The 57,671-nt window shown below is 65.2% G+C and carries 48 protein-coding genes (1 of these 48 running past the window's edge); 34 read left to right on the top strand and 14 right to left on the bottom strand.

From position 1 onward, the window contains the following. Nucleotides 1–322: the beginning of a YicC/YloC family endoribonuclease gene (locus HD883_RS06330; RefSeq protein ID WP_179587230.1), read on the bottom strand. 596 nt of this gene lie to the left of the window's left edge; 322 of the gene's 918 nt are visible here — the first part of the coding sequence; its start codon is at nt 320–322; the stop codon falls past the left edge of the window. Between the two features lie 319 nt (nt 323–641). Here HD883_RS06330 and rph point away from each other — a divergent pair, with 319 nt between their 5' ends. The 6 genes from rph (at nt 642) to ntrC (ending at nt 7,802) form a co-directional block, all read left to right on the top strand. Further along, nucleotides 642–1,400, top strand: a complete 759-nt coding sequence (gene rph / locus HD883_RS06325; RefSeq protein WP_179587232.1) for a ribonuclease PH — start codon at nt 642–644, stop codon at nt 1,398–1,400. 5 nt (nt 1,401–1,405) lie between these two features. Continuing rightward, nucleotides 1,406–2,005, top strand: coding sequence for an RdgB/HAM1 family non-canonical purine NTP pyrophosphatase (gene rdgB, locus HD883_RS06320; RefSeq protein ID WP_179587234.1), 600 nt, complete (start codon nt 1,406–1,408; stop codon nt 2,003–2,005). A gap of 2 nt (nt 2,006–2,007) precedes the next feature. Beyond that, the gene (gene hemW, locus HD883_RS06315; RefSeq protein WP_179587236.1) at nt 2,008–3,261 is read left to right on the top strand and encodes a radical SAM family heme chaperone HemW; all 1,254 of its coding nucleotides are present in this window, start codon (nt 2,008–2,010) and stop codon (nt 3,259–3,261) included. A gap of 348 nt (nt 3,262–3,609) precedes the next feature. Next, nucleotides 3,610–5,022 carry a type I glutamate--ammonia ligase gene (glnA, locus tag HD883_RS06310; protein ID WP_179587239.1) on the top strand — a complete coding sequence of 471 codons (1,413 nt, stop codon included), beginning with the start codon at nt 3,610–3,612 and terminating at the stop codon, nt 5,020–5,022. A 57-nt stretch (nt 5,023–5,079) separates the two neighbouring features. After that, nucleotides 5,080–6,171 carry a nitrogen regulation protein NR(II) gene (gene glnL, locus HD883_RS06305; RefSeq protein WP_257022012.1) on the top strand — a complete coding sequence of 364 codons (1,092 nt, stop codon included), beginning with the start codon at nt 5,080–5,082 and terminating at the stop codon, nt 6,169–6,171. A 50-nt stretch (nt 6,172–6,221) separates the two neighbouring features. Continuing rightward, entirely contained in the window at nt 6,222–7,802 is a 1,581-nt protein-coding gene (gene ntrC, locus HD883_RS06300; protein ID WP_179587241.1) for a nitrogen regulation protein NR(I), read from the top strand. Nucleotides 7,803–7,877: 75 nt separating this feature from the next. Here the strand turns inward: ntrC and HD883_RS06295 are convergent, their stop codons facing one another. The 4 genes from HD883_RS06295 to xth form a co-directional block, all read right to left on the bottom strand. Further along, nucleotides 7,878–8,747, bottom strand: a complete 870-nt coding sequence (locus HD883_RS06295) for a ZIP family metal transporter (protein WP_179588706.1) — start codon at nt 8,745–8,747, stop codon at nt 7,878–7,880. Nucleotides 8,748–8,793: 46 nt separating this feature from the next. Continuing rightward, a complete protein-coding gene (locus tag HD883_RS06290) occupies nt 8,794–9,405 on the bottom strand; it encodes a superoxide dismutase (protein ID WP_179587243.1) in 612 nt (203 codons plus the stop codon). A gap of 135 nt (nt 9,406–9,540) precedes the next feature. Beyond that, a complete protein-coding gene (locus HD883_RS06285) occupies nt 9,541–10,032 on the bottom strand; it encodes a hypothetical protein (protein ID WP_179587245.1) in 492 nt (163 codons plus the stop codon). Between the two features lie 124 nt (nt 10,033–10,156). Next, a complete protein-coding gene (gene xth / locus HD883_RS06280) occupies nt 10,157–10,936 on the bottom strand; it encodes an exodeoxyribonuclease III (protein WP_179587247.1) in 780 nt (259 codons plus the stop codon). 247 nt (nt 10,937–11,183) lie between these two features. On the opposite strand from xth, the gene HD883_RS06275 reads away from it, so the two are divergent. Together HD883_RS06275 and HD883_RS06270 are read left to right on the top strand one after the other, a co-directional pair. Beyond that, nucleotides 11,184–13,382, top strand: a complete 2,199-nt coding sequence (locus HD883_RS06275; protein ID WP_257022011.1) for a TonB-dependent receptor — start codon at nt 11,184–11,186, stop codon at nt 13,380–13,382. Nucleotides 13,383–13,591: 209 nt separating this feature from the next. Beyond that, nucleotides 13,592–14,881 carry an MFS transporter gene (locus HD883_RS06270; RefSeq protein ID WP_179587249.1) on the top strand — a complete coding sequence of 430 codons (1,290 nt, stop codon included), beginning with the start codon at nt 13,592–13,594 and terminating at the stop codon, nt 14,879–14,881. 37 nt (nt 14,882–14,918) lie between these two features. Here the strand turns inward: HD883_RS06270 and HD883_RS06265 are convergent, their stop codons facing one another. Both HD883_RS06265 and HD883_RS06260 read right to left on the bottom strand, forming a co-directional pair. Continuing rightward, on the bottom strand, nt 14,919–15,977 hold the full coding sequence (locus HD883_RS06265; protein WP_179587251.1) for a Bug family tripartite tricarboxylate transporter substrate binding protein: 1,059 nt from the start codon (nt 15,975–15,977) through the stop codon (nt 14,919–14,921). Beyond that, on the bottom strand, nt 15,974–17,257 hold the full coding sequence (locus tag HD883_RS06260) for an amidase (protein ID WP_179587253.1): 1,284 nt from the start codon (nt 17,255–17,257) through the stop codon (nt 15,974–15,976). The genes HD883_RS06265 and HD883_RS06260 overlap by 4 nt, the downstream gene beginning before the upstream one ends. Before the next feature lie 221 nt (nt 17,258–17,478). Between HD883_RS06260 and HD883_RS06255 the strand changes: the two genes are divergently transcribed. Further along, nucleotides 17,479–18,384, top strand: coding sequence for a LysR substrate-binding domain-containing protein (locus tag HD883_RS06255; RefSeq protein ID WP_218863216.1), 906 nt, complete (start codon nt 17,479–17,481; stop codon nt 18,382–18,384). A 16-nt stretch (nt 18,385–18,400) separates the two neighbouring features. After that, a complete protein-coding gene (locus HD883_RS06250; protein ID WP_179587255.1) occupies nt 18,401–18,583 on the top strand; it encodes a DUF3606 domain-containing protein in 183 nt (60 codons plus the stop codon). 93 nt (nt 18,584–18,676) lie between these two features. Here HD883_RS06250 and HD883_RS06245 read toward each other — a convergent pair whose 3' ends face one another. Next, nucleotides 18,677–20,527, bottom strand: a complete 1,851-nt coding sequence (locus HD883_RS06245; protein ID WP_179587256.1) for an ABC transporter ATP-binding protein — start codon at nt 20,525–20,527, stop codon at nt 18,677–18,679. A gap of 205 nt (nt 20,528–20,732) precedes the next feature. On the opposite strand from HD883_RS06245, the gene HD883_RS06240 reads away from it, so the two are divergent. The 5 genes from HD883_RS06240 to HD883_RS06220 all read left to right on the top strand — a co-directional run bounded on the left by HD883_RS06240 (nt 20,733) and on the right by HD883_RS06220 (nt 26,272). Then, entirely contained in the window at nt 20,733–21,986 is a 1,254-nt protein-coding gene (locus tag HD883_RS06240) for an EAL domain-containing response regulator (RefSeq protein WP_179587258.1), read from the top strand. Between the two features lie 108 nt (nt 21,987–22,094). Then, nucleotides 22,095–23,255: a winged helix-turn-helix domain-containing protein gene (locus tag HD883_RS06235; RefSeq protein ID WP_179587260.1), complete on the top strand. Its 1,161-nt coding sequence runs from the start codon at nt 22,095–22,097 to the stop codon at nt 23,253–23,255. 184 nt (nt 23,256–23,439) lie between these two features. Further along, a complete protein-coding gene (locus HD883_RS06230; RefSeq protein ID WP_257022429.1) occupies nt 23,440–24,744 on the top strand; it encodes an MFS transporter in 1,305 nt (434 codons plus the stop codon). 136 nt (nt 24,745–24,880) lie between these two features. Next, on the top strand, nt 24,881–25,540 hold the full coding sequence (locus tag HD883_RS06225) for a TetR/AcrR family transcriptional regulator (protein WP_179587263.1): 660 nt from the start codon (nt 24,881–24,883) through the stop codon (nt 25,538–25,540). Between the two features lie 252 nt (nt 25,541–25,792). Continuing rightward, the gene (locus HD883_RS06220) at nt 25,793–26,272 is read left to right on the top strand and encodes a MarR family winged helix-turn-helix transcriptional regulator (RefSeq protein ID WP_179587265.1); all 480 of its coding nucleotides are present in this window, start codon (nt 25,793–25,795) and stop codon (nt 26,270–26,272) included. Nucleotides 26,273–26,294: 22 nt separating this feature from the next. On the opposite strand, the gene HD883_RS27630 is transcribed toward HD883_RS06220, so the two are convergent. The 3 genes from HD883_RS27630 to HD883_RS06205 form a co-directional block, all read right to left on the bottom strand. Further along, nucleotides 26,295–29,816 carry a cytochrome c gene (locus tag HD883_RS27630; RefSeq protein WP_257022009.1) on the bottom strand — a complete coding sequence of 1,174 codons (3,522 nt, stop codon included), beginning with the start codon at nt 29,814–29,816 and terminating at the stop codon, nt 26,295–26,297. 2 nt (nt 29,817–29,818) lie between these two features. Beyond that, nucleotides 29,819–30,292: a (2Fe-2S)-binding protein gene (locus HD883_RS06210; protein ID WP_179587267.1), complete on the bottom strand. Its 474-nt coding sequence runs from the start codon at nt 30,290–30,292 to the stop codon at nt 29,819–29,821. A 79-nt stretch (nt 30,293–30,371) separates the two neighbouring features. Beyond that, nucleotides 30,372–31,508 (bottom strand): FAD-dependent monooxygenase, encoded by a 1,137-nt coding sequence (locus tag HD883_RS06205; protein ID WP_179587269.1) that lies wholly within the window; start codon nt 31,506–31,508, stop codon nt 30,372–30,374. A gap of 305 nt (nt 31,509–31,813) precedes the next feature. On the opposite strand from HD883_RS06205, the gene HD883_RS06200 reads away from it, so the two are divergent. The 9 genes from HD883_RS06200 (at nt 31,814) to HD883_RS06160 (ending at nt 42,813) form a co-directional block, all read left to right on the top strand. After that, nucleotides 31,814–32,869, top strand: a complete 1,056-nt coding sequence (locus HD883_RS06200) for a 2,5-dihydroxypyridine 5,6-dioxygenase (protein ID WP_179587271.1) — start codon at nt 31,814–31,816, stop codon at nt 32,867–32,869. 60 nt (nt 32,870–32,929) lie between these two features. Next, complete coding sequence (locus tag HD883_RS06195) at nt 32,930–35,218, top strand: xanthine dehydrogenase family protein molybdopterin-binding subunit (RefSeq protein WP_373563319.1); 2,289 nt, start codon at nt 32,930–32,932, stop codon at nt 35,216–35,218. A 269-nt stretch (nt 35,219–35,487) separates the two neighbouring features. Then, nucleotides 35,488–36,078, top strand: coding sequence for an amino acid synthesis family protein (locus HD883_RS06190; protein ID WP_179587273.1), 591 nt, complete (start codon nt 35,488–35,490; stop codon nt 36,076–36,078). A 35-nt stretch (nt 36,079–36,113) separates the two neighbouring features. Then, nucleotides 36,114–36,695 carry an amino acid synthesis family protein gene (locus tag HD883_RS06185; protein ID WP_179587275.1) on the top strand — a complete coding sequence of 194 codons (582 nt, stop codon included), beginning with the start codon at nt 36,114–36,116 and terminating at the stop codon, nt 36,693–36,695. Nucleotides 36,696–36,809: 114 nt separating this feature from the next. Further along, nucleotides 36,810–38,015: an ABC transporter substrate-binding protein gene (locus HD883_RS06180; RefSeq protein WP_179587277.1), complete on the top strand. Its 1,206-nt coding sequence runs from the start codon at nt 36,810–36,812 to the stop codon at nt 38,013–38,015. A 90-nt stretch (nt 38,016–38,105) separates the two neighbouring features. Next, a complete protein-coding gene (locus HD883_RS06175; protein ID WP_179587279.1) occupies nt 38,106–40,064 on the top strand; it encodes an ABC transporter permease in 1,959 nt (652 codons plus the stop codon). Then, nucleotides 40,061–40,852 carry an ABC transporter ATP-binding protein gene (locus tag HD883_RS06170; RefSeq protein WP_179587281.1) on the top strand — a complete coding sequence of 264 codons (792 nt, stop codon included), beginning with the start codon at nt 40,061–40,063 and terminating at the stop codon, nt 40,850–40,852. Before HD883_RS06175 ends, HD883_RS06170 begins: the two co-directional genes overlap by 4 nt. After that, a complete protein-coding gene (locus tag HD883_RS06165) occupies nt 40,849–41,562 on the top strand; it encodes an ABC transporter ATP-binding protein (protein ID WP_179587282.1) in 714 nt (237 codons plus the stop codon). The genes HD883_RS06170 and HD883_RS06165 overlap by 4 nt, the downstream gene beginning before the upstream one ends. Nucleotides 41,563–41,604: 42 nt before the next feature. Continuing rightward, nucleotides 41,605–42,813 carry an amidohydrolase family protein gene (locus HD883_RS06160; RefSeq protein ID WP_179587284.1) on the top strand — a complete coding sequence of 403 codons (1,209 nt, stop codon included), beginning with the start codon at nt 41,605–41,607 and terminating at the stop codon, nt 42,811–42,813. Here the strand turns inward: HD883_RS06160 and HD883_RS06155 are convergent. Then, nucleotides 42,807–43,709 carry a LysR substrate-binding domain-containing protein gene (locus HD883_RS06155; RefSeq protein ID WP_179587286.1) on the bottom strand — a complete coding sequence of 301 codons (903 nt, stop codon included), beginning with the start codon at nt 43,707–43,709 and terminating at the stop codon, nt 42,807–42,809. The two genes, HD883_RS06160 and HD883_RS06155, sit on opposite strands and share 7 nt — an antisense overlap. 115 nt (nt 43,710–43,824) lie before the next feature. Between HD883_RS06155 and HD883_RS06150 the strand changes: the two genes are divergently transcribed. From HD883_RS06150 to HD883_RS06115, 8 genes are all read left to right on the top strand, one after another. Continuing rightward, a complete protein-coding gene (locus HD883_RS06150; RefSeq protein ID WP_179587288.1) occupies nt 43,825–44,784 on the top strand; it encodes a tripartite tricarboxylate transporter substrate binding protein BugE in 960 nt (319 codons plus the stop codon). Nucleotides 44,785–44,799: 15 nt separating this feature from the next. Continuing rightward, nucleotides 44,800–45,699, top strand: a complete 900-nt coding sequence (locus tag HD883_RS06145) for an N-formylglutamate amidohydrolase (RefSeq protein WP_179587290.1) — start codon at nt 44,800–44,802, stop codon at nt 45,697–45,699. Between the two features lie 115 nt (nt 45,700–45,814). Beyond that, complete coding sequence (locus HD883_RS06140; RefSeq protein ID WP_179587292.1) at nt 45,815–47,338, top strand: cytochrome c; 1,524 nt, start codon at nt 45,815–45,817, stop codon at nt 47,336–47,338. Further along, nucleotides 47,335–47,829, top strand: a complete 495-nt coding sequence (locus HD883_RS06135; RefSeq protein ID WP_179587294.1) for a (2Fe-2S)-binding protein — start codon at nt 47,335–47,337, stop codon at nt 47,827–47,829. The genes HD883_RS06140 and HD883_RS06135 overlap by 4 nt, the downstream gene beginning before the upstream one ends. Continuing rightward, complete coding sequence (locus tag HD883_RS06130) at nt 47,816–50,128, top strand: xanthine dehydrogenase family protein molybdopterin-binding subunit (RefSeq protein WP_179587296.1); 2,313 nt, start codon at nt 47,816–47,818, stop codon at nt 50,126–50,128. The genes HD883_RS06135 and HD883_RS06130 overlap by 14 nt, the downstream gene beginning before the upstream one ends. A 121-nt stretch (nt 50,129–50,249) precedes the next feature. Continuing rightward, nucleotides 50,250–52,835, top strand: a complete 2,586-nt coding sequence (locus HD883_RS06125; RefSeq protein WP_179587298.1) for a bifunctional aconitate hydratase 2/2-methylisocitrate dehydratase — start codon at nt 50,250–50,252, stop codon at nt 52,833–52,835. A gap of 114 nt (nt 52,836–52,949) precedes the next feature. Continuing rightward, the gene (locus HD883_RS06120) at nt 52,950–53,210 is read left to right on the top strand and encodes a hypothetical protein (protein WP_179587300.1); all 261 of its coding nucleotides are present in this window, start codon (nt 52,950–52,952) and stop codon (nt 53,208–53,210) included. Nucleotides 53,211–53,391: 181 nt separating this feature from the next. After that, complete coding sequence (locus HD883_RS06115; RefSeq protein WP_179588712.1) at nt 53,392–54,306, top strand: EamA family transporter; 915 nt, start codon at nt 53,392–53,394, stop codon at nt 54,304–54,306. A 24-nt stretch (nt 54,307–54,330) separates the two neighbouring features. Here HD883_RS06115 and HD883_RS06110 read toward each other — a convergent pair whose 3' ends face one another. Both HD883_RS06110 and HD883_RS06105 read right to left on the bottom strand, forming a co-directional pair. Then, the gene (locus tag HD883_RS06110) at nt 54,331–55,572 is read right to left on the bottom strand and encodes a GAF domain-containing sensor histidine kinase (protein ID WP_179587302.1); all 1,242 of its coding nucleotides are present in this window, start codon (nt 55,570–55,572) and stop codon (nt 54,331–54,333) included. A 38-nt stretch (nt 55,573–55,610) separates the two neighbouring features. Then, a complete protein-coding gene (locus tag HD883_RS06105; protein WP_179587304.1) occupies nt 55,611–55,814 on the bottom strand; it encodes a hypothetical protein in 204 nt (67 codons plus the stop codon). 209 nt (nt 55,815–56,023) lie between these two features. On the opposite strand from HD883_RS06105, the gene HD883_RS06100 reads away from it, so the two are divergent. Both HD883_RS06100 and HD883_RS06095 read left to right on the top strand, forming a co-directional pair. Beyond that, nucleotides 56,024–56,455, top strand: a complete 432-nt coding sequence (locus HD883_RS06100) for a carboxypeptidase regulatory-like domain-containing protein (protein ID WP_179587306.1) — start codon at nt 56,024–56,026, stop codon at nt 56,453–56,455. Between the two features lie 57 nt (nt 56,456–56,512). Next, nucleotides 56,513–57,616 carry a cobalamin-independent methionine synthase II family protein gene (locus HD883_RS06095; RefSeq protein WP_179587308.1) on the top strand — a complete coding sequence of 368 codons (1,104 nt, stop codon included), beginning with the start codon at nt 56,513–56,515 and terminating at the stop codon, nt 57,614–57,616. The last annotated feature ends 55 nt before the right edge of the window (nt 57,617–57,671 follow it).

The following is a 57,671-nucleotide window of genomic DNA, read 5'->3' as shown; positions in this document are numbered from 1 at the left end:
CCGACAGGCGGGGTGGCGCGGCGTCGGGGACGACGGCCTGGACCTTGCGGAAGAGGGCGGCGGCCTGTTCGAGCGCGGCCATGTTGAGCGCGTCGGGATCGTTGCGGACGCGGCGCTGGATGCCGGCGCGCACTTCGATCTTGCCGCGGGCAATGGACCGCGTCAGCAGGTCGCGCAGCGGCGCTTCGATGTGCCGCAGTTCGTCGGGCATACGGAAATGCAGGTCCAGAAAGCGGCTGTTGACGCCACGAAGTTCCAGCGACAGGGAACCCTGCTCGGTGTCGGCGCGCGCGGCGCCAAATGCGGTCATGCTGCGGATCATCAACGTCTGCCTTGAAAGAGAGTCATGGCCGACTAGCGGTGCCGGCCATGCGGCAGCTGGGTGGTCGGGGCCAGCTGCCATGATACGGCGGACACCGCCAAGCCGGCACACCGAGCCGGCACCCGAAGCCGGCACCCCAGGCCGGCACGCCAGGCCGGCGCTCCAGAGCCGACAGACGGAACCGGCATCCCGACCCGCACCGAGCCGCTTGCACGCCGTCACGCCCGCCCGCCCTGCCACCCGCCTGCCTGCGCCCCGTACAATGGCGGATTGCCGACGCATCGCGTCCGCCGCCTTTGCCTATCTGGAGTTTTCCCCCATGACCGACCTGCCGATCCTGACCTGGAGCCGTCCTTCCGAACGCGCCGCGAACGCCCTGCGCGCCGTGGAAATTCGTCGTGGCTTCACCCGATATGCAGAAGGCTCGGTGCTCGTCACGTTCGGCAATACGCAGGTGATCTGCACGGCCAGCATCGAAGAAAAGGTGCCGCCTTTTTTGAAGGGCAAGGGCGAAGGCTGGGTCACCGCCGAATACGGCATGCTGCCGCGCGCCACGCACACCCGCGGTTCGCGTGAAGCCGCCAAGGGCAAGCAGACGGGCCGCACGCAGGAAATCCAGCGCTTGATCGGCCGCAGCGTGCGCGCCGTCTTCGACATGAAAAAGCTGGGAGAGCGCACCCTGCATCTGGACTGCGACGTGATCCAGGCCGATGGCGGCACGCGTTGCGCGAGCATCACCGGTTCCTTCGTGGCCGCGCAGGACGCCGTCAATGTACTGATCGCGCAGGGCCTGCTGACCGAGTCGCCGATCATCGATCATGTGGCCGCCGTGTCGGTGGGCATGTACAAGGGCGAACCGGTGCTGGACCTGGATTACGACGAAGATTCACAGTGCGAGACGGACATGAATGTCGTCATGACCGGCAGCGGCGATTTCGTGGAAGTGCAGGGCACGGCCGAAGGCGCGCCGTTCACGCGCAGCGACATGAACGCGTTGCTGGACCTGGCGCAGGCCGGCATTGCCGAGATCGTGACCCTGCAGCGCCAGGCCCTGGCCGCAGCCAAGCCGGCGGCGTGACACCCATGACAAAACTGGTTCTCGCCTCCAACAACGCCGGCAAGCTCCGTGAATTTTCCCGGCTGCTGTCGCAGAAGGGCTTTGACGTGGTCAACCAGGGCAGCCTGGGCGTGCCCGAGGCCGAAGAGCCGCACGTGACCTTCATCGAAAACGCGCTGGCCAAGGCGCGGCACGCCAGCCGCATTACCGGCCTGCCGGCGTTGGCCGATGACTCGGGCGTCTGTGTGGTCGCGCTGGGTGGCGCGCCCGGCGTGTATTCGGCGCGCTTCGCCGCCATGGCCAATGGCGGCGAAAAGTCCGACGCTGCCAACAACGCACTGCTCGTCGACCGCCTGAAAGACGCGACCGACCGCCGTGCCTACTACTACGCCGCGCTGGTCCTGGTGCGCAGCGCCGACGATCCGCAACCGCTGATCGGCGAAGGCCTGTGGTGGGGCGAAATCGTGGCTGAACCACGTGGGGAAGGGGGCTTTGGCTACGACGCGCACTTCCTGCTGCCCAAGCTCGGCAAGACCGCCGCCGAACTGACGTCCGAAGAAAAGAACCGCGTCAGCCACCGCGCACAGGCCCTGGCGGTGCTGATGGACAAGCTCGACGCCTTCTGACCATGCCCATCTCGATCCCGATTCGCGTCGCCCACCAGGCCGCGCCCAAGCCGAAGCTGGCCATGCCTTTCGCGGTTCCTGGCCAGACCATCCTGACCAGCCTGCCGCCGCTGGCGCTGTACGTGCACGTGCCGTGGTGCGTACGCAAATGCCCGTATTGCGACTTCAATTCCCACGCCGCGCCTGACACGCTGCCCGAAGCGCGCTATCTGGAAGCGCTGGCCGCCGACCTGGATCAAAGCCTGCCGCTGGTGTGGGGCCGGAAGGTGGTGTCGATCTTCATCGGCGGTGGCACCCCCAGCATGCTGTCGGCCGAAACGGTCGACGCCATGCTCGCCATGATCCGCTCGCGCCTGCCCTTGCTGCCCGATGCCGAGATCACCCTGGAAGCTAACCCGGGCACGGTCGAAGCCGGGCGTTTCCAGGCCTATGCGGCCAGCGGCGTCAACCGCATCTCGCTGGGTATCCAGAGTTTTGACGATGCCAGCCTGAAGGCGCTGGGACGCATCCACGACGGCAACGAAGCCCGCGCGGCCATCGAGATCGCGCAGCGCTTCATTCCCCGCGTCAATCTGGACCTGATGTTTGCGTTGCCCGGCCAGACGGCGGACGCCTGTCGCCAGGATCTGGAGACCGCCTTGTCGTTCGGGACCACGCATCTGTCGGTCTACCACCTGACGATGGAACCGAACACGGTCTTTGCCAAATACCCGCCCATCCTGCCGGATGACGATGTGGCGTTCGAGATGCAGGACGTGATCGAAGAGCGCATGACGGCGGCGGGCTTCGAGCACTACGAGGTGTCGGCCTACGCCAAACCGGGCGCGCGTTGCTTCCACAACCAGAACTACTGGGAATTTGGCGACTACCTGGGCATCGGTCCGGGGGCGCACGGCAAGCTGTCCTTCCACGATCGCATCCTGCGTGAAGCGCGCGTGCGCAGCCCGGACACCTGGATGGCGCAGCTGCTTGCGCCGACAGAGGGCGCGACGCACCTTGCCGAGTCACGCGTGGTGCCGCCGGCCGACCTGCCGTTCGAATTCATGCTGAACGCATTGCGGCTGTCGGACGGCGTGCCGACCGCCAGCTTTACCGAGCGGACCGGGCTCGGCCTGCAGGTGATCAGCCGTCCCCTCGCAGAGGCCGTGCGCAAGGGACTGCTCGATCCCGACCCGACACGTATCAAGGCCACGCCGCTCGGCGCCCGTTTCCTGAATGACTTGCAGGAACTGTTTCTGGGCGATCCGGAAACCTGACAAACCGCTTGCACGAAAACGGGCAGAAGCCTGCGCGCACTGACTCGGTGCATTTTCGAGTTCGTCACAAAAACGCACCGACTGTGTGCCAAGATTTTTGCGGAATGTCCTATATTGGTGCGCTGCGTCGGCATGTCCGCCGCGCCGCAATGTGCGAGAATTCGGCGCGGCCCTGCATCTTGCCGGGGCGCGATTTACCAGCGGTTACTGGCATGTAATGTGCTTATGTACGACCGCAACTGTCCAGTATCGAGTCGCAGGCTCGGTCTGCATGCACGACCAATTTCGCTTGATCGACCGTGGAATGTTTCCCGGGCGGCAAGCCCTACGAGACTATCAGGAGCCCTAATGGCAACGCCCAAAGACGTCCTCAAACTGATCGCGGATAACGAGGTCAAGTTCGTTGATTACCGCTTCACCGACACCCGCGGCAAAGAGCAGCACGTTTCGGTGCCGGCCCACCAGGTGGACGAAGACAAGTTCGAGTCTGGGCACGCCTTTGACGGATCGTCGATCGCTGGTTGGAAGGGCATCGAAGCCTCCGACATGCTGCTGATCCCCGAACCCGGCACCGCCCGCCTGGACCCGTTCCGCGAAGAAACCACCCTGATCCTGACCTGCGACGTGATCGAACCGTCGGACATGAAGGGTTATGACCGCGATCCGCGCTCGATCGCCAAGCGCGCTGAAGCCTATCTGAAGTCCTCCGGTGTGGGCGACACCGCCTTCTTCGGTCCGGAACCTGAATTCTTCGTGTTCGACGGCGTGACCTGGAATGTCGACATGTCCGGTTGCTTCGTCAAGGTCAAGTCGGAAGAGGCCTCGTGGTCCACCGGCATCGACTACGAAGGCGGCAACATGGGCCATCGCCCGGCCGTCAAGGGTGGCTACTTCCCCGTGCCGCCGGTCGACTCGTTCCAGGACCTGCGTTCGGAAATGTGCCTGCTGCTCGAACAGCAAGGCGTGCCAGTCGAAGTGCATCACCACGAAGTGGCCGGCCCAGGCCAGCTGGAAATCGGTACCAAGTTCAGCACGCTGGTTCAGCGCGCCGACTGGAACCAGATCATGAAGTACACGATCTGGAACGTCGCTGCCGCCTACGGCAAGACCGCCACGTTCATGCCTAAGCCTATCGTTGGCGACAACGGTTCGGGCATGCACGTGCACCAGTCGATCTGGAAGGATGGCCAGAACCTGTTCGCAGGCAATGGCTACGCCGGCCTGTCGGAATTCGCCCTGTACTACATCGGCGGCATCATCAAGCACGCTCGCGCGCTGAACGCCATCACGAACCCAGGCACGAACTCGTACAAGCGTCTGGTCCCGCACTACGAAGCACCGGTCAAGCTGGCCTACTCGGCACGCAACCGCTCGGCCTCGATCCGCATTCCTTACGTCGCGAACCCGAAGGGCCGCCGTATCGAAACGCGCTTCCCGGATCCTCTGGCGAACCCGTACCTGGCATTCTCGGCCCTGATGATGGCCGGCCTGGACGGCGTGATGAACAAGATCCACCCTGGCGATCCGGCCGACAAGAACCTGTACGACCTGCCGCCGGAAGAAGACGCGAAGATCCCGACCGTCTGCTCGTCGCTGGAACAAGCACTGGAAGCCCTGGACAACGACAACGAGTTCCTGACTCGTGGCGGCGTGTTCAGCAAGGAAATGATCGACGCGTACATCGCGCTCAAGATGGAAGACGTCACGCGCATGCGCACGACGACGCATCCCATCGAGTTCGACATGTACTACGCCTCGTAAGCAGGCTTTGAGTCACTAGGGAGAAACGGGGCGGGCAATCGCCCCGTTTTCAATTGTATGAACAGCCTCGACCCCACCGCTCCGTCGGGCCATCCCGGTCCCGATTTTTCCGCTTTCGAAATGCTGGGCAGCGCCGTGCTGATCCTCGATGAGGACGGCCTGATACGCCATGCCAACGCGCCCGCCGAAGACCTGTTCGAGGTGTCGGTGCGGCAGCTGTACGCCATGCCGCTGTGCGATTTCTTTCGCGACGGCGACGAGCTCTACAAGTCATTCCAGGAAGCGATCTCGCAGCGATTTGCCGACAAGCGGCAGATGCTGACGATCGATCGTATCGGCCGCGAACCGGTGCAGGTCACCGCCACCGTCGTCGCGCTGCAGGGCCACCCGTGGCCCGTGCTGGTCGAACTGCGCGAGGTCGAACAGCAGCTCAAGGTCGACCGTGAAGAGCGCCTGCTTGAACAGGCGCAGGCCAATCGCGAACTGCTGCGCAACCTTGCGCATGAAATCAAGAACCCGCTAGGCGGGCTGCGCGGCGCCGCGCAGTTGCTCGAAGCCGAGCTGGCCGACGCGTCCCTAACCGAATACACGCAGGTCATCATCCAGGAAGCCGACCGGCTGCAGACCCTGGTGGATCGCCTGCTGGTGCCGCATCGCGCGCCGCGCATCGTCAGCGACGTCAACATCCACGAAGTGTGCGAACGCGTGCGGTCGCTGGTGCTGGCCGAGTATCCGCGCGGCCTGCGCATCGTGCGGGACTACGACACCTCGGTGCCCGAATTTCGTGGCGACAAATCGCAGCTGATCCAGGTCGTGCTGAACGTCGTTCGCAACGCCGCCGAAGCGCTGCACGAACGCATTTCGGAAGGCGATGCCGAGATCATTTTGCGCACGCGCGTCGCCCGGCAAGTCATTCTTGCCAAGCAACGCTTCAAGCTGGCATTGGAATTGCATGTGGTGGATAACGGTCCGGGAATTCCGTCGGAATTGCAGGACCGGATCTTTCACCCGCTGGTCTCCGGACGCGAAGGAGGCAGCGGTCTTGGACTGACGTTGGCACAGACATTCGTGCAGCAGCACGAAGGCCTGCTCGAATGCGACACCCGGCCCGGCATGACCGATTTCCGGATGTTGTTGCCGTTGCCCTGAATTGAGAGCCAGATGCACTATCCCCTGGAAGCGTTCCCCGGAAGCAAGCGATGAAACCAATCTGGATCGTAGATGATGACCGTTCGATCCGCTGGGTGCTCGAAAAGGCCTTGGCGCGCGAAAACCTTCCGACCCGCAGCTTTGGCACGGCCCGCGAAGCCCTCGAGGCCCTGAACGACGATGTGCCCCAGGTGCTCGTCACCGACATCCGCATGCCAGGCGCCAGCGGCATCGAACTGCTTCAGGCCGTCAAGCGGCGTTTCCCGGCGCTGCCGGTGATCGTCATGACCGCGTACTCCGACCTGGAAAGCGCCGTCTCGGCCTTCCAGGGCGGCGCCTTCGAATACCTTCCCAAACCCTTCGACGTCGACACCGCCAGCGAACTGATCCGCCGCGCGGTCGAAGAAAGCCTGCGCGAAGAAGCGTCGGCCGACGAATCGCTGGTGGGCACGCCCGAGATCCTCGGCCAGGCGCCCGCCATGCAGGAAGTCTTCCGCGCCATCGGCCGCCTGTCGCAGTCACAGGTGACCGTCATGATCACGGGCGAATCGGGCAGCGGCAAGGAACTCGTTGCCCGCGCCCTGCATCGCCACAGCGCACGCGCCGCCGGCCCCTTCGTGGCGATCAACACCGCCGCCATCCCGCGCGACCTGCTCGAATCCGAACTGTTCGGCCATGAACGCGGCGCCTTTACCGGCGCGCAAAGCATGCGCCGCGGCCGCTTCGAACAAGCCGATGGCGGCACGCTGTTCCTGGACGAAATCGGCGACATGCCGGCCGAGTTGCAGACCCGTCTGCTGCGCGTGCTGTCCGACGGCAGCTTCTACCGGGTAGGGGGCCACAGCCCCGTCCACGCCAACGTGCGTGTGATCGCCGCGACCCATCAGCACCTGGAAGAACGCGTCAAGCAGGGCCTGTTCCGCGAAGACTTGTTCCACCGTCTGAACGTGATCCGCCTGCGCCTGCCGCCCCTGCGCGAGCGGTCCGAAGACATTCCGCTTTTGGCGAAACACTTCCTGGCCCGCAGCGCACGCGACCTCGGCGTCGACACCAAACGCTTTACGCCCGCCGCGCTGGCCGCACTGGCCCGCTTCCCGTTCCCCGGCAATGTCCGGCAACTGGAAAACGTCTGCCACTGGCTTACGGTGATGGCGCCCGCGCAGACCGTGGACGTGCAGGACCTGCCGCCCGAATTGATGGACCAGGTCAGCCGCGACGCCGTGCTGGCCGACGGTGGCCAGCTGCGCGCCGACAAGTCCGCCTTCGACCACAGCGGCTCGTCGGCCTTCAGCCCCGTCATGGCCGACCGCAGCAGCGGCCCCGTGCCTGGCGCGGCCAGCTATCTGCCCGGCACCGCGCCGGCCGATGCCGCCGCCGCCATGGGCCTGCCCACCGGCGACCGCGGCACGGCCCAGTGGCTGAACGGCCTGCAGGTCGACGTGGAGCAGCGCCTGTCGCGCGGCGACCCGGACATCATGCAGGCGCTCACACGCCAGTTCGAAAGCATGCTGATCACCACCGCGCTGCGCGCCACGCGCGGCCGGCGGATCGAAGCGGCGCTCAAGCTTGGCATCGGGCGCAACACGATCACGCGCAAGATCCAGGACCTGGGGTTGGACGAAGGGGAGTAGGGGGCTCTTCAGTTCGTGTGCGTCATAAAAAAGGAGACCTGCAGGGTCTCCTTTTTTTGCTTTGCGGCCCGCGGATCACCCCAGCGCCGTGTCCAGCAACATCATGATCACGAACCCCATCATCAGTCCCACCGTGGCATAGACCTCATGCCCCTTGCGGTGCGATTCGGGGATGATTTCATGGCTGATCACGAACAGCATGGCGCCCGCGGCAAGGCCCAGGCCCCAGGGCAGCAGCGCCGCGGAATAACTGAGCAGCGACGCGCCCAGCACGGCGGCAATGGGTTCGACCAGACCTGACAGAATGGCCAGCACGACCGCCGTCACGCGGCGGTAGCCAATCGACGCGAGCGCGATCGCGACCACCAGCCCTTCCGGCACATCCTGAATCGAAATGCCGGTGGACAGCGCAGCCGCGCGCAGCGGGTCGGTACTGGCAAAGGCCACGCCAATGGCGAGGCCTTCCGGAATGTTGTGCAAGGCGATCGCGAACACGAACATCCATGTCCGCTTGATGGCCTGCGGGGTGGCGTCGCCCTGGCGGCCCTCCACGCCCTTGATGAAATGTTCGTGCGGCAGCCATCGCTCCATCAGCAACAGCATCAGCGCGCCAAGCAGGATGGCGCCGCCGACGATCAGGCCCGCTTCCCAGGGGCCGGCGCCCTGGTCCTTTGCGGCCGCGATCCCCGGCACCACCAATGAAAAGGCACTGGCCGCGAGCATGACGCCCGCGCCAAAACCGAACAGGCTGTCCTGCACGCGGTCCGACATGCGTTGCGAGAACAGGACCGGCAGCGCGCCCAGCGCGGTGGCCCCGGCCGCCATCAGGCCGCCGAGCAGGGCGTTCATGACCCTGGGGTCCTGCATCGCGGTGGTGGTCCACGCGCGGTGCAGGAGGATGACCAGGCCCGCAAGGGCGATGGCCGCCCCGATGCGCTTGCGCATCAGGTGCAGGCCGTGGGGCGCCGGGCGGCTGCTGGTCGCCACGTGATCAGCCCTTGGCGGCGTCGAAGCGGCGGGACACTTCCTGCCAATCCACCACGTTGTAGAACGCCGAAATGTATTCCGGACGGCGGTTCTGGTACTTCAGGTAGTAGGCGTGTTCCCACACGTCGAGGCCCAGGATAGGCGTGTTGCCGGTCATGAGCGGGCTGTCCTGGTTGCCGGTGCTTTCCACCACCAGCTTGCCGGCAGGGGTCACGCTGAGCCAGGCCCAGCCGCTGCCGAAACGCGTCAAGGCGGCCTTGGTGAAGGCATCCTTGAAGGCGTCATAGCCGCCCAGGTCCGAATCGATGGCCGCGGCCACGCTGCCGGTCGGTGCACCGCCACCCGATGGCGACATCACCGTCCAGAACAGGCTGTGGTTGGCATGGCCGCCGCCGTTGTTGCGGACGACGCCCTTCAGGTTCTCGGGCAGCGAGTCGATCGACTTGACCAGTTGTTCGACCGGCTGGTCACCCAGCGGATTGTTTTCCAGCGCCGCGTTGACGTTGTTGATGTAGGTCTGGTGGTGTTTGGTGTGATGGATTTCCATCGTCTGGGCGTCGATATGCGGCTCCAGGGCGTCGTAAGCGTACGGCAGTGCTGGCAGGGTATAGGGCATGGTGGAATCTCCGTGGACAGAATGGAAAAACGTGAGGTCGTGCGGGTGTCGTGATGACAGGAGCGGGGGTGGCTCGACAGGCTGCGCCGCAACGTTCGTGCCGGGGGTGGCCAAAGCACGAGCGCAGCAGGTCGATCAATGGGTAGGAAATTCGGCTGCCGCGACCACCGTCAGCCCTTGGCGGTCGTGCGCCAGACTGGCCTGCAGACGCGGGTGCACTGGCGCTGTGCGGGCGCATCGCAGCAGTTCGTGCAGGGTCTGCCGGGAATGCCGCAGCGCGGCCTGGCGCAGCGCCAGATCGGTGTCCGGATTGGCCATCAGACGCTGCAAGGCATCGTGCGCATCGCACACCTGGGTGATCGCCTCGTCGTGCGCGTTGCTCAACCGGTGCAGATCCGCCAGGTTGTGATGGGACACGACCAGCGCGGCCAGTGCCGCGTCATGATCGGGCCAGTCGCCGACCAGCGTCTGCGCCAGCCTTAACGCCAGACGGTAGTGCCCAAGCGCGGTCGCCGGGTCGGACCCGGTAAAGGCGTCGTTGCCCGCCTCGATCGCCCGTTTCCATTGTTCCATCGGGGTGCCAGGCCGCAGGGGCAGCACGGCGGAGGGGAGGGAAGGAGGATGCACGAAGGACTCCGTAGATGACGGTCGCGCGCCGCGTGGCGCACGTGACATCCTCCTAATTTAGCAGAAATGAGAAGCGTTCCTGTTTCGAAATGGAAGGGCGGGCTTCCGAGCCGCCCGCTTCCCCTTACAGATCCAGCGTTGCCACCACCGGCGTGTGGTCCGACGGCTGTTCGTTGCGGCGCGGCACCTTGTCGATGATGCAGGCGCTGCACACCGCCTTGAGCGGGTCGCTCAGCAGGATGTGATCAATGCGCAGACCCGCGTTGCGCCGAAAGCCCATCATCCGGTAGTCCCACCAGCTGAACATCTTCGGTTCCTGCTCGAACAGGCGGAACGCGTCCGACAGTCCCAGGCCCAGCAGCATGCGAAACGCGCTGCGTTCCGGCTCGGACACCAGCACGCTGCCTTCCCACTTGGCCGGGTCGTGCACGTCGCGGTCATCGGGTGCGATGTTGTAGTCGCCCAGGACGGCCAGGCGTGGGTACTTGGCCATCTCGCCGCGCACAAAGGCCGTAAAGGCGCGGTACCAATTCAGCTTGTACTCGTACTTGTCGCTGCCCACCGCCTGGCCGTTGGGGCAGTACGCACAGATGATGCGCACATCGCCCTGGGGCGAATCCAGCGTGACGGCGATCACCCGTTGCTGATCGTCGTCGAAGCCCGGGATGTTGCGCTGGATGTCGCGCGGCTCGGCCTTCGAGATGATGGCGACGCCGTTGTAGGTTTTCTGGCCAATGAAAGCGACGTGATACCCCGCTTCGCGGAACGCGTCGACCGGCACCTTTTCGTCCGCCTGTTTCAGCTCTTGCAGGCACAGCGCTTCCATCGGATTGTCCTGCAGCCAGGCAAGGACCTGCGGCAGCCGTACGGTAAGGGAGTTGACGTTCCAGGTGGCAATGCGCATGGGAAGGCTCGAGCAGAAGGGGTGACGGGCATCGATTCTACCGCTGGAGGGCAGGGCGGGTTGCGGGGTGGTTGTGGGCTGGGGTGCCTGGAAAGTGTGTTGATCGAACAACTTTATGCACTACAGCGTTCAGCTTCCCGTCAAATGAGTAGAGAAACACAAGTGAGTATTGTTATCATTAGCGCCGATACGAAACTCCCACCTTCATTGCTGCACGGCCACGTCCGCCGTGCTTCTGGACCCCTCGATGCCTCACTCGCACCTTTCCCGCTCCGCGTCGTCGCGCGGCGCTGTCCCTGTCCTGCGTCCGATCGTTCGCCATCTGGCGGGTATCGGCTTCGTGATGATTGCCGGCAGTGCGCTGGCGCAGACGACGACTCCTTCTACGACGGCTCAGCCGGCGGCGTTGGGTGAAGTCAGTGTTGTCGGCACATCGGGCACTGGCCTTCAGCCGCCGGCACCCGGTGGACAGGTGGCACGTGGCGGCAGCCTGGGATTGCTGGGATCGGACGATGTGATGAACCAGCCGTTCAGCACGATCAACTTCACGTCGCAAGCCCTGGAAGATGCGCAGGCTCGGACGCTGGCGGACATCGTGATCAACGATCCGTCGGTGCGTCTGACCACGGGTACGGGTGGCTTCGATGACACGTTCACGATTCGCGGTCTGGCGGTTGGCGCAGGCGACGTCGCGATCAACGGTTTGTACGGTTTGACCGCCAGCCGGGTGCCGGCACAGCTGGTGGAACGCGTCGAAGTCCTGAAAGGACCTGCCACCCTGATCAACGGTATCGCGCCGGGCGGCAGCGTCGGCGGCAGCATCAACGCAGTGACGAAGCGGGCTGGCGACGTGCCACTGACGCGACTGACCACCACGTTCACCAGCAAGTCCAACCTGGCGGTGGGCGCCGACATTGGCCGCCGCTTTGGTATCGATAACGCCTGGGGCATTCGATTTAACGGCTTGGTGCGGGGCGGTGAGGGCACGGTCAACGGCGGCGATCAGAAGACGCAATTCGGTGCGCTCGGACTGGACTACCAGGGTTCGCGCCTGAAGTGGTCGTTGGACGCTTATGTGCAGCGCGACGATACCGACAACTTTCGCCCACAGATCAGTTTGAGCTCCATCACGGCAATTCCATCGCCACCGGACGCTCGCGCCAACTGGTATCCCGGTACGGCTCTGGTGCAGCGCGAAAACGTCATCGCTACGCGCCTGGATTATGACGTGACGGATGCGTTGTCGGTTTATGGCGGTATTGGTTATCGCGACGGTATGGCCGACCAGGTTTTTCCGCAGTCGACCACGGCTGTGAACAGTGCTGGTGACTTCCGCGTGCGCAACAACTTCTACGATTCGATTTCAAAGACTGTCAGCGCGAACGCCGGCGTACGGTGGCGCGTCAATACCGGCCCCGTCAAGCACACGATCAACGCCGGCTTCTCGCAGCTGGTGCAGAAGAGTGGCAACGCGTTTACGGTGGGCACCAACGAATCGCTGGCGCTTGCCGGGTTCCCATCGAATATCTACAACCCGAGCCCGCTCGTGCCCGTGACGGCAACACGGCTGGATCCGCTCATGTCGTCTGAAACGACGCTGCACAGTCTGGCTGTGAGCGACACGATGTCGTTTGCGAATGATCGCCTGTTGGTCACGCTGGGTCTGCGTGACCAGACCGCAAGAACAGACAGCATCCCGACTGGCACGAACCCCTACAAGGCAAGCGCCGTGTCACCCCTGGCCGGGATCGTGTTCAAGCCCATCCAGAACGTCTCGGTCTACGGCAATTACACCGCAGGGCTGACCCGCGGCCAGATCGTTGGCGCTCAATACGTGAACCGTGGCGAAGTCCTGCCACCGTACAAGTCCAAGCAACTGGAAGCCGGTGTCAAGGCTGATTTCGGCCGCCTCACCACGAGTGCTTCGCTGTATCAGATCACTCGTCCTCTGTCCCAGGCAACCGGACCCGTGGGCAACCAGGTCTTCGGCTATTCCGGAGAGACGCGTTACCGTGGCCTCGAGTTGTCAGCTTACGGTGAGATCCAGCGCGGTCTTCGGGGGATCGCCGGTATCGCGTTTACCGAACCGGAAGTCACCAGCTCGACCACCGCTTCCAACGTCGGCAACACTGTTCAAGGCGTTCCCGCAGTCACCGCCAGCGCCGGTCTCGATTGGGACACCCCTTGGGTCCAAGGCCTGGCACTCAACGGCCGCGCCGTCTACACCAGCGGCTCGAACCTGAACGTGACGAATACGCAGCGCTTCGACAGCTGGACCCGCTTCGACATCGGCGCACGCTATCGCACCATCATCTCGGGCAAGTCCGTCGTGTTCCGCGCCAACATCGAAAACCTGTTCGACAAGAACTACTGGCTGACGACGGGCACCTATGTGGCCGTGGGCTCGCCGCGTACCTTCGTGCTGTCGGCATCGATCGACTTCTGATCGCGCCGCCGCCGGGTCCGCCCGGCTGACGGGCAACCGTTTACTGCAAGACCCCAAGCGCTTCCTGATGCCGCGTGCATCAGGAAGCGTTTTGTCGTTGGGCCAAGCAAAAGCGCAGGCAGCGGCGCCGGCGCTATAGTGTGCGTCGAAGCGCTCCACCGACCGAGAGCGCACGTTGACAAGCGAGACACCGATGCACCCGCGGAGCCATGACCTTGGCCGCCCCTGATTCCCGCCGCGCGCAGGCAGCGGCAGCGGCAACGCTGGTAAGCCCGGCAACCCCGGTAAGCCCGGCCCCCCAGGCTCCCCCCCTTCGCACCCACTGGCTCGCCGTGTCGGCCATTGTCGCCAGCGGTATCGTGGCTGCGTTCCAGGTGGGCAAGGTCGTCATCACGATTCCTGCTCTGCGTGCCGACCTTGGGCTGGATCTGACGGATGCCGGCTGGATCATGGCGATCTTTTCCTTGCTGGGTGTGGCCTGCGGCATTCCGGTGGGTTCGCTGGTCGGCAGGTTCGGTGCGCGGCGCTTGCTGGTGGCGGGGCTCGTGGCCATCACCGCCGGCAGCGCGACGGCAGCGGCGTCGCATGGCTATCCGCTGCTGCTGGCCATGCGCACGCTGGAAGGCCTGGGCTTCGTGTTCATCACCATTGCGGGGCCGTCGATGCTGCGCAATGTCATTGCCATCAAGGACCGCGATCTGGCATTCAGCTTGTGGTCCTCGTACATGCCGACCGGCATGGCGCTGGTCCTGGCGGTGGGCGGCTTTGTTCAAGGATGGCGCGGCGTGTGGTGGGCCACTGCCGCGCTGGCGGCGCTGGCCGCGGTGTTCGTGTTGCTGGTCGTGCCCGGCAGGTCGGCGGGCGACGCGTCGGCGGCTGGCAAGGTGCCGATGCGCGACGTGCTGGGTGGCGCGGCGCGCACCATCAGGAACGCGGGGTCGGCCCTGCTGGCGGCGTGCTTTGCGACCTATACCCTGCAGTACTTTGCGTTGTTCAGCTTCCTGCCGGTGCTGTTGATCGACCGGCTTGGCATGACGGTGACGACGGCAGGCGCATTCACTGCTTTTGCCGCGGCAACCAATGCAGTGGGGACGCTGGTCGCCGGGCAGTTGCTGTCGCGGGGCGTGATAGCGCGGTGGGCCTTGATCATGCTCAGCAGCGCCGTGATGGGTGTGTGTGCCGTCGCCATCTTTGCGGCCGACCTGTCGCATGCGGCCGTGCTGGTGTTGTGCGTGGTGTTTTCGTGCGTGGGTGGCATGTTGCCGTCGACCGTGGTGGCCAGCGCGCCGATGCTGTCCCCCAGTGCCGCCCTTGTCCCGGTGGCGATCGGGCTGGCAATGCAGGGCAGCTACGTGGGACAGGTGCTTGGGCCATTGGCCGTCGGCGTGGTGGTCGACCGCTTCGGGTGGTCAGCGGCAGCGATCGTGCCGGCCGTGGCGGCGGCTATCGGCATGGCGGGCGCCTATCTGTTGCGGCCGATATTCCGGCGGGTGCATTGACGATTGCCGGGGAGCGCCGCGCTCCAACCTTAAGCACTTACTCGGCTGACACCTTGGCGTTCTGCACGACGGTCTTCCATTGCTGGAATTCCTTTTCCTGCCGCTTGGCCAGTTCCGCCGGGCCGTCGTGCAGCGCGGTCACGCCCAGCTTGTCGAAACGTTGCTGAAGATCCGGTGACGCCATCGCGTGCCGCACCGCCTCGTGCACTGTCTGAACGATCGCAGGCGGCGTGCCCTTGGGGGCATACACGGCCACCCACAGGTCGCCACTGAAGCCGGGCAGCGCTTCGCTGATGGCGGGCACATCGGGCAGCAGCGGCACGCGAGCCGCACTGCTGACGCCGATCGCGCGCAGGCGGCCGGACTTCACGGCCTCGACCGCAGACGGCAGGCTGGCGAACAGCATGGGCACCTGGTTGCCCATGACATCGCTCATGGCCGGGCCGACGCCTTTGTACGGAATGTGCTGCAGGCGCAGTCCGCCTTGTTCATTCATCATCTCGCCCAGCAGATGGTTCAGCGTGCCCGCGCCTGCCGATGCGTATTGATAGCGGTCAGGGTGGGCTTTGACTTCTTTCAGGAAAGACGCCAGGTCCTTGGCCAGAAAGTTCGGGTTCACGCACAACACGTTCGGCACAACGCCCACGGCCGCGATCGGCACGAAGTCGCGAATCGGATCGAAGCGCGCGCTCTTGACCACCCAGGGCACGATCAGCTGATTGCTGTTGGCGGTGACCAGGATGTTGTAGCCATCGGGCGCCTCGCGCAGCATGGCCTGCGTGCCCACGACGCCGCCTGCACCGGCTTTGTTGTTGACGACAACCGGTTGTCCCAGAGTCTTCGCAAACTGTTCGGCCAGCACACGCGCCACGATGTCGACCGTGCCGCCGGGCGCGGTGGGCACGGTGATGGTGATGGGGCGGTCGGGATAGGCGGCGTGAACCGCAACAGGGCTCAGCCAGGGCAGGATGGCCAGGCTGGTCAGGGCCAAGGTGCGCGCGGCGATGGCCGGCCGCAACAGCCGACGGAAGTCGACACCGAAACTCAGGCTGAACAGGGCGCGTCGCGCGGGGGTGCGATGGCGGGGGGATGTCATGCAAGCTTCTCCAGAAGGGGATCAAGGCGGGGCGACAAAGGCGTAGACCGGGTGTCGATCAGGGGATGAATGACCGCCGCATGGGCAAGCAAGGCGTGGTCAGCGCCCGGGCGGCCAACCAGCATCACGCCCAGCGGAAGGCCATCGCGCGATGTGCCGGTGGGCAGATGGATGCACGGCCAGCCCAGCACGGACCAGCCCTTGTTGAAGCCGGAGTCTCCGGTATGCGTCAGGCCTTTCGGTGCCGGGCCCGTCACGCTCGATGTCAGGATCAGGTCCGCGTTGCCGAACCAGGTGTCCCAGCTGTCGCGGGCGTGAGCCTGGAACTGCCTGGCAGCGGTCCAGGCGTCGCCGGGCAGGGCCAGGCCGCGTGCCACCGCGTCCAGCAGTCGCGGGCTCAGGCGCGATCGATGGCGAGACACGACGGGCAGCAGGCTGCGAGCGAATTCGTAGTGCATCAGCGTGTGATGGGTATCCAGCAGGCGCTGGACCGGAAAGCGGGCGTCCGCATCGGCGCAGACGTATCCGCTGCTCTCGCGCAGGGTGGCCCGTGCTGCGACCAGCGCGGCATGCGCGTCGTCGTCGATGAGGTGACCCGGGTGGCCCGGAAGGCAGGCGATCCGCCAGTGGGCGGGCAGGTCGGCGTTTCCAGCGGGTCGGTCAGCCAAGTCTGCGACGGGCCGTTGTCGACGGCTTGTCATGGCGTCGCATGGCTCACCGTCGCGACCGGGATGTGCCGCAGGGTGAGACGGCAGCAGCACGTTCGCTGCCGCGACGGCGTCCTTCACGTCGCGCGTATACCAACCGATCACGTCGAGCGATTCGCAGGCGACGACCATGCCGCCGCGCGGCACGACGCCATGCGTCGGCTTGAATCCGACGACGCCGCAGTAAGCCGCGGGCCGGATCATGGATCCGCCGGTCTGCGTACCCAGCGCCAGTCGCACCTGGCCGGCGGCAACCGCGGCGGCCGAACCGCTCGACGATCCGCCCGGCGTATGGGCAAGGTTGATTGGATTGCGTGTGGGCCCGGGCGTGACATAGGCGAACTCGGTCGTCACGGTCTTGCCGATTGGCACGCCGCCGGCAGCCCGCAACAGGGCCACACAGGTGGCGTCAAAGCGCGCGGGTGGGGTGTCGTCGTACGCCGTGGATCCGCATCGGGTCGACATGCCGGCGACATCGATGATGTCCTTGACGCCGATCGGCCAGCCGGACAGGGCGCCCGAGGTGCCTGCTGCAACGGCGCCGCCGGCAGCCGCGGAATGGACACCGGACAAGCTCGCCTCATGGCCCGAAGAGGCCAACTCCTCGGGCGACGCCAGGTGGGCCCACGCATGCAAGGCGGGCTCCTGCGCCGCTGCCCGGGCCAGGGCTTGCAGTAACGACGGGGGCAAAGCAAAAGAAGACATCGGCACCCTGAAACCATCCGGTAGACACGCAACGGATTGATCTTAGGCAGCCACTTCTTTATCGTCTATGTCTTAATCAAGGGTGGTTTATGACGAATCCCGACATAGTGTCATTGGACGGCAAGCTGCTGGCCGCATTTTTGGCGGCGGCTGAGGAGCTGCATTTTGGCCGCGCGGCAGCGCGCTTGTTCATGACGCAGCCGCCCTTCAGTCAGCTGATCCGCCGGGTCGAAGACGTCGTGGGCGCACCGCTGTTCATCCGGACGACGCGCAGCGTGCGGCTGACACCTGCGGGGCAGGTCATGCTGGACCACGTTCGCGGCATGGCGGACGCGTCTGCGCGCATGTTGCGCGACGTGCGGCAGGCGGCAAGGGGTGAAGGGGGCGCCCTGACCGTGGGGCTGACGCCCACGGCGGCCTGCTCGCCATTGGCCGAACGGCTGTATCAGTTCCGCAAGCGGCATCCGTCGGTCGACCTGGAACTGCGCGAGATGAACTCCAACCAGATGGACGCGGCGCTCAGGCTGCGGAGTATCGACGTGGCGTTGATGCGGCCGATGGCCCTGGATGCGGACATCGACGTCATTGAAGTGTTCGATGAACCCTTGCTGCTGGCGCTGCGTGCGGATGATGCCCTGGCGCGCCGCAAGCGCGTCGCCCTCACGCAGGTGGCCGACCTGCCGCTGATCGGCTATTCGCAGGCCGTGTCGCCGTACTTCCGGCGGATGCTGCAGGGGCTGTTTTCCAGCATCGGGCGGCGCCCGCGCTATGTGCAGGACAGCGTGCTGCCCACGGTGCTGACTTTGGTGGAGGCGGGTGTCGGGGCCGCGATCGTGCCGTGGACGATGACACGCAGCCGCGGCGACGCCTTGGTGTTCCTGCCGATCAGTGGCGTGGGCAAGGCTCGCGCGACCATTGTCATGGCGAGCCTGGCGGATTCCGCCAACGCGGTCGTGCCCAAGGCACAGGAGTTGCTGCTCAGTCGGCGTTCTTAACCCAAAGGAGGCATCCATGTCCGATGATAAAAGCGCCGTAGGGCAAGCTGACCGTTTGCGCATCAACGTCCATGAGGACTATGAACTGCATGACTGGTCCAAGAAATTTGGCGTGACACCTGACGAGTTGCGCGCGGCCGTCAGCGCGGTCGGGCCGATGGCGGCCGATGTCGAAAAGCACCTGAAGCAACGCAAGTAATAAGGTGGCGGCGACCGGCGATGGGACTTCCAGGAGGCCCTATCGCCCGTGCCGTCCTTGGCAGTTTTTACAGCCCTGCCTTTCAATGACCGGTCAAAGCGCCACGGCGTCGCCGGCAAATCCCTTGGTCAGTTCCAGCGCCTGACGCTCGAACAGCCGGCGGTACAGCCCGCCTTCGCGGCGGATCAACTGATCGTGGCTGCCTTCCTCGATCACCTTGCCGCGATCCAGCACCAGCAGCCGATCCAGTGCACGTACCGTCGACAGGCGGTGGGCAACGACCAGCGTCGTGCGTCCTTCCATCAGCCTTTCCATGGCCTGCTGAATCAACACTTCGCTCTCGCTGTCCAGGCTCGATGTCGCCTCGTCAAAAATCAGGATCGGCGCATCGGCCAGGAAGGCGCGCGCGATCGCCACCCGCTGGCGTTCGCCGCCCGACAGCTTCACGCCGCGTTCACCCACCAGTGTGTCGTACCCCTTAGGCAGTGCCGAAATAAAGTCGTGCGCACTGGCCTGCCGCGCCGCGGCTTCGATCTGGGCCTGCGTGGCGCCGGGCCGCGCATAGGCAATGTTCTCGGACAAGGACCGGTGGAACAGCACCGGTTCCTGTTGCACGATGGCGATCTGGCTGCGCAAGGACATCTGCCTGACCCCGGCAATGTCCTGGCCGTCGATGGTGATGGTGCCGGCGTCGATGTCGTACAGACGCTGGATCAGCTTGATGAAGGTGGTCTTGCCCGACCCTGAATGCCCCACCAGGCCCACGCGTTCACCGGGGGCGATACGCATGGAAAAGTGCTCATACAGCGGCGTGGCATGCGGTCCATAGCGGAACGTCACGTCGTTGAAGCGGATCTCGCCGTCGCGGATGGTGATGTCGCCCGCACCCGGCCGATCTTCGACCCCCAGCGGCTGACTTTCCAGCGACACCAGCTCTTCCATGTCGTTGACCGACCGCTGCAGGTTGCGGATGTGCATGCCGACATCGCGCAGATAGCCTTTCAGCACAAAGAACATGGTGAGCGCGAAGGTGATGTCGCCGACGCTGGCCTGGTTGCGCGACCACATGAGCAGGGCGGTGCCCAGCATGGCGGCCTGCATCAACACCAGCAGCGCGCCTTGCAGTCCGCCATTGAGCGTGCCGCGGATCCAGGTGCGCCGCGTGCGCAGCCGCCACTTGGCCACGACGCGCGCCAGCCGGGTTTCTTCGCGAGCCTCTGCACCAAAGGCCTTGACCACCGGATTGCAGCTGATGGCGTCGGCCAGCGCGCCGCCCATGCGGGTATCCCACGCGTTGGCCAGGCGGGCCGCCGGCGCAACGTATCCCAGCGACATGGCCACAATGATGCCGACGAAACAGACCGACCCGATGCCCACGACCAGTCCCATCAGCGGCCAGTGCAGCCCCAGCATGATGGTTGCGCCGATCAACATGATGATCGACGGGAAGAGGGCGACCAGCAAGGTGTCGTTGAGCAGGTCCAGGGCCCACATGCCGCGGGTGATCTTGCGCACGGTTGATCCGGCAAAGCTGTTGGCATGCCAGTTGGTGGAAAAGCGCTGGATGCGATGGAAGCTGTTGGCCGCGATGTCGCTCATCATTTTCAAGGTCAGCTTGATGATGTTGAAGAACACAGCTTGTCGGAACAGCGTCCCGCCCAGGCCCAACGCCGCGAGCATCCAGAAAGCGGTCACGGCGGCGGTCCACGCGGTCTCGTCGCTGGCCGCGCCGGATGCGACGGCGTCGACCAGGCGTCCGGCATACAGCGGCGTCATGACATCGGCCAGTGCCGACAGCAGCACCAGCCCGGCGATCAGGGCGATGCGCCACGGCTGCCGGCGCCAGTGCAACAGCGTAAAGCCCAGAACGTCCTTGAAGACCCGGCTGCCGGCATAGCGGGTGCCGCCCGGGGGGGAGGGGGAAATGCGTTTTTTGCGGATCATTGGTGCTTGAGGAAAAACGGATGCGGGGGGCAGGAACACGCGGAGCAGGCAAGAGGAGCAAAACCGGTGCCCGCGAGCCCTCCATCGTAGCGCGCCGGCCGCGGGCGGCCCGGGTATGGACGTTTTACGATGTACGCGCCCGCGTTGCTGCGCGACAGTTGAGCCCACTACGAACCCGGATCCTATGAACCAACGAGGGCATGCCATGTGGCAATTCGACGTCGATACCTATCTGGAAACCGAGGCACTGGCCAGCCTTCGCGTGCTGGTTGTTCAAAGCCAGACCGTCCATCGCGAACGCATCAAGCTGGAACTGCGTGACGCAGGGGTGGGCCACATCGACGACGCCGCCAATGGCTTCCAGGCGCTCGCGCTCATGCGTACCCGGGCGTTCGATCTGCTGATCGTCGACCTGGTCATGCCTCAGCTCAACGGCATCCAGCTGCTCGATCAGGCCGCGGCCCTGTGCGCCGATATCCGGATTCTGGTGGCTGGCGATGCCGATGCGGCGTTGCTGCGGACCGCCCGGAAGTTTGCCGTGACGCGCGATCTGCGCATCCATGACTGCGTGCCGCACCCCTTGCGGGAAGGCCTGCTGGTGGAGGTGCTGCGCGCGTCGCTCGACGACCTGGCCGAGCGGCGCGCGCCCTTGGTGCCCCCGCCGCAGGCCTTGCCCTGCCCGCCACGCACCCGGGCGCATGGCCCCCTGGACATGGCCGCCTTGCTGTCCACCGGTTGTCTGCGCGTCGCCTATCAGCCCAAGATGTCCCTGATGACGAACCGGTTGACCGGCGTCGAAGCGCTGGCCCGCTTGCGCCATCCCGAGCTGGGCTTGCTGGCGCCTGATGCATTCATGGCGGCCGTGTCCGCGCAAGGACGCATGACCGAGCTGACCCATCGCATGCTTGGCCTGGCCGCGGCCGAGCAGTCCGGGTGGGCGCGCCAGGGATCCTGCACGGCCGTGTCGGTGAACGTGCCGGCCACCGTGGTCGAAGCGCCGCGCGCGGTGGAAAGCCTGATCGAGGTCGTGCGCCGCGCGGGCAGCCAGCCCGAAGCGATCACGCTCGAGATCACCGAGACCGCGCCTATCATCGACAAGAACGCGTTCTACCGCGCCGCGGCGGGCTTGCGGCTGGCCGGGTTCGGCCTGGCCATCGACGATGTGGGAACCGGCCACAACTCGCTTGACCTGTTGGCCAATGGCCCCTTTACCGAGCTGAAGGTGGACCGCAGCTTCGTCGCCCGCGCGGACGCGTGCCGGGCATCACGCGCAGTGCTGGAAGCCTGCACGCGCCTGGGGTCGGAGCTGGGCATGACGGTGACGGCCGAGGGGGTCGAATCCACGGCCCACCTGGCGCAGGCCGCGCTGGCTGGATGCGATGAGGTGCAAGGACATCTGATCAGCGCGGCGTTGCCCGCGGAGGCGATCCCGCCGCTGATCGGGCGGCGTCTCTGGTGAGCACCTGACGCCTTGCGCGCTGCAGCCGCCAGGGATCCCCTGCGGCAGGGCGTGCGGGCGAAGGCGTAGAATGCGGCCGGCTACCGTCCTGTTCCGGATGCCCTTGTCATGCCGTCCTCTGCTGTCCCGCTATCCCTTTCCCACGCCCGCCGCATCTGGCTGCGCGCCCAGCGGCTCGATGTTTCCGCGCCGTTCAGCATGCAGGGCGAGTCCGGCGCCGACGCCGTGCGCCGCGCGGTCGAACGTCTGGGCTATGTCCAGATAGACACCATCCAGGTGATTGAGCGGTGCCATCACCACATCCTGTGGTCACGCATTCCGGACTACCGGCGGGCCGACCTGCATGGCGCGCAAACGATAGACAAGACGGTCTTCGAGTATTGGACGCACGCGCTGTCGTATGTGCCGACCCGCGATATGCCGTTCTTTCTTGCCGAAATGAAACAGCACCGGCTGTCCCCCCGCAGCGCCTACCGCACGGCGCCGGCCGAGGACGTGCGCAAGATCGTCCGCCGGGTGCGCGACACCGGCGCACTGTCGCTGCGTGACATCGATGATGATGTCGAGCAAGAGAAGGACCACCTGTGGGGTAGCCGCAAGCCGTCCCGGCGTGCCCTGCAGGCCGCCTTCTTTGCAGGCGCGCTGACGATCAGCGAGCGCACGGGCATGCTGAAGCGGTACGAGCTGACGGCCCGGCATTTCGGGTGGACGCAGCCACCCAGGGCGGCCACGACGGCTCAGTGTACGGGCTATGTGCTGGACCGGGCATTGCGCGCGCAAGGGCTGGTCAGCCTGGACTCGGTTTGCCGCCTGGACGCGCCGCGCAAACCGGCCGTGCACGCCCTGATCGACACCCGGGTGCGCCGCGGCGAATTGCTGCCGGTCCTGCTGGAAGGGGATCGCACGGCCACGCATTGGATGCGTCCCGCGGACCTCGCGCCGCTGCCCCCCGTCGACCCCGGCACGACGCATATCCTGTCGCCGTTCGATCCGCTGATCATCCAGCGCAAGCGGCTGGACCGGCTCTTTGGCTATCTGCATCGGTTCGAAGCCTATGTGCCCAAGGACAAACGCATCTTCGGCTATTTCACGTTGCCGGTGCTTGCGGGCGACCAGATTGTCGCCGCGATCGACATCAAGGCAGACCGCGCGCAGCGTCGCCTGCAGATCCAGCAGTGGACCTGGGTGGGCGAGGGCAGCGCGGCGCGGCACCAGCGCCAGATCGACGAGGCCTTGCACCGTTTCGAGGACTTCCAGTTCCGGGGCTGAACGCGTGTGACGCGATGGGTGGCGGGACATCATCAGTACACGTCGGTTTGGATCATGCGGGGGCGTCCCCTACAATTCCGGCTGTCCCAATGATTTCGCAAGGAGAACCCCGCCAGTGCCATGGATCGCCAATCGCACCGACTCGTCCCGCAACGACACCCCCGCGGCCGTCAGCCCCTCGACCTTGAGGCGTGCGATCGGCGCCTCGGCGATGGGCAACGCGACCGAGTGGTTCGATTACGGCATCTACGCCTACGGGGTGACCTACCTGTCGGCGGCGCTGTTTCCCGGGTCGACCGATGAAGCCACGCTGTTTGCGCTGGCGACCTTCGCGATCTCTTTCCTGGTCAGGCCGCTGGGCGGATTGTTCTGGGGTCCCCTGGGTGACCGGCTGGGACGCAAGTCCGTCCTGGCCCTGACCATCCTGATGATGTCGGGCGCGACCTTGTGCGTGGGCCTCATTCCTTCTTACGACAGCATCGGCTTCTGGGCGCCCACCTTGCTGGTGGTGCTGCGCATGATCCAGGGATTTTCGACAGGCGGCGAATACGGCGGCGCGGCCACCTTCATGGCCGAATACGCCCCCGACAACAAGCGCGGCTGGTGTGGCAGCTTCCTGGAGTTCGGCACGTTGGCGGGGTTTTCGGCAGGCGCCTTGCTCATGCTGGGATTTTCGCTGGCCTTGGGAGACGAGGCCATGCACGCCTGGGGCTGGCGAATTCCTTTCCTGGTGGCGGCGCCGATGGGGCTGATCGGACTGTATCTGCGGTCCAAGATGGAAGACACGCCGGTGTTTCGCGAAGCCAGTGCCGACGCCGCAGCGCATGCCGCGCCGCCCACGCATTCAGGCGGACTGAAGGACCTGTTCACCGGCTACTGGCGCGAACTGCTGGTGATGAGCGGACTCGTCATTGCACTGAATGTTGTGAATTACACCTTGTTGAGCTACATGCCGACCTATCTGCAGCGGCGGCTCGGGCTCTCGCCCAATGAAGCCCTGGTGGTGCCGATTGTCGGCATGCTGTTCATGATGGTGTTGCTGCCGTTTGCCGGTGCGCTGTCCGATCGGGTCGGGCGCAAGCCCTTGTGGTGGGCGTCGCTGATCGGGCTGTTCGTGCTGGTGGTGCCGCTGTACCAGTTGATGGCGACCGGCATGACCGGAGCGATCATCGGCTTTGCGCTGCTGGGCGTGCTGTACGTGCCCCAGCTGGCCACCATTTCCGCCACCTTTCCGGCCATGTTCCCGACGCGGGTGCGGTTCGCTGGCTTTGCGCTGGCCTACAACGTGGCGACGTCGTTGTTCGGCGGCACGGCCCCGGCGCTGAACAGCGGACTGATCCGCGCAACGGGCGATGAACTCTTTCCAGCCTATTACATGATGGGCGCGTGCGTGATCGGTGCGATTGCGCTGGTGTTCCTGGCCGAGACGGCCGGCATGTCGCTGCGCGACGCGGGCAGGCGCCGGCCGCCGCGACACGCAGTACGCTGATGATGCGGGCGCATGGCGCATGGTTGTGATGGATGCTGCGCCGCAAATCCCCTAGAATCAGCGATCGCAAAGGAGAGCGGTCGGGCCCTTGGCCCTCACCCGCACATTGATCCAACCGTCGCCAAGATCGGAAACCATGAAGGCTAACGCGCAGAGCGGTCTGGGGGTACGCGCACAGCAGGCCCAGCAGACACGTCAGAAAATCCTGAAAGCGGCCATCAAGGTCTTTGCGAAAAGCGGCTTTGCCGGTGGCCGCGTCGACAGCATCTCGAAGCTCGCCAAGTCGCATGACCGGATGATCTATTACTACTTCGGCAGCAAGGAAAAGCTGTTCGTCGAAGTGCTGGAAACGCTGTACGAACAGTTCAACGAGGCCGAACGCCGCCTGCAGCTGGACACCTCGGACCCGGTGGCCGCGCTCAGCCGCATCGTCGATTTCACCTGGCGCTATTACCTGACCCATCCGGAATTCGTGGCCCTGCTGGGGTCCGAAAACCTGCATCGCGGCATTCATGTCAAGAAGTCGGTCAATGTCAAAAGCATGTCGGACGCGACCCTGTCGATGCTGCAGCCGGTGCTGGAGGCCGGTCAGGCGCAAGGCCTGTTCCGTGAAGACATCAGCGTGCGCAACCTCTATCTGATGATCGCGTCGCTGGGCTACTTCTACAACTCGAATCGCTACACGCTCAGTTCCTTCTTGGGTGAAAACCTGATGACCGACGACGCCCTGGTGGACTGGCAGGCCTTCATCACCGACGCAGTCTTGCGCAAGGTCTGTATCGACACCTCGGCGTGAGGGGTGCCGCTCACCGCATCCGCTAATGCGCACCAGAATGCAGCGTTGACGCTCGATCTTGTGCGCGTTTTGCGGCCTGCTTCGGCGTTGACTTGAAGGCGCGCAATGCACAGCCAGGCTTGGTCAGCCCGCAATCAAGCGCCTGCTTTCCTTGTGTCGGCGCGATGTGTGCCGATATAATGTGTACACGCGTTTTCCTTGCCTGTCGGCAGTCCGCCGCAGGCGGCACGTCGCTCTCTCGTTGCCGCCCCGATGCCTCCTTCTTCCCGCAAGCGCGCGACGTCAGTCGCGCCGCCCCCCGAACCGGCCTATGTTTTTTCAGACCAGGTCGGGCATCTGCTGCGCCGCGCCTATCAGCGGCACATGGCCCTGTTCCAGCAGATCATTCCCGACTCGCAACTGACAGCCGCGCAGTTCGTCACGCTGTGCGCCGTGCGCGACAAGGGCGGCTGCTCGCTCAGCGATATCGTCAAGATCACGGCCATCGATCAGGCCACGATTCGCGGGGTGATCGACCGGCTCAAGACGCGGGGGCTGCTGTCCGTCGACCACGATCCGAGCGACCGGCGCAAGGTGGTCGTGTCGCTGACCCCGGAAGGCGCCGGGCTGGTGCAGGAAATGGAGCCCTTTGCGGATGAGATCACGGAACTGACCTTCGGGGATCTGAACCCCGCCGAACGGGTGGCGATCATCTACCTGCTGCGCAAGATGGGGCTGGACACGGCGGACTGATCCGCCGGCCCGGGCGCACGCATCAATGCTTGCGCAGGGACGTCAATCGTTCTTCGACGTTGCGCCAGGCCGGGCGGTCCGGCGCAAACCGGTCCCGCAAGTAGTGGACGACGTCCACGATCTGCCGGTCGTTCAGTGTGCTGCCGAATGCAGGCATGTCGCCCAGCGCATCATTTGCCGGGCTGTCGATGCCCTGCAGGATGGACTGCAGGACGTTGTCGGGCTGGTCGCTGTGCAGATTGGTGTTCAGGGCCAATGACAGCTTGATGCCTGCCAGGGCCGGTCCGGCCTGAGGTTCGTGGCAGACCGCGCAGGCGCCTTCAAAGATCCGTTCGCCCGCTGCATCGAACACCCTGGCGCGGGGTGCGGTGGCGGCTTCGATGCGCGCCAGTTCCGCAGCGTGCATCGACGCATGCAGGGCTGGGTCCTGCGCAGGGGCCAGCCCCGGTGCGATGCCGGGCCGGGACGTCGTGCCCTGGCTGGCTTCAAGGGCCTCGCGGGCCCCGCTGGCCTGGTGCGTGGTCACGCCATCCAGGTTGGCCAGGTAATGCGCCATGGCTGCCACGTCCACCGACGGCAGTTGCTGCAGTCCGTGGATCACCGGTCCCATCGGGCCGGCCGCCGACCCGTGGCGCGGCGAAAAGCCGGTGCTCAGATACTGGAAAAAGTCGCCTTCGTTCCAGGGAATCGGCGCGCGCGACAGGCTGTTCAAGGCGGGTGCTTCCCACCCTTCGGCCTCGCCGCCCGCCAGGAATGCCGGTTTGCCTCGTTGTTCGGCGCCCAGCGCATTGCGCGGCGTGTGGCAGGCGCCGCAGTGGCCCGCGCCTTGAACCAGGTAGGCGCCGCGATTCCATTGCAGGCTTTGCGTGGGGTCGGGCTTGTAGGGCTGGTCGTCATGGAACAAGGTGTTCCAGCCTGCCATCAACGGGCGGATGCTGTACGGGAAGGCCAGCGACGTGGGCGCGGGTGTGGACCGCACGGCGGGCTGCGACATCATGTAGGCGTACAAGGCCGTCATGTCGGCTTCGGAGAACTTCGCGAATGACGTGTACGGAAACGCCGGGTACAGATGCCGGCCGTCGCGATGGATGCCCTGGCGCATGGCGCGTTCAAACGCCGCGTACGACCAGTTGCCTATGCCGGTTTCGACATCCGGCGTGATGTTGGTGGTGACGATCTGCCCGAACGGCGTGTCCAGATGCAGTCCGCCAGCATTGGGCGTGCCGCCGGGGGCGGTGTGGCACACCACGCAGTCGCTGGCCGCGGCGACCAACCGTCCACGTTCAATGGCTTCGGCCGAGTACACCGACAGGTCAGGCGCCTGCACCGGGGCGATCGCGGGCCGCCAGGGCAGGGCGGCCACGGTCAGGCCGACCGCTGCCGCGGCAATGCCGCCCAGCCAGGCATAGGCAATGCGCCGTTCGGGCGCGGCGGTGCCGCCCCGCAGTTGCTGTCGGACGGCATCGCCATTGAACGGCGGTTGCCGCAGGCGCACGCCAGTGGCGTCATAAATGGCATTGGCAACGGCGGCGGCGGCGGGCAAGCCCGCAGCGGCGGTCCACGCCAGCGGGCGGGCCGTGGCGACATCGCCCCCCGGCGCGACCCAGGCAATGTCGGTCGTGCCTGCGGCGGACGGCATCACGGCTGTTGACGTGGGGCTATCACCGGACCGGGAGGCGGGCGCCTGGCCTGCCCAGTCGTCAAAGCCGGCAGGGGGCGCAAGCAATGCGCGCGTCACGCCGTCGATCTGCCGTTCGATGGGAGCCTGTGCGTGCTTGACCGGCCCGGGGGCGAGATGTTCCACGTCGTGACCGACCACGACCCGAGTCACGGCGACGCTGCCGCTGGCAGGGTCGACGGCAACGTCGGCCACCCAGGCCGACCAGGTGCGGCTGGGCGGAGTGCTGCTCTCGTCGATCACGCTGCTGTAGGCAAAGCCGCGGCCGGTGCCTCGGGGCGCTCGTGGGAATGTGCCGGGAGACGTGCCTGGAGACGTGCTTTGGCGTGCGCTTCGGGTCGGGCCTGGAGACGTGCTGTGGGGCGCGCCTCGGGACCCGCCTACCCAGCCTGCGCGTTCGGCGACGCTGCGCACCAGGGCCTCTCCGCGCGGGTCTTGCTCAAGCTGCGTGAGCCGCAAGGCCACCGGGTCCACGCCTTGCGTCGCGGCCAGTTCGTCGATAAAGGATTCGAGCGCAAAGATCTGCGCGGCGGGCAGGCCCTCGGGGGTGGTGCCTGTGCTTGAGTTGTCCAGGCTGGCGTCCGGGTGCCAGTCGATGGCCGGGACCGCGTCGTAGGGAACCACCGGGTGCGCGGTGTGGGCTCGCGCGGGGGTGGCAGAGGCGTTGCCAATGGTTGAGGTGTTGCTGGCCGCGCTGTCGCTGGCTGGATCGTTGCCGGTTGATTCGCTGCCCGTTGATTCGCTGCCGGTTGAAGCGCTGCGGGTTGAAGCGTTGCCGGCTGAATCGTTGCCGGTTGAGTCGTTGCCAGCCAGGTGGCCGTTGGGCCCGATGCCGCCCGCTGCGCCGCTGGTCAGCAAGCGGGCCAGGCTGGGCCTGCGCACCACCGGCGAACCCGTTGTCATCTGCAACGTTGTGATCCGCGACGTTGATGTTGGCAACGTTGATGTTGGCAACGTTGATGTTGGCAACGAAGGCGTCGGCAACGGGGGTGTGGACGATGTTGATGCTGGCAACGTGGATGGGGGCGACGTTGATGCTGGCAACGGGGATGTAGGCGACGTTGATGTGGGCGACGTCGATGTTGCCAACGCAGCTGCCTGCACCGTTGCCGTCAACCGGGTCGGCATGACCGCCGCCGCAGGCATGCTTGACCGTACGCGCACCGGGCGGTTCACCGCGCGTGACAGCAGCACCGCGTCGGCCGCGGCATCGAACGCCCCGGCATGCCCCGGTTGCCCAGTCGGCAACACCGTCACCTGATCGACTGCAAGCGAGAGCAAGGCGGCGATTTCTACACGCAACGCGCCGGCATCCACCACCGGCGCCCAGATCGATACGCCCTGCGTATGCACCCAAGCCACGGCCCAGCACGCGTCGGCCGCCTGAGGCTGCGGCCACGCATAATCACGAGAAAATGTGTCTGCCCCGGCGGTGCCCGCACGCGCAACTGCATCCGCACCGACATCGACACCGACACCGACACCAGTACCAGCAGCCGCTGCCCCCGCCACCCGCTGGCCAGCACCTGCTTCACCTGCCGCGTCCGTCTTTCCCGCCGTTTGCTTGCGTTCCCGCAGCGGCGCATTCCACTCCAGCACCAGCCGGCTCGCGCCCTGGTCGGCCAGCACGGCGCTGACCGCCACGACGCCGGCAAAATGCCGGTCGACCACGGCAGGGAAGACACCCGGGATCGTGCGCACGGCGCGGTCGTCGGCATGGCGCAAGGTCATGCCGGTGTACCGCTGCCCATCCCAGTCCATGCGCGGCGGACGCAGCACGACACCGTGCAGCGTCGTGCCCGGATCGGGTGGCGTCAGGTCACGGGTGTCAGCGGAACCGGGGCGGGCGGGCAGGCCTTGGGCCATGGTCATTCCGCCTGGGCGGCGCGTGTCACGGCCGCAAGAATTTCGACGTGCGTGCCGCAGCGGCACAGGTTGTAGTGCAGTTCGTCGCGAATCGTCTGTTCGGAAGGATGCGGGTCGCGGCGCAGCAGCGCCTCGGCCGTCATGATCATGCCGTTGAGGCAATAGCCGCATTGCGCGGCCTGGGCATCGATAAAAGCTTGTTGTGTCTTGCCGGGCTGGCCGTTGTGGCAGAGCCCTTCCAGCGTGGTGACCTGCCGCGCGCCAACCCGTTTGACCGGGATGACGCACGATCGCGCCGCCACGCCGTCCACCAGCACGGTACAGGCGCCGCATTGACCCAGGCCACAGCCAAACTTCGGGCCGTTCAGTTCCAGATCATTGCGCAGCACGTACAGCAGGGGCGTTTCCGGGTCCGCGTGCACGACGACGCCTGCGCCGTTCACGTTCAACACGAAGTTTCGGTACCCGTTATCCATAAGCCCAGCACTATACGTCAGAGAAAAGATTGACGATCACAACGTTGACGATCACAACGTTGCCGGCAACAACGATAGATCAGGGCTGGATCAGCGGCACGTTGAAGACGTCGTAGCCAAAGCACCAGTCGGGATTCTCGTTCGTGCGCAGCCAGGTGTTGTCATGCGACACCTTCTGCACGCGGCTGGCACGCTCGGTCCGGTTCTTTTCGTACAGCTTGAAGGCCAGCGTGTGGTTTTCGGCGCCGACTTCCTGGAAGCAGCGAACCAGCATCGCGGCATCTTCGATTGCCATGGCCGCGCCTTGCGCCATGTGCGGCTTCATGGGGTGGCAGGCGTCGCCCAGCAGCACGATGCGGCCGCGGCTCCACAGGGGCAGCGGATCGCGTTCCAGCAGTGGCCACTTCGAAATTTCCTTGGTGCCGTTGATCAGCGATTGCACCGTGGGGTGCCAGCCGTCGAAGGCTTCGCGCATTTCTTCCTGGCTGCTTGGCACCCAGCTTTTCGTCATGTCCCACTCGGCTTCCGGCACGCCGGTCACATAGTAGATTTCGTCGCGCTTTTCGGTAACGTAGTACACCATCATGTGACGGTCGTCGGACCACCACTTGACGCACATGTCGTAGGGCAGCGGGCCGCTGTCGATCGGCGTGGGAAATACGGCGCGGTGGCCGACGTAGCCGCTGTACTTGGGCAGTTCGGGGCCAAGCAGCGCATCGCGCAGCTTGGAGTTGACGCCGTCGGCGCCAATGACGATGTCGCACTCTTCGGTCGTGCCGTCGGTGAAGTGGAGCTTGACCACGTCGCCCAGATCTTTCACTTCGGTCAGCTTCTTGTTGAAGGCGAGCAGGCCGGGCGGCAGGGCGGCGGTCATCATGGCGTGGAAGTCGCCGCGGTGGACCGTCAGGTAGCTGGCGCCGTAATGCGACAGCGCGTAGTCGCCCAGCGGGATCGCCGCCAGTTCGTCGCCGGTCTGCCAGTGGCGGCTGTACCAGAAGTCGGGGTGCGAGCCCATGCGGTTCAGTTCATCTTCGATCCCGATCCGGCGCATGATCTTCATGACGTTGGGGCCGAGGTGTATGCCGGCGCCGATGCGGGCAAAGGCCGGGGCCTGCTCGTACAGCTTGACGTCGAAGCCTGCCTTGGCCAGCAGCGCCGCGCCGGCGGTGCCACCCAAACCGGCACCGATGATTGCGATTCTTGGTTTGCTCTTCACGTTTGGATCTCCTGGCCCGGGGGCGTCATGCGACATCATCGCCTTGATGATTTGAATGCAGTGTACACACTCAAAATGCCGCAGTAAACAGGGTTTTTCACGCACGCTTACGGGCGGATAATGGTGCATCGGGCACCAACTTGAAGCACCCGAAAGCTATCGTTGATCCGGGTATTCCATGATGCCTGACAGCGGGGCATTCCCTTGTTGTCAGTTCTTTCTTCCGATGCCAGAATGCAGCGTACACATTAAATATTGTCAGCAGCGGGGTCCACGCGATCCCCCAACATGAAAGGGTCAGGGCAATGGCGGTTAGCGATCATCAGATGCTTGAAGCGTGGCGCCAGGTGCTGACGCTGTCGAAACTGGAAGCCGGGCAGGTCGTCACGATCCTGACGGGCGCATCCACCCATCCGCAGACGCTGCGCGGCGCCATTGCCGCCGTGTCGTCATTGGGTGCGATCGTCAACTGCCTGGACTTGCCGCCGGTCAATGGCGAAAAGGCATTGAGCCGCGACTCGCTGTCGTATCTCGGCACGACCCCTCTCACGGGCAACCGCGCGGCCATTGCGGCGCTGAAAGAAAGCGACCTGGTGCTGGATCTGATGACGTTGCTGTTCTCGCCAGAGCAGCACGAGATCCTGAAAAGCGGCACCAAGATCCTGCTGGCGGTCGAACCGCCCGAGGTGCTGTGCCGCATCCTGCCCAGCCTGACTGACCGCGAACGCGTCATGGCCGCCGCGGCGCGCATTGAAAGCGCGAAGGAAATGCACATCACGTCGCCGGCTGGCACTGACCTGCGCTGCGCATTGGGTGAATTCCCGGCCATCCGCGAATACGGTTTCGTGGACGAGCCTGGCCGGTGGGACCACTGGCCAAGCGGCTTTGCGTTGACGTTTCCAAACGAAGGCGGCACGCAAGGCCGCATCGTGCTGGACCGCGGCGACATCCTTCTGCCCATGAAAAGCTACATCAGCGACCCCATCGAACTGGTCGTCAAGGACGGCTACGTGCGGTCCATCAGCGGCGGCATGCATGCCGACCTGCTCAAGGAATACATGTCGTCGTTCAAGGATCCCGAAGCGTATGCGATGTCGCATATCGGCTGGGGCCTGCAGCCCCTGGCCTACTGGTCGACGCTGGCGCAGTACGACCGCGAAGCGACGATAGGCATGGACGCTCGCGCCTTCGAAGGCAACTTCCTGTTTTCGATGGGGCCGAACAACGAAGGCGGCGGGGAACGCAGCACCACCTGCCACATCGACATCCCGATGCGGCATTGCACGGTGTCCCTGGACGGCGACACGGTCGTGCAGGACGGCCGCGTGCTCGATGCCTGGGCCAAGGCGGAGGCCGCATGACACACGCCGCGGCGCCAGCAATTCGACACGACGCCCGCCCGATGGCTGGGGGCGCCTTCCGTGGCTGACCTGCCGCAGCATCGCGCCGACCACCTGGCGCTGCTGGCCGCGCGGCCGGCGCTGCGTGTCGTGCGCGACCCGTTGCCCGGCGTCAAGCCCGCACCGGGCCAGCCAGGCGCCGCGTCGGATTACGTGCCGTCGCATCCCGATGTGTTCATCGCGATCCTGCCCGGCGGACGGGTGCTGGCTTTCAATGGCCACGTCGACCTCGGGACAGGTATTCGCACGTCGCTCGCCCAGATCGTGGCCGAAGAACTGGACGTGGCGGTAAATCGGGTGGAAATGGTGCTCGGGCATACCGAGTCCGTGCCGAACCAGGGCCCGACCATTGCCAGCGCCACCATCCAGATCGCGTCCATTCCACTGCGCCGCGCCGCGGCGCAAGCGCGTGCCTTCCTGCTGGCTCGGGCTGCAGTGCAGTTCGGCGTTGACGCGCATGCGCTGCGGGTGGAAGACGGCGTGGTGTATGGCCCTAACAATGCCGGAACGCCGGGCGCTCCGGCCACTGCCGACTACTGGACCTTGCTGGGCGACGACGCCGTCGATCTGAAACTGGCGGACGAGCTTGCGCTCAAGCCGCCGTCGGCCTACCGCATCGTGGGCCAGGACACCCCGCGCACCGATATTCCGGGCAAGGCCGTGGGCACGCATGTGTACGTGCACGACGTCCGCCTGCCGGGCATGGTGCATGGCCGGGTCGTGCGTCCCCCGTATCCGGGGAGAGATGTCGGAGACTTTATCGGGCACAGCCTGCTGCGTGTGGACGATGCCGCGGTGCGCTGCATGCCCGGAGTGATTGCCGTGGTTACGCAAGGCGACTTTGTGGGCGTCGTCGCCAACACCGAATGGCAGGCCATCCAGGCCGCGACCCGGCTGGTTGTCCACTGGAAACCCATTCCCGCCGCACCGGCGCTCGACAATCTGGAACGCGCGTTGCGGGCCAATCCCGCCAGCGACCGCGTGCTCAAAGATGGCGACGACATAGGCGCGCGGTTCGCAGGCGCGGCTGCCACCGTGTCGGCCACCTACGTGTGGCCGTATCAGCTGCATGCGTCGATCGGCCCGTCATGCGCGGTGGCCGACGTGCGTGACGACGGCCTGACCGTGTGGTCCGGCACCCAGAACCCGCACATGCTGCGGATCGATCTGCACCGCCTGCTGGGCGTGACCGAAGATCGCATCGAAGTGATCCGGCACGAGGCCGCCGGTTGCTACGGCCGCAACTGCGCCGATGACGTGGCGGCCGACGCCGCGCTGCTGTCGCGCGCCGTGGGCCGGCCGGTGCGCGTGCAGCTGAGCCGCGAGCAGGAACACGCGTGGGAGCCCAAGGGCGCGGCGCAACTGGTCGATGTGAAAGGCGCGATCGATGCGCAGGGCAACTTGTCGGCCTACGAACTGGCAACCAGCTATCCGTCCAACGATGCCCCCTTGCTGGCCTTGCTGCTGACAGGCACCGAGCCGGCGGGCCCGCGGGCCTTGCAGATGGGCGATCGCACCGCGGTCCCGCCGTATCGGTATCCATCGCAACGGATCATATGCCGTGACATGCCGGCGATTGTGCGGGCGTCGTGGCTGCGCGGCGTGTCCGCCTTGCCGAATTCGTTCGCGCACGATGCCTTCATTGATGAGCTTGCCGAAGCGGCGGGCCGCGACCCGGTGGAATTCCGCCTGGCGCATCTGGATGACACCCGCGCCGCGGACCTGGTGCGGGCCGTGGCCGCCCGGGCGCAGTGGTCGACCCGTCGCACCGGTAGCCGCGGCGAGCCCGATGCCGACGGTCTGTTGCGGGGTCATGGATTCGCCTACGCCCGCTACATCCACAGCCGCTTTCCGGGGTTCGGCGCGGCGTGGTCCGCCTGGGCCATCGCGATTGCCGTGGACCCGGCCACCGGACGCGTGAAGGTCGAACGTCTGATCGTCGGGCAGGACACCGGCATGATGGTCAACCCCGCTGGCGTCCGCCACCAGTTGCAGGGCAACGCCATCCAGTCGCTCAGCCGCGTGCTGCTTGAAGAAGTCGAGTTCGACCAGGCTGGCGTCATCAGCCGGGAGTGGGGCGCCTATCCCATCCTGGGTTTCAAGGATGTGCCCGAGATCGACGTGCTGCTGATGCCCCGGCAGGACGAACCGCCCATGGGCGCGGGCGAATCGGCGTCGGTGCCCAGCGCCGCCGCGATCGCCAATGCCCTGTTCGATGCTACCGGCGTGCGCTTGCGCCAACCGCCATTTACCCCCGGCCGCATTCGCGCGGCGCTGCGTGAACGGCACGCCGCCGCCGTTCCCGCCTGAGTGTTCCGACGGCCCCGAATTCGATTTGATTTCATGTAGTGAATGCCGAACGAATCGGCGCGCGCGAGGTTGCCCTGGCACTATCCTTGCATTGTTTCTTATCAGTGATTTCCATGTAGTGCGTACTACATGAAATGTGGGATATTGCGGTGCATGGGGCGCGCTGTCGCACCCGAATGATGCGCGTGGCGCCTGCGTTTGCACATGGGTGGTGCTGCTCGGCAATGACCGCTGCCGCAACCCGTTTTTTTCGACCCACAGGACAATGCATGATCGAGATCCGCGAAGTCTTCACCCACGTGGAAACGATTTTCCACGAGTATGGCCCGCCCGCGGCGACGCCCCTGGTGCGCGGCGCGATCATGGCAGTGCTGACCAATCCGTTTGCCGGCCGCTATGAACCCGACCTGCTGCCGATGATGGACGCACTCAAGCCGGTGGGGCTGGATATGGCGCGGCGGCTGCTGGCGGCCATGCAGGTCGATGCCAGCGCCATCGAAAGCTATGGCAAGGGTGCGATCGTCGGGGCCGCGGGCGAACTGGAACACGGTGCGGTATGGCATGTGCCTGGCGGCTACGCGATGCGTGAATTGCTGGAAGGCCAGGGCGTGCCCACCCACGCCATCGTGATCTCGGCCAAGAAGGTCGGGGCGCCATCGACCCGGCTTGACGTGCCATTGGGCCACGTCAACGCCAGCTATGTGCGCAGCCATTTCGATGCGATGGAAGTGTCGGTGCCCGGTGCGCCCGCTTCGGACGAAGTCGTTTTTGTGCTGGCCATGACCACGGGAGCGCGCGTGCACGCCCGGGTCGGTGGCCTGGCGGTATCGCAGATCGTGGGCAAGGACGGGTTGCGCTGAACGCGCGCCACGTCATCGGAACGAGCAAGGACACCATGATGAATCTTCGCAAACTGGTAGTGCAGGTCGATGAGATCCGGGTCGAAATGGGGCAGGCGGTCAGCCCGCCGACCCGCCGCGCACTGGCCATGGCCGTGATCGCCAATCCGTATGCGGGCCGATACAGCGGCAATCTGGATGACCTGGTCGAGATCGGCGCCGAACTGGGCCGCTTGCTGGGTGAAAAATGCGTGGCCGCGCTGGGCATTGCGCCCGGGCAGGCCGAAAGTTATGGCAAGGCAGCCATCGTCGGCGAAGCGGGTGAGATCGAACACGCCGCAGCCATCCTGCACCCCAAACTCGGCGCGCCGCTGCGCGACGTGTTGGGCAAGGGCGCCGCGCTGGTGCCGTCCGCGAAAAAGCTGGGCACGCTGGGCACCGCCATCGATGTGCCGCTGGGCCACAAGGACGCCGCGTATGTACGCAGCCACTTCGACGCGATGGAAGCCCGCGTGGCCGATGCGCCGCGGGCGAACGAAATCGTGGTGGCGGTCGTGGTGACCGATAGCGGACGTCCGCTGGCACGCGTGGGCGGGCTGGAAAAAGATGCCATCCAGGGCGTGGACGGATTACGCTAGCCGGTGCCTGTAACCAAGGTTTGAACCCGGGCGCCGATGCAGTCGGCCGGCGCCTTGCAATTTGCAGTACTCCCCGTAGATTTTGTGATGCTTCACACTTCGTTAGGAAAAGCCATGACAGCACCCACTCGTTTCCTGCGCCACACGGCCGCGCTGGTGTCCGTGTTCGCAGCAACCGGCGCGTATGCCCAGAGCACCATCAAGATCGGCGAGATCAACAGCTACAAGGCACAGCCCGCGTTCCTCGAGCCCTACAAGCGCGGTTACGAGCTGGCGATCGAAGAGATCAACGCTGCCGGCGGCGTCAACGGCAAGAAGCTTGAAATCATTGCGCGCGACGATAACGGCAACCCGGGCGATTCCGTGCGCGTGGCCGAAGAACTGATCACGCGGGAAAAGGTGGACGTGCTGTTCGGCGGCTTCCTGTCGAACACGGGCCTGGCCATTACCGACTTTGCCAAGCAGCGCAAGGTGTTCTTCCTGGCATCGGAACCCCTGACCGACAAGATCGTGTGGGAAAACGGCAATCGCTACACCTATCGCCTGCGTCCGTCGCTGTACATGCAGGTCGCGATGCTGGTGCCGGAAGCGCTCAAGCTCAAGAAGAAACGCTGGGCCGTCGTCTACCCGAACTATGAATACGGCCAGTCGTCGGTCGCCACGTTCAAGAAGCTGATGACCGCCGCGCAGCCCGACATCGAATGGGTCGCCGAGCAGGCAACGCCGCTGGGCAAGGTCGATGCCGGCGCGGTGACGCAGGCGCTGGCCGATGCCAAGCCCGACGCCATCTTCAACACGCTGTTCGGCGCCGACCTGGGCCGCTTCGTGCGCGAAGGCAACACGCGCGGGCTGTTCGAAGGCCGCCAGGTGGTGTCGCTGCTGACCGGCGAACCCGAATACCTGGATCCGCTGAAAGACGAAGCGCCCAAGAACTGGATCGTGACCGGCTACCCCTGGTATTCGATCACCACGCCCGAAAGCAAGAAGTTCGTTGACGCCTTCCGCAAGAAGTTCAACGACTACCCACGTCTGGGTTCGGTGGTGGGCTACAGCTCGGTAATGTCGCTGGCCGCGGGCCTGAAGAAAGCCGGCAGCAGCGATACCGAAAAGATGGTGCAGGCGTTCAAGGGCCTGGTCGTGCCGACACCGATGGGCAACATCACCTATCGCGCGCAAGACAACCAGTCGACGATGGGCGCCTATGTGGGCCGCACCGACGTCAAGGACGGCAAGGGCATCATGGTCGACTACAAGTACGTCGACGGCGCATCGGTTCAGCTGAGCGATGCCGAAGTGAAGAAACTGCGTCCTGCGGACTGAAGTCGGGGCGGTTCCACTGTAAATGGGGCGCCCGGTCCGATCGGTTCGTGACCGCGGCGCGCCCCCTGCTTCTTGCTGGATGGCACGCGCATGACTTTCTCAAGCTTATTTGTCCAAATGCTGAACGGCCTGGCCGACGCATCGGCCATGTTCATGGTCGCCGCGGGCCTGTCGCTGATATTCGGCGTGACGCGTATCGTCAATTTCGCGCATGGTTCCTTCTACATGTTCGGGATCTATATCGCGTACACCATCGTCGGCATGATGGGCGGCACCGGCCTCGGTTTCTGGGCCTCGGTCGTGCTGGCCGCGCTGGCGGTCGCATTGATCGGCGCGCTGATCGAAATCCTGGTGTTGCGGCGCATCTACCATGCGCCCGAACTCTTCCAGCTCCTTGCCACCTTTGCCGTCGTGCTGGTGCTCAAGGACGTGGCTCTGTATATCTGGGGCGCCGAGGACCTGTTCGGTCCGCGCGCGCCTGGTCTGACCGGCTCGGTCGAAATCCTGGGCCGCCGCGTTCCGCAATATGACCTCGCGCTGATCTGCATCGGCCCGCTGGTGCTTGGCATTCTGTGGCTGGCCCTGACCCGCACCCGCTGGGGCAAGCTGATCCGCGCGGCCACGCAAGACCGTGAAATGGTCGGCGCCCTGGGCATCAACCAGGCCTGGCTGTTCACCGGGGTATTTGCGCTGGGATCCTTCCTGGCCGGCCTGGGTGGCGCCTTGCAGGGTCCGCGCATGCCCGCCAACCTGGCCATGGACCTGGAAGCCATTGGTAGCGCGTTCGTGGTGGTGGTCGTGGGCGGCATGGGGTCGATCCCGGGCGCCTTCCTGGCCGCCTTGCTGATCGCCGAAATCAAGGCGCTGTGCATCGCCATTGGCCAGGTGGAAATCTTTGGCGTGGTGTTCTCGTTGTCCAAGCTGACGCTGGTGGCCGAATTCCTGGTCATGGCCTTCATTCTGGTGGTGCGCCCATGGGGTTTGCTGGGCAAGCCGCTGGCGCTGTCGCGCAATGTGTCGGGTGTCGAAGATCCGCTGCGCCCCACCAGCAAGGCGGTGCGCGCGCTGTTCATCATCGTCATTGCCGCCCTGGTCGCCGTGCCGTTGCTGGCCGCCGCGTTCCCGTACCTGACCGTGTTGCTGGTCGAAATCCTGGTCGCCGTGCTGTTTGCCGCCAGCCTGCACTTCATCATGGGCCCAGGCGGCATGCATTCCTTCGGGCATGCGGCCTACTTCGGCCTGGGCGCCTACGGCGCGGCGCTGCTGTTCAAGTCGGTGGGCCTGCCGATGGAAGCGGCGCTGATGCTGGCGCCCCTGGTGGCGGCGGTGGGGGCCTTGATCTTCGGCTGGTTCTGCGTGCGGTTGTCCGGGGTGTACCTGGCCATGCTGACGCTGGCATTCGCGCAAATCGTCTGGTCCATCATCTACCAGTGGGATGCGTTCACGGGAGGCAGTAACGGCCTGGTGGGCATCTGGCCCGCAGCCTGGCTGTCGTCGCCGGTTGCCTATTACTACCTGACACTGGCGCTGTGCGTGGCCGGGGTCTGGCTGTTGCGCCGCGCGCTGTTCTCGCCCTTCGGGTATGCGATGCGTGCGGGCCGCGATTCGCCGCTGCGCGCCGATTCGATCGGGATCGACGTCAAGCAGGTGCAGTGGATGGCGTTCGTGGTGGCCGGCATGTTCTGCGGTCTGGCAGGTTCGCTGTTCGCGTTCTCGAAGGGCAGCATTTCGCCCGAAGCGATCAGCGTCAGCCGGTCCATCGACGGCCTGGTGATGGTGCTGCTGGGCGGCGTGCAGACGCTGGCCGGTCCGATCGTCGGCGCCTCGGTCTTTACCTGGCTGCACGACACGATTGCCCGTGAAACCGAATACTGGCGCGCCATTCTGGGCTTGGCCGTGCTGGCCCTGGTCCTGGCGTTTCCGCTCGGCATCGTCGGCTTCCTTCGCACCGTGTTCCAACGCGGCGACAAACACGACGGCGGCACGCCCGGCACCAAGCCGGTCGCGGTCACCGTCACCGATCCAGCCGCGCTGCGGGAGGCGGTATGAGCTTGCTCCAAGTCAAGAACCTGACCAAGTCCTTCGGCGGTGTGAAGGCCGCCGACAACGTGTCGTTCGATCTGCCGCGCGGCCAGTTGCTGGCGCTGCTGGGCCCCAACGGCGCCGGCAAGTCGACCTGCTTCAACATGGTCAACGGGCAGCTGAAACCCAACAGCGGATCGATCCTGCTCGATGGGCAGGAACTGATCGGCATGAAGCCGCGCAACATCTGGCGGCTGGGTGTGGGGCGAACGTTCCAGATCGCCGCTACCTTCAGTTCCATGACGGTGGTCGAAAACGTGCAGATGGCCCTGATGTCGTTCGAGCGCAAGCTGTCGCATCTGTGGCGGCCTGCGGCGTCGTTCTATCGCGATGAGGCCATGGCGCTGCTGGCCCAGGTCGACATGGCCAGCCAGGCCGAGCGGTCGTGCGGCGTGCTGGCTTATGGCGACGTGAAGCGGGTCGAACTGGCGATCGCATTGGCCAATCAGCCCAAGCTGCTGCTGATGGACGAGCCGACGGCGGGCATGGCGCCCAACGAGCGCAATGCGCTGATGGCGCTGACCAAGAAACTGGTGGTGGAACGCAACCTGTCGGTGCTGTTCACGGAACACAGCATGGACGTGGTGTTTGCCTATGCCGACCGCATGATCGTGCTGGCCCGCGGCCAGTTGATCGCCGAAGGCGATGGCGAGACCATCCGCAACCACCCCAAAGTGCGCGAAGTCTATTTCGGCACCGGAAAAACCTTCGAGGCCAAGGCGCCCGATCTGACGACCGCCGGAGCACACGCATGACCGACGTTTTGCTGAAGGTACAGAACCTGAACGCCTTCTACGGCCGCGCGCACATCCTGTTCGATGTGGGCCTGGAAGTGCGCCGCGGCGAAGTGGTGGCCCTGATGGGCCGCAACGGTGCCGGCAAGTCGACCACCATGAAAGCCGTCATGGGCCTGCTGGACCGCAGCCGCGGCGAAGTCGAATTCCTGGGCCAGTCGGTGGCCAAGAGCAAGCCCTATCAGATCGCGCGGCTGGGCATGGGCTTCGTGCCCGAAGACCGCCGCGTGTTCACGGAATTGAGCGTGCTCGAAAACCTGGAAATCGGCAAGCAGCCGGCCCGTTCCGACGCGGTCGAATGGACGCCTGAAAAGCTGTTCAAGCTGTTCCCCAATCTGGGCGAAATGCCGAATCGGCCGGGTGGCCAGATGAGCGGGGGCGAGCAGCAGATGCTGACCGTGTCGCGCACCTTGATGGGCAATCCCTATCTGGTGCTGCTGGACGAACCGTCCGAAGGCGTTGCGCCGGTGATCGTGGAACAGATGGCGAACATGATCATCGCGCTGAAACGCGAAGGCATGTCCATCCTGCTGTCCGAGCAGAACATGCACTTTGCGGAGCTGGTCAGCGACCGGGCCTATGTGCTGGAAAACGGCCATATCCGCTATCAGGGCACGATGGCGGAACTGGCGGCGAACGACGCTGTGCGGCGGGCCTACCTGTCGGTCTGAGGCCGCGCAGGCAAGGGCAGGGATCGCGCAAGGGAGCAGGCAATGGCAGTGGAAAGCGTGTCGGGCAAGTCGGGCAAGGTGGTGATCCGGAACATCGGACTGCTGCTGTCGGGCGACATTGACCAACCCATCCTGGACGCCACCACGGTGGTGGTTGACGACGGCATCATTGTTGCGATCGGCAACGATAGCGATGGCGACATCGATGGCGCGGCAACCGTGATCGATTGCCGCGGCACGACGCTGGCGCCGGGCCTGATCGACTCGCATGTGCATCCGGTCTTTGGCGACTGGACGCCGCGCCAGGGCCAGCTCGGCTGGATCGAGTCGAGCCTGCACGGCGGCGTCACCACCATGATCTCGGCAGGCGAAGTCCACCTGCCGGGCCGGCCCAGGGATATTGTCGGCCTCAAGGCCCTGGCCATCACCGCGCAGCGTTCGTTTGAAGGCATGCGCGGCGCAGGGGTTGGCGGGGGCGTCAAGGTGCTGGCCGGTGCGCCCATCCTGGAACAGGGCATGGTCGAACAGGACTTCAAGGACCTGGCCGATGCGGGCGTCACGCTCCTGGGTGAGGTGGGACTGGGCACGGTCAAGGCTGGCTACGAAGCCGGCCCGATGGTGGCCTGGGCCCGCAAGTACGGCATCCAGAGCACCATCCACACGGGCGGGCCTTCCATTCCGGGGTCAGGGCTGATCGATTCGGACGTGGTGCTTGAAGCCGATGCCGATGTGATCGGCCATGTGAACGGCGGCCATACGGCGCTGCCCTACAAGCATGTCTGTGAGCTGTGTGAACGGTCCACCCGCGCGCTGGAGATCGTTCACAACGGCAACGAACGGATCGCGATCCTGACGGCGCGGCATGCGGTGGAACTCAAATGCCCGCATCGCGTGATCCTTGGCACCGATGGTCCGGCCGGGTCGGGCGTACAGCCGCTGGGCATTTTGCGCATGGTCGCATTGATCTCAAGCATGGCCGATATTCCGGCTGAAATCGCCTTTGGGTTCGCGACCGGCAATACGGCGCGCATGCGCAACCTGCGTCAGGGCCTGATCGAGGTGGGCCGTCCGGCCGACTTTGTGTTCATGGACCGCGCGCAACATTCGGCAGGCAAGACGCTGCTGGAAAGCGTCGAGCTGGGCGACATCCCGGGCGTGGGCATGGTCATGATCGATGGCCTGGTGCGTTGTGGCCGCAGCCGCAATACGCCGCCTGCCGAGCAGGTTGCGATCGTCGTGCCGCGCTACTGATCCGCCCCTACGGCCGCCGCAACCAGCCAGTCCTTGAACCGCGTCAGGGTCGCCTGATTCGCGCGCGCTTCGGGATAGCAGAACCAGTACCCGGAATTGCTGCGATAGCTCATGCCCGCCGGCGCGACGACCAGGCCGGCTGTGATCTCGTCCTGCACCAGACAGCGCGGCACCAGCGCCAATCCCATCCCGACCATGACCGCGCGGATCAGCGTATGGAACTGGTCGAACTGCGGCCCGGCCAGGGGATCGATCGTGTGTACCGCATGGGTGTCGCTCCATTGCAGCCAGGCCTGCGGCACGCTGACATGCTGCAGCAGGGTATGGCGGCTGACGTCATCGGGTGTTTCTACGGAAGGCACGCCCGATGCTTCGGGTGGGGCGATCAACACGACGTCGCTGCCGGCCAGGTAATGCGCGTGCGCGTCGGGCCAGTGGCCTTCCCCGAACAGGATCGAACAGTCCAGGTCCGGCCGCGTAAAGTCATAGCCGTGCACGTAGGGCACGAAGTGCAGCGCGACCTGAGGATGCCGATGCTGGAAGTCGGGCAGTCGCGGAATCAGCCACTTGGCCCCAAAGGTGGGCAGGGTGGACAGGTGCAACGCGCCGCCACCGTCACCACTGGTGATCAGGTCCAGCGTGGCGGCTTCCAGTTGCGCCAGCAGCGGGCGAATGACCGTGTGGTAGCGCTCGCCCGCGGGGGTGAGCGACAGCCGCTTGCGGGCCCGTTCGAACAGCGGCACGTCAATCCACCGTTCCAGCTCCTGGATCTGCTTGCTGACCGCGCCCTGCGTGACGTGCAGCGCTTCGGCCGCCCGTGAAATACTGCCGAAGCGCGCTACGGTCGAAAACGTACGCAGCAGATGCAGGGGAGGGCGGAGCCGACGCATGGTCATTCCATCAAAACATTCCAGATCGGAATGTTATCAGAATGGCCTTTCGCGTAAACTGGGTATTGTCCGGACTAGTTTGAGTCCAAGCAAGATGCCCCAAATCGTCAAGGAGAAGTCCATGGATCGCCGCACTTTTATTGCCACGACCGCCGCCGTTTCTTTCCTACCTGGAATGGTCAAGGCTCAAGGTAAACCCATACGGCTGATCGTGCCTTTCCCTCCGGCCGGCGCAACCGACATTACGGGCCGCATCATCGGCGAAGCCGTAGGCCGGGTATTGCAGACCACCGTTGTCGTGGAAAACCGGGCCGGTGCGGGCGGGTCCATCGGCATGGCCGAAGTCGCGCGTTCAGCGGCCGACGGGTCCACCTTTGGTGTTGCCACACTGTCGACGCACGGCGTCAACCCGGCCGTCTACAAGACGCTGCCGTATGACCCGATCAAGGACTTCGCGCCGGTCACCGAAATGGTTCGTGCCCCGGGTGTGCTGGTCGTGAATCCGAGCGTGCCGGTGCAGACCCTGGAACAGTTCATTGCCTACCTGAAAGCCAACCCGGGCAAGGTCACGTATGCCACCCCGGGCAACGGCACCATCAGCCACATGTGGGCCGAGCTGTTCAAAAGCACCACCGGCACCGACATGGTCCACATTCCCTACCGGGGCGCAGGCCCCGCGATCAATGACCTGCTGGGCGGCCAGGTGCTGGCCTACTTCGACCAGGTGGCCGCATCGCTGCCGCACATCAAGGCCGGCAAGCTGCGGGCCCTGGCCGTGTCGTGGGACTCGCGTCTTGACGTGCTGCCCGACGTTCCCACCTATGGTGAGCGCGGCATGCAGTCGAACAACGATCCGTCATGGTTCGGTCTGGTGGCGCCTGCCGGCACGCCCGCGGCCGCCGTCAACCGCATGCAGCAGGCAGTGGCAACGGCCTTGAAAGAACCGCCCGTGCGTGAACGCCTGGCCGGCCTGGGCCTGTACGCGTCGGGCACCACGCCCGCCGAGTTCACGAAACAGATCCACGATGAAATGGCCAAGATGCAGAAGATCAGCAAGTTCGCAAAAATCCAGCTGGACTGATGACCGAGGTGACCCATGAGTACCGTTCTCCGTATCATCAACAGTCGATATCCTTCCACGACGTCAGCCCCGGGCGAAGCCCTGCTGTCGTCGTTCACGGGCAGCACGCCCGTGGTGCTCGACTCGCCGCATAGCGGCACCTTCTATCCGGACGACTTCCGTTTTGTGTGCGACGCCGCGATCCTGCGGCGCGCCGAAGACACGCATGTCGAAAAGCTGTATGACTTTGCAGCCGACCTGGGCGTGGCCTGGGTCGAAGCGCACTTTCCGCGCAGCTATCTGGACGCCAATCGCAACACGACCGAACTGGACGTGGGCCTGCTGGATGGCACCTGGCCCGATCCGGTCGAAACCGATCCGGAAGTGCTGTCCAAGGTGCGACTGGGCAAGGGCCTGATCTGGAAATACACCGACGAAGGCATCCCGATCTATGACCGGTTGCTGGGCGTGCAGGAAATCCAGCAACGCATCGCGCGCTGCTGGAAGCCGTATCACGAAGCGGTGTCGTCGGCGATCGACGCGGCGCACTCGCGTCACGGCTATAGCATCCACCTGAACTGCCATTCGATGCCGGCCGTGGCCGGCAGCCATGCCACCGACTTGCCGGGCCTGGTACATGCCGACTTCGTGGTGGGCGATCGGGATGGCAGCACGGCGTCGCCCGAACTGTCGCAGAAGGTCGCGGCCTTTTTGCGCGAGCGCGGCTACAGCGTCGAATACAACTACCCGTACAAGGGTGTGGAATTGGTGCGCCGCTATGGCAAACCTGAGGAACATCGTCACAGCATCCAGCTGGAAGTGAACCGCAAGCGCTACATGGACGAAGCGACGCTGGAATTGCATGACGGCGTCAACGATCTGCGCCGCGACCTGAAGGATCTTGTGCAGATGTTGCTGGAAACCGATCCGCGCTGATGGGCGGAACAACTGGACACACTCCAACGTGTCCAGCGCCAGATGCTCAGCGTACTGTAAGTTGCCCGCAGTAGAGTAAGCCCCGCAACGCATGCCGGTATGCGGGGGACACTCAATGAGAAAAAGAAGCATCGTGGCAGGCGTGGCCGCTGTCGTGGTCGTGGCCTGTCTGGGCGGGCTGGCCTACGCCTGGCAGCCTGCCATCGATCCGGTGAAGGGTGACGATGCGGGCGGCCGTGGATCCGCGGCCCGCCTTGAGACCGATCCGGCCGTGCTGGCAGCCGGCCTGCGCGTCATGTCGCAGGGCGACTGTTTGTATTGCCACACCGCCAAGGGCGGCAAGCCCTACGCCGGCGGCCTGCCGATGGACACGCCGTTCGGCACGATCCACAGCACCAACATCACGCCTGACGTAGACACCGGTATTGGCGCCTGGTCGCTGGACGCCTTTACGCGCGCCATGCGGGAAGGTGTCTCGCGCGATGGACACTTGTTGTATCCCGCGTTTCCGTACGTGCACTTCACGCGCATGCACGACGAGGATATTGCCGCGGCCTATCAGTATCTGATGTCGCGCACGCCGGTGGATGCGCCCCCGGTGCCCAACGCCCTGGTCTTCCCGTTGAACTTCCGGCCGCTGGTTGCGGGATGGAACCTGCTGTTCCTGGACAAGGGGCCGCTGCCCGACGCGCCTGCCGGTGCGTCCGCCAGTGCGTCGGCGAGCGCTTCGGTCAGCGCTTCGTCCAGTGCGTCCCCCGGCGCTTCCTCCAGTGCTTCGTCCAGCGCTTCATCCGAATGGCGATTGGGCCGCTATCTGGTTGAAGGCGCGGGGCACTGCCAGTCCTGTCACACGCCCATGAATATCGTGGGCGCCGAAGCGCGAGGCAAGGCCTTTGAGGGCGGGGTGATCGACGGATGGCAGGCGCCGCCGCTCAATGCGCTGGCTGCCGGCGAGCGGCCCTGGACCAAGGCGCAACTGGTGTCGTACTTGCGTACCGGCGTGGCCAGCGAGCATGGCGCCGCGTCGGGCCCGATGCGGCCGGTCACGCAGCATCTGGCAGAGGCGCCCGAGTCGGATGTGGCGGCGATGGCGACCTATCTGCTGTCCTTGTCCGGGCCGGCCAACGACGTCAGTCCGGCCGGCCGGCAAGGCAACGACCCTGCACCCGTGAGCAATCCTGCACCGGTGCGCAACCCCGCACCCGTCAGCGACCCGACACTCGTTAGCGACCCGACACTCGTCAGCGACCCGGTACTCGTCAACGCTGCCCAGCTGCGGGCCGCCTCCGGCCCTGAGCAGGAACGCGTGTCCCGCGGCGCCGTGCTGTTCGCGTCGACCTGCGCAGGCTGCCACGGCACGGCGGCCCCGATGATGACGATCGGCGGGCGGCCGTCCCTGGCGGACAGTAGCAACGTGCTGGCCGGTACCCCGCGCAATGCCCTGCGCATGATCCTGGAAGGCAACCCCTGGCAAGGGTCGACGTCGGCGCATTACATGCCCTCGTATGCCGACCTGCTGACCGATGACCAGATCGTGGACGTGGCGGCCTACCTGCGCGTTCAGGTAGCCGTGCGGCCCGCGTGGGCCGACGCGGCCAGCATGCTGACCACGATGCGCAAGGAGAACGAAAAAAAATGATCACGCTCAATGTGAATGGGGTGGCGCATACCCTGGACATCGATCCGGCCATGCCGCTGCTGTATGCGCTGCGCAATCATCTGTCGCTCAATGGCGCCAAGTATGGCTGCGGCCTGGGCCAGTGCGGCGCCTGTACCGTGATCGTGGGCGACACCGCCGTGGTGTCCTGCCTGTTGCCGTCTGGCGCGGTGGGCGATCGGAAGGTGCGGACCATCGAAGGGCTGGGCACGGCGGAAAAACCGGGCCGCCTGCAGAAAGGCTTCATGGACAAGCAGGCCGCGCAGTGTGGCTATTGCATTGCCGGGATGATCATGCGCGCGCAAGCCTTGCTCGATCGCACGCCGGGCGCGACCGAAGCGCAGATCCGCGCCGAACTCGAACCCAATCTGTGCCGCTGCGGCACGCATATGCGGATCGTGGCGGCGATCGTCGCCGCGGCCGCCGCGACTCCGATCGCGCACGCCGGGGAGGCTGTCGATGACGCCGCCTGACAGCTCCATCAACACCGGACGCCGCCTGTTCCTGGCCGCCGGGTCGCTCACGGTCAGCTTCAGCTTGCTGCCCGCCGTCCGCGCCTTGGCGCAAAGCACCGAGGCTGCCACACCCGGGCCGGCCGCGGGCGCGGACAAGCTGCCCGGCAACCTGTCGACCGAACCTATGCTGGACGCCTGGGTGCGCATCGACGCGTCGGGCCGCATCACCGTCAACACCGGGAAAGCCGAACTGGGCACCGGCATTCGCACCGCCTTTATCCAGATCGCGGCCGAGCAACTGCAGGTGGCGCCCGCTGCCATCCACCTGGTGACCGCGGACACGGGCCTGACGCCCAACGAGGGCTACACCGCCGGCAGCCATTCGACAGCCGACAGCGGTACCGCGATCCTGCATGCGTCGGCGCAGGTACGCGGGCTGTTGCTGCAGGCCGCCGCGCAACACCTGGGCGTCGCGGCGGATACGTTGGCGATCCAGAACGGCCAGATCCGGGCGCCCGATGGCCGCACGTTGACCTTTGGTGACGCAGTGGCCGGCGCGGACCTGCATCAGAAAGCCACGATGCAGTCGCCGCTGATTGACCCGAAGGCGCACAAGGTGATCGGCACGTCGCTGCCCCGCGTCGACATTCCGGCTAAGGTCACCGGCGGCATCGCCTATGTCCAGGACATGCGGTTGCCGGGCATGATGCACGCCCGCATCGTCCGCCCGCCGTCGTATGGCGCACGTCTGGTCAAGGTGGATCGCGGCGCGGTCGAGGCCATGCCGGGCGTCGTGAAGGTGGTGCAGGACGGCAGCTTCCTGGCCGTGGTCGCCAAGGACGAATGGCAGGCGATCCAGGCCATGCGGGCGCTGTATGCCGCAAGCACCTGGGACGAAGTGGCCGTGTTGCCATCGCCGGATCAGGTCAACGCGACCCTGCTGTCCTTGCCCCGCACCGAAATCCCAGTGGCCGATACGCACACCGCGACGCCGGCGCCTGCGCAAACGCTCAAGGCGCGCTACACCAAACCCTATCTGATGCACGGATCCATCGGCCCATCGTGCGCGGTGGCGCATCTGGACCAGGGCAAGCTGACGGTATGGACGCATTCGCAGGGCGTGTTTCCCTTGCGGGGCGGCCTGGCCGAACTGCTGGGAATGAACGCCGCCGACATCCGGTGCATCCATACCGAAGGGTCGGGCTGCTATGGCCACAACGCCGCGGACGACGCGGCCGCCGATGCGGCGCTGGTGGCGCGCGCCCTGCCAGGCACACCGATCCGCCTGCAGTGGATGCGGGAGCAGGAACACACGTGGGAGCCCTACAACCCGGCCATGATCACCGACGTGCGGGCATCGCTCGATGCGTCCGGCAAGATCGTCGACTGGCAGTACGAGCTCTGGAGCAATTCGCACAATCAGCGGATCGAGAATGCCGGGCGCTTCATGTCGGCCGTGTCCTTGGCCAAGCCATTCACGCCCGCGCCGCCCAAGCCGATTCCGATGCCCGAAGGCGGCGGCGACCGCAACAGCATCCCGCTGTATGACCTGCCCAATCTGAAGGTGCAGCACCACTTCCTGCCCGACATGCCGATCCGGGTGTCCGCCATGCGCGGCCTCGGCGCGTACATGAATGCGTTCACCATCGAAAGCTTCATGGACGAACTGGCCGTGGCCGCCCAAGCCGATCCTGTCGAATTCCGGCTGCGCCACCTGTCGAACCCGCGCGCCCGCGCCGTGGTGGAACTGGCGGCCCACAACTTTGGCTGGACGCCGCGGAAAGCGGGATCCGCACCGCAGGGATCCGCACTGCAGCAGGGATCCGCACCGCAGCAGGGGCCGGCCCGGCCGCCGGGGACGGGCGTCGGTTTTGCGTTCGCGCAATATAAAAATCTGATGAGCTATCTGGCCATGGCGGTGGAAATCGAGATCGACCGCGACACCGGCATCGTCCGGATCGCGCGAGTGTCGGCCGCGGTGGACAGCGGCCAGGTGGTCAATCCGGATGGCGTACGCAATCAGATCGAGGGCGGGATCATCCAGTCCTTCAGTTGGACGCTGTTCGAACAGGTCGCGCACGACACGAAGCGGATCCGCAGCTATGACTGGAGCACCTATCCGATCCTGCGCTTTTCGGCGCTGCCCGCCAAGGTGGACGTGCAGATCATCGACCGGCCCGGCATGCCCTTCCTGGGGGCAGGCGAAGCCGCGCAGGGTCCGGCGGGGGCCGCCTTGAACAATGCGATCGCTGATGCGACCGGCAGGCGGCTGCGTGATCTGCCGCTGGGGGGACGGATCCGGAGTGTGATCGGGTAGGGGCCAGACGCCCGGGATACCCCTTATGTCTTATATAAGATATAAGACGTTTGATCATTCCGGCGGGTGGGTCTACAATTCCCGGGTTCGTTCCTATTCCCTCACACTACGGGACCCGGTCATGCTTGAATCCTATCGCCAACACGTTGCCGAGCGCGCTGCACTCGGTATTCCACCGCTGCCTCTGTCGGCACAACAAACCGCCGACCTGATCGAGCTGCTCAAGCAGCCGCTCGCAGGCGAGGGTGAATACCTGGTCGACCTGCTCACGCACCGCGTGCCGGCCGGCGTCGATGACGCCGCCAAGGTCAAGGCATCGTACCTGGCCGCCGTGGCCCTGGGCTCCGAAGCTTGTCCGCTCATCGACCGCGCCAAAGCCACTGAACTGCTTGGCACCATGCTGGGCGGCTACAACATTGGCCCGCTGGTCGAACTGCTGGACGACTCCTCGGTTGGCGCCATTGCCGCCGAAGGCCTGAAAAAGACCCTGTTGATGTTCGACGCCTTCCACGACGTGAAGGAAAAAGCCGACCAGGGCAACGCCAACGCCAAGGCCGTGCTGCAAAGCTGGGCCGACGGCGAATGGTTCACCAGCCGCCCCGAAGTCCCCGAAAGCCTGACCGTGACCGTGTTCAAGGTCACGGGCGAAACCAACACCGACGACCTGTCGCCCGCGCCTGACGCGTGGAGCCGTCCGGACATCCCGCTGCACGCCCTGGCGATGCTGAAGAACCCGCGTCCGGGCATCGAGCCGCAGGAAGCTGGCAAGATCGGCCCGATCAAGTTCCTGCAAGACATGCGCGCCCGTGGCAACCTGGTTGCCTACGTGGGTGACGTGGTCGGCACGGGTTCGTCGCGCAAGTCGGCGACCAACTCGGTGCTGTGGTTCACCGGTGAAGACATTCCTTTCGTTCCGAACAAGCGTTTCGGCGGCGTCTGTCTGGGCAGCAAGATTGCCCCGATCTTCTACAACACGATGGAAGATGCCGGCGCGCTGCCGATCGAACTCGACGTGTCCAAGATGGACATGGGCGACGTGGTCGAACTGCGTCCGTACGAAGGCAAGGCGCTCAAGAACGGCGAAGTCATCGCCGAATTCTCGATGAAGTCCGACGTCCTGTTCGACGAAGTGCGCGCCGGTGGCCGCATTCCGCTGATCGTGGGCCGTGGCCTGACCGCCAAGGCGCGTGAAGCCCTGGGCCTGCCCGCATCGACCCTGTTCCGCCTGCCTACCGAGCCTGCCGACACCGGCAAGGGCTACACGCTGGCCCAGAAGATGGTCGGCCGCGCGGTCGGCATGCCCGAAGGCAAGGGCGTGCGTCCAGGTACCTACTGCGAACCGCTGATGACGTCGGTCGGCAGCCAGGACACCACCGGCCCCATGACCCGCGACGAACTGAAGGACCTGGCTTGCCTGGGCTTCTCGTCCGACCTGGTCATGCAGTCGTTCTGCCACACTTCGGCCTACCCGAAGCCCGTGGACGTGAAGACGCACCACAGCCTGCCCGCTTTCATGAGCAACCGTGGCGGCATTTCGCTGCGTCCTGGCGACGGCGTGATCCACTCGTGGCTGAACCGCATGCTGCTGCCCGATACCGTGGGCACCGGCGGCGACTCGCACACCCGTTTCCCGATCGGCATCAGCTTCCCGGCAGGCTCGGGCCTGGTGGCTTTCGCGGCCGCGACCGGCGTCATGCCGCTCGACATGCCGGAATCGGTCCTGGTCCGTTTCAAGGGCAAGCTGCAGCCTGGCGTCACCCTGCGTGACCTGGTCAGCGCGATTCCTTACTACGCCATCAAGGCCGGTCTGCTGACCGTCGACAAGTCGAACAAGAAGAACATCTTCTCGGGCCGCATCCTGGAAATCGAAGGCTTGCCCGACCTGAAGGTCGAACAGGCGTTCGAACTGTCGGACGCGTCCGCGGAACGTTCGGCCGCCGGTTGCACGGTGCACCTGAACAAGGAACCGATCATCGAATACATCAACAGCAACATCACGCTGTTGAAGTGGATGATCGCCAACGGCTACGACGACAAGCGTTCGATCGCCCGCCGGATCGCCGCGATGGAAGCCTGGCTGGCCGATCCCAAGCTGATGAAGGCCGACCCCGACGCCGAGTACGCTGCCGTGATCGAGATCGATCTGGCCGACGTGCACGAGCCGCTGGTGGCCTGCCCGAACGACCCTGACGACGTGAAGACGCTGTCGGAAGTCGCCGGCTCCAAGATCGACGAAGTGTTCATCGGCAGCTGCATGACCAACATCGGTCACTTCCGCGCCGCGTCCAAGCTGCTTGAAGGCAAGCGCGACATTCCGGTCAAGCTGTGGGTCGCTCCACCGACCAAGATGGACCAGAAGCAACTGACCGAAGAAGGGCACTACGGTACCCTGGGCGCGGCCGGCGCGCGGATGGAACCCCCGGGCTGCTCGCTGTGCATGGGTAACCAGGCACAGGTGCGCGAAGGCGCGACCGTCATGTCGACCAGCACGCGCAACTTCCCGAACCGCCTGGGCAAGAACACATTCGTGTACCTGGGTTCGGCCGAACTGGCTGCCATCTGCTCGCGTCTGGGCCGTATCCCGACCCGCGAAGAGTACATGGAAGGCACCGGCATCCTGGGCGCCCATGAAAAGACGATCTACAGCTACATGAACTTCGACCAGATCGCCGACTTCAAGGACGTGGCGGATACCGTCAGGGCCTGATAGCCGTCTGGTTCTGACAAGCCGGGACATCCTCAGGGGTGTCCCGGTTTTTTTTCGCCCGTGGGAATGCGGCTTGCTTGAAGCCGTCATCACGATATGGGGAAGGAAGGCTGGATGAACGATCTGATCGACTTGGTGCAATGGCCTGCCATGGTGGTTTCCGTGCTGGCGGCCTATCTGGTGGCCTCGTTGTCCAAGCACAAACGCAACTGGGGCTTCTGGCTGTTCCTGCTCAGCAATGCACTGTGGATCGTGTGGGGGCTGCACACGTCGGCCTGGGCGCTGATCGTGCTGCAGGTGAGCCTGGCGGCGCTGAATATCCGGGGTGTACTGAAGAACGGGCCGCAGGCGCGGGACGCCAAAGAGGCGGCCTAGGCAACGCTTGAAGGCGTCCGGGCCGGGCCAGGACCTGCGTCACGCCAGCCATGGCTGCGGCTCGGGCCGGGGGACGATATAGTGGGCGTCCTCGCAGCCCATCCGTGTCCGCCATGTTCCTGACCCTGTCTTGCCTTCGTTCCTGCCGCAGACCGGCGTGCTACCGACCGAAGGCGGCGGCATGACGCGCGCCGGACTGACGCTGAGCGAGTACCTGTGCGCCTTGCTGGTGGTCGTAATCTGGGGGCTGAACTTCGTGGTCATGAAGTTTGGCGTGCAGGGCCTGAGCCCCATGCTGCTGGGCGCGCTGCGATTCAGCATGGCGTCCTTGCCGCTGCTGCTGTTCATCAAGCCGCCCAAGGTGCCGGTGCGCTTTGTGGTGATCTACGGCCTGACGCAGGGGCTGGGCCAATTCGGACTCATGTTCACCGCCATCAACGTCGGCATGCCCGCGGGCATGGCGTCGCTGGTGCTGCAGACGCAGGCCTTCTTTACGATGATCCTGGCGGGCGTGCTGCTGCATGAACGGCCGCATGCGTGCCAGTGGGTCGGGCTGGCCATCGCTGCCGTGGGCCTTGGCTGTATCGCGACGTCGGCCGGCGGCCGGCCTGGCGACATGACGCTGCTGGGATTCCTGCTGACGGTCGGCGCGGCGCTGATGTGGTCGTTGTCCAATGTCGTGATCCGCTTTACCGGACGCGCGGCGCCGGTCTACGACTCGTTCGCGTTGATCGTGTGGAGCAGCCTGGTTCCGATCGTGCCGTTTTTCCTGCTGGCGTTCTGGCTGGAAGGGTCCGAGCACACGTTGGCGGCGCTGTCGAACGCGGGATGGAAGGAGTTTGCGGCGGTCGCCTACCTGGCCTGCCTGGCGACGTTGACGGCCTACAGCCTGTGGGCGCGCCTGCTCAAGCGGCATCCCACGAGCCGGATCGCGCCGTTCTCGTTGCTGGTGCCGATCGTGGGCCTGATCACGGCTGCGATCGTATTCGACGAGCGACTGGGGCCGGCGCAGTGGCTCGGGACGATGGCGGTGCTGGGGGGGCTGCTGGTGAGCCAGTTCGGGCAGCGGTGGTGGCCGAAACGGGCAGTGGCCTAGCGCCACCTGGGCGGCGAAGCGGCTTCAGCCCGGATCGTCGCTGTCGACAGGCAGCGTGAAGCTGAAGGTGCTGCCCTTGCCGTGCGTGCTGGTGGCCGAGATCGTGCCGCCGTGCGCTTCCACGAGTTCCTTGGCAATCGCCAGACCCAGGCCGACACCGGGCGCCTGCGACTGATCGAAATCGGGTTGCCGCAACCGGTCGAAGAGATGGGGCAGCTGGTCTTCCGGAATGCCCATGCCATGGTCGATCACCGACACGCAGATCATGTCGTAATGGCGTTCCGCGGTGATGCGCACGGTGGCATTGGCCGGGCCGAACTTGACCGCGTTGCCGATCAGGGCGCCCAGGATGCGCAGCAGCCGCGCCAGGTCCACCCGGATGTGCGGCAGGCCGGCCTCCACCTCGAATTCCAGCCGGACCTGCTTGCGGTCCGCAATCGCTGCCATCATGCTGGTCGCGCGCGACAGCACATCGTCGACCGACACGTCCTTCAATACCAGTCCGGACAGGCTGCGCGACGCGGTGCCGGTCAGGCTCTTGAGCCGGTCGGCCATGCCGTCGCCCGCGATGGACACGCGTGTCAGCGACGTGCGCTGCGCCGGCGTCAGGTCGCCCAGCAGCAGGGATTCGGCGGAAAAGGTCACCACCTGCAGCGGCCCGAGCAGGTCGTGCGCGATGGTGGCCACCAGTTCTTCATGTTTGCGCACGGCTTCCTTGGCGGCTTCCAGGTTGCGCGCCACGTCTTCCAGCGCCTGCTGCAGCTTGATTTCGCGCAAGGTGGAATGCGCGAGTTCGCTCAGGATCTCGATATCGCGTTCCGTCCAGTGCCGGGCGCGCATGTCGATCGCGCAGAAGCTGCCCAGGTGCATGCCGTCGTCCGTGATCAGCGGCACGCCCAGATAGGCGCGCACGCCCAGCACATCGATCAGCGGAATGGCCTGGAATTCGGGGTGGTCCACCACGTTGTCGACGACCAGCGGACCGGCCGACACCAGGCCGTAATGGCAGAAGGTGCGTCCTTCGACCTCGCGTACGTCGTGCTGAGGCGGGTGCGCCCAATAGCTGCTTTTATAGAAGTCGCGGTCCTCGTCGATGAACGAGATGAAGGTGGCGGGGACGTCGATCAGCTTGGCCGCCAGGCGGGTCAGGCGATCGAATCGCTCGTCTTTGGGACTATCCAGCATCCCGGTCAGACGCACGGCCTGCAGCCGCCGGCGGTGGGCCAGGGCGGCGTTGATTTCGAGTTCGGAGGGCAGGCGGGACATGGCGGGCGGTCAGCAGCCGGCGCGCGCGCGGCGCCGCGTCACAGCAGGTTCCGGCTCAGCCAGATCGCCAGGCTGAGCAGCGCCATGAAGGGAATGCCCCAGAGGATGAAAATGCCGAACCAGCCAAACGTGGCCCAGCCGGCGGCGCCATCCACCTTGACGGCACTGCGCTCCATGCGCATGGTCCCTATGAATCCGAGGACGGCCAGTACGGCCCAGATCGTCCAGAGTGTCGTGATCACGTCGTTCGTCCATGTTTTGACAAATCATAGCGTGCCGTGGGGAGTGGATGCTTACTGCGGTTTTCCCCGGTGTTGCGCGGGCGCCGGATTCACCTGGGCGTCAGGCGAGATTACAGCCGCGCATCAAGTGCAAGAGGGTGTGTCGCCAGGGCGGCAGCAGCCCGGCCGGGCCGTACGATGTCGGCTTTTCGAAGTCCAGGACAATAGCCATGACCATGACCCTGCGCATCTCGCTGGTGCTCGCGACAACCGCCGTTCTTTGGGGCGTGATGCCCGCCCAGGCACTGGAAGCCAAGCGCGCCGGAGCGATCGAATACGTGTCGGGCGGCGTGGGTGACGAAGAACGCGCCCAGCTGAACGAAGTGCGTGCCCGCTACAACTTCCACCTGACGATGGCGCAGGCCGGCGGCGAGTACCTCGAAGGCGTCCAGGTGCGCCTGACCCCGGCCCGCCAGGGTGACAAGGTGATCGAGGCGCGCGCCGAAGGCCCGCAATTCTTTGCCAAGCTGCCGCCCGGCGAGTATCTGCTGAGCGCGACCTACCAGGGCAAGGTCCAGAGCCAGAAAGTGTCGATCGCCAACGATGCGTCGGCCAACCTGACGCTGTTCTGGCCCAATGAAGGCGCAGGCAAGGGCAAGTAAATAGCAGGCACTACCGGGTAAACTCCCGGGTTACCCGTTTGAAACAGGAAAACCAGGATGCACAAGACCGTTCCCCCCTTCCGCGCCGACACCGTTGGCAGCCTGCTGCGGCCCGCCGCGCTGAAAGCTGCCCGCGCCAGCCGCCTTGCCGGCGAGCTGTCGGCCGATGGCCTGCGTGAGATCGAAGACCGCGAAATCCAGAAGGTCATCGCCAGGCAGGAAGAGATCGGTCTGGAAGCCGTCACCGACGGTGAATTCCGCCGCTCGTGGTGGCACTTCGACTTCCTGGAAGGCCTGGATGGCGTGGAAGGCTACGAGTCGATCCAGGGCATCCAGTTCAACGGCGTGCAGACCAAGGCGCGCAGCGTCAAGGTCACGGGCAAGCTGGGCTTTACCTCGCACCCGATGATTGAGCACTTCAAGTTCCTGAAAGCGAACGCGAAGGCCATGCCGAAGATGACGATTCCCAGCCCGAGCCTGCTGCATTTCCGCGGGGGCCGCAACGCCATCGACAAGAAGATCTACCCGGACATGGAAGCCTTCTTCGACGACCTGGCCGACGCCTACCGCAAGGTGGTGCACGCCTTCGCCGACGCGGGCTGCCGCTATCTGCAACTGGACGACACGGTGTGGGCTTACCTGTGCTCGGAAGAACAGAAGAACCTGGTGCGCCAGCGCGGTGAAGACCCCGATACCTTCGCGCGCATCTACGCCAAGATGATCAACCACGCGATCGCCGACCGGCCGAGCGACATGACGATTTCCATGCATATCTGCCGGGGCAATTTCCGTTCGACGTGGATTTCGGAAGGCGGCTACGAGCCCGTGGCCGAGACGCTGTTTGGCGAGCTGAATATCGACGGCTACTTCCTGGAATACGACAGCGCGCGCGCCGGCGGGTTCGAGCCGCTGCGTTTCGTGAAGCCGGGCACGCAGAACGTGGTGCTGGGCCTGGTGACGACCAAGACGGGCGAGCTGGAAAACGCCGACAACGTCAAGGCGCGCATCGACGAAGCCGCCAAGTACGTGTCGCTGGACCAGCTGTGCCTAAGCCCGCAATGCGGCTTTGCGTCGACGGAAGAAGGCAACGACCTGGCGGAAAGCGAGCAGTGGGCAAAGCTGCAACTGACGGTGGATATTGCGCGGGACGTCTGGAAATAAGCCCCCCCTTGGCGCTTCGCGCCTCCCCCAGGGGCGGCACCTGTGGACCGGCGGA

Origin of the sequence: Pigmentiphaga litoralis (assembly GCF_013408655.1) — a bacterium.
In the GTDB taxonomy this organism is placed as follows: domain Bacteria; phylum Pseudomonadota; class Gammaproteobacteria; order Burkholderiales; family Burkholderiaceae_B; genus Pigmentiphaga; species Pigmentiphaga litoralis_A.
Note: the sequence above shows the minus strand (reverse complement) of the source record. Positions and strands in the feature narration are given on the sequence as shown.

Bases quoted from the DNA above. Each gene is read 5' to 3' on its own strand.
- hemW (WP_179587236.1), top strand. From the start codon at position 2,008: ATGCCCATCTCGATCCCGATTCGCGTCGCCCACCAGGCCGCGCCCAAG.
- HD883_RS06295 (WP_179588706.1), bottom strand. From the start codon at position 8,747: ATGCGCAAGCGCATCGGGGCGGCCATCGCCCTTGCGGGCCTGGTCATC.
- glnL (WP_257022012.1), top strand. From the start codon at position 5,080: ATGAACAGCCTCGACCCCACCGCTCCGTCGGGCCATCCCGGTCCCGAT.
- HD883_RS27630 (WP_257022009.1), bottom strand. From the start codon at position 29,816: ATGGCCCAAGGCCTGCCCGCCCGCCCCGGTTCCGCTGACACCCGTGAC.
- rph (WP_179587232.1), top strand. From the start codon at position 642: ATGACCGACCTGCCGATCCTGACCTGGAGCCGTCCTTCCGAACGCGCC.
- HD883_RS06170 (WP_179587281.1), top strand. From the start codon at position 40,061: ATGAGCTTGCTCCAAGTCAAGAACCTGACCAAGTCCTTCGGCGGTGTG.
- HD883_RS06130 (WP_179587296.1), top strand. From the start codon at position 47,816: ATGACGCCGCCTGACAGCTCCATCAACACCGGACGCCGCCTGTTCCTG.
- HD883_RS06240 (WP_179587258.1), top strand. From the start codon at position 20,733: ATGTGGCAATTCGACGTCGATACCTATCTGGAAACCGAGGCACTGGCC.
- HD883_RS06220 (WP_179587265.1), top strand. From the start codon at position 25,793: ATGCCTCCTTCTTCCCGCAAGCGCGCGACGTCAGTCGCGCCGCCCCCC.
- HD883_RS06140 (WP_179587292.1), top strand. From the start codon at position 45,815: ATGAGAAAAAGAAGCATCGTGGCAGGCGTGGCCGCTGTCGTGGTCGTG.
- HD883_RS06200 (WP_179587271.1), top strand. From the start codon at position 31,814: ATGGCGGTTAGCGATCATCAGATGCTTGAAGCGTGGCGCCAGGTGCTG.
- HD883_RS06165 (WP_179587282.1), top strand. From the start codon at position 40,849: ATGACCGACGTTTTGCTGAAGGTACAGAACCTGAACGCCTTCTACGGC.
- HD883_RS06180 (WP_179587277.1), top strand. From the start codon at position 36,810: ATGACAGCACCCACTCGTTTCCTGCGCCACACGGCCGCGCTGGTGTCC.
- HD883_RS06100 (WP_179587306.1), top strand. From the start codon at position 56,024: ATGACCATGACCCTGCGCATCTCGCTGGTGCTCGCGACAACCGCCGTT.
- rdgB (WP_179587234.1), top strand. From the start codon at position 1,406: ATGACAAAACTGGTTCTCGCCTCCAACAACGCCGGCAAGCTCCGTGAA.
- xth (WP_179587247.1), bottom strand. From the start codon at position 10,936: ATGCGCATTGCCACCTGGAACGTCAACTCCCTTACCGTACGGCTGCCG.
- HD883_RS06110 (WP_179587302.1), bottom strand. From the start codon at position 55,572: ATGTCCCGCCTGCCCTCCGAACTCGAAATCAACGCCGCCCTGGCCCAC.
- HD883_RS06155 (WP_179587286.1), bottom strand. From the start codon at position 43,709: ATGACCATGCGTCGGCTCCGCCCTCCCCTGCATCTGCTGCGTACGTTT.
- HD883_RS06270 (WP_179587249.1), top strand. From the start codon at position 13,592: ATGACCTTGGCCGCCCCTGATTCCCGCCGCGCGCAGGCAGCGGCAGCG.
- HD883_RS06150 (WP_179587288.1), top strand. From the start codon at position 43,825: ATGGATCGCCGCACTTTTATTGCCACGACCGCCGCCGTTTCTTTCCTA.
- HD883_RS06135 (WP_179587294.1), top strand. From the start codon at position 47,335: ATGATCACGCTCAATGTGAATGGGGTGGCGCATACCCTGGACATCGAT.
- HD883_RS06190 (WP_179587273.1), top strand. From the start codon at position 35,488: ATGATCGAGATCCGCGAAGTCTTCACCCACGTGGAAACGATTTTCCAC.
- HD883_RS06235 (WP_179587260.1), top strand. From the start codon at position 22,095: ATGCCGTCCTCTGCTGTCCCGCTATCCCTTTCCCACGCCCGCCGCATC.
- HD883_RS06185 (WP_179587275.1), top strand. From the start codon at position 36,114: ATGATGAATCTTCGCAAACTGGTAGTGCAGGTCGATGAGATCCGGGTC.
- glnA (WP_179587239.1), top strand. From the start codon at position 3,610: ATGGCAACGCCCAAAGACGTCCTCAAACTGATCGCGGATAACGAGGTC.
- HD883_RS06095 (WP_179587308.1), top strand. From the start codon at position 56,513: ATGCACAAGACCGTTCCCCCCTTCCGCGCCGACACCGTTGGCAGCCTG.
- HD883_RS06115 (WP_179588712.1), top strand. From the start codon at position 53,392: ATGACGCGCGCCGGACTGACGCTGAGCGAGTACCTGTGCGCCTTGCTG.
- HD883_RS06125 (WP_179587298.1), top strand. From the start codon at position 50,250: ATGCTTGAATCCTATCGCCAACACGTTGCCGAGCGCGCTGCACTCGGT.
- HD883_RS06290 (WP_179587243.1), bottom strand. From the start codon at position 9,405: ATGCCCTATACCCTGCCAGCACTGCCGTACGCTTACGACGCCCTGGAG.
- HD883_RS06275 (WP_257022011.1), top strand. From the start codon at position 11,184: ATGCCTCACTCGCACCTTTCCCGCTCCGCGTCGTCGCGCGGCGCTGTC.
- HD883_RS06255 (WP_218863216.1), top strand. From the start codon at position 17,479: ATGACGAATCCCGACATAGTGTCATTGGACGGCAAGCTGCTGGCCGCA.
- HD883_RS06245 (WP_179587256.1), bottom strand. From the start codon at position 20,527: ATGATCCGCAAAAAACGCATTTCCCCCTCCCCCCCGGGCGGCACCCGC.
- HD883_RS06225 (WP_179587263.1), top strand. From the start codon at position 24,881: ATGAAGGCTAACGCGCAGAGCGGTCTGGGGGTACGCGCACAGCAGGCC.
- HD883_RS06250 (WP_179587255.1), top strand. From the start codon at position 18,401: ATGTCCGATGATAAAAGCGCCGTAGGGCAAGCTGACCGTTTGCGCATC.
- HD883_RS06145 (WP_179587290.1), top strand. From the start codon at position 44,800: ATGAGTACCGTTCTCCGTATCATCAACAGTCGATATCCTTCCACGACG.
- HD883_RS06210 (WP_179587267.1), bottom strand. From the start codon at position 30,292: ATGGATAACGGGTACCGAAACTTCGTGTTGAACGTGAACGGCGCAGGC.
- HD883_RS06160 (WP_179587284.1), top strand. From the start codon at position 41,605: ATGGCAGTGGAAAGCGTGTCGGGCAAGTCGGGCAAGGTGGTGATCCGG.
- HD883_RS06120 (WP_179587300.1), top strand. From the start codon at position 52,950: ATGAACGATCTGATCGACTTGGTGCAATGGCCTGCCATGGTGGTTTCC.
- HD883_RS06265 (WP_179587251.1), bottom strand. From the start codon at position 15,977: ATGACATCCCCCCGCCATCGCACCCCCGCGCGACGCGCCCTGTTCAGC.
- ntrC (WP_179587241.1), top strand. From the start codon at position 6,222: ATGAAACCAATCTGGATCGTAGATGATGACCGTTCGATCCGCTGGGTG.
- HD883_RS06175 (WP_179587279.1), top strand. From the start codon at position 38,106: ATGACTTTCTCAAGCTTATTTGTCCAAATGCTGAACGGCCTGGCCGAC.